This is a genomic window from Flavobacterium sp. CFBP9031 (assembly GCF_034044945.1).
GTDB lineage: Bacteria > Bacteroidota > Bacteroidia > Flavobacteriales > Flavobacteriaceae > Flavobacterium.
On record NZ_JAXCWF010000018.1, the window covers coordinates 1 to 57,671 of the forward strand.

A 57,671-nucleotide genomic window follows, 5' to 3' on the forward strand; every position below is an offset into this window, starting at 1 on the left:
GCCAAACAAAATTTTAAAAACAAATCTAAATGGTGAATTAGAGTTTAGCGATGCAAACGGTCTTCAAACCGAAAACTACAATGCACTTGATTGCACAACTGAAGGTAAAACCTTAGATGCCAGACAAGGAAAAGTCCTAAAGGATATGATTGATAATAAAACCGTAAATCTTGCGTCTGATGCAGAAACGCAGATTAACACTACTGTTTCTGAAGATAGTAAAATAGTTAGCCGTTCTAAGCTTTTCAATTGGTGGCAGTGGGTTAAGTCTCAAACACAAACAATTTCTGGAGCTTGGAATTTTACTAATAAAGTTACATTTGCCGCTGGAAACACAACGACACCATCGCTTATTATACCTAATGGAACTTTAACAACTACGCCACAAAACGGAGCCTTTGAACGTGATGAAAATGGTCTATTATGGGAGACTCATAATGGTGTTCGATCAAGATTAGTAAATAATTCTGAGGTAATTCTGATTCCATTTAAAGCAAGTAATAATATTCAAACTAATATAACAGGAACTGTTTCAGCTACCGCACAATCAATTTCAAGCAACACTATCGTTGGAAGTATTAAAAATTCTTCAGTGTTAAGATTAAATCTTTCTAATGAAGTTTACTTTTTGTCTAATAATCCTCCTTTAGGAAATATTGAACCAATAGAAGCCAAAAGTGAAGTTTATCTAAAAATTAACAATGGACTTTTTTCATCGCACTTTAGTGGAATTTCGCCTACAAATCAGATTAAAATTATAGAATTTTCAGGACTAAATAATAACGGACTAAAAATTTATCAAAGTCCCTTTTTAACTGATATACAAAATTCTGACATTACGTTATCTCAGTGGTCAAAAATACAATTTTTGGCACAAAAAATAAAGGATGGTATTACAACAAATGAAGGAGCAACATATTACTTGCGTGATGCTTCAAACAGTAGAACATTAGGAACTTCCGAAGCTTCTTTCTGCTTTGTTTTTGTCAATACAGTTACTTATGCAGATTCTACAAATAGTCAAGGAAAAAATAGTTCAAAAATAATTCGCTTAAATAACTACGCTCTTTATCTAGAAACAATCAGATAAAAACATTTAAAATAAAGAATTCAAAATTTAAGTCAAAAAAGAACTAGAATCTATATTCTTTTTTTTTAAATAAATCATTTTAAATAATTTATATCTAAATATCAAAATACATCACTTTTTCCATTTAGTATTTTCATCTTCTTTTTTCAAAACCAAATTCACTTCATCCACTCTCTTTACAACTCTGTAAAGCCCTAGAACACCCATGTTAAACCGCTAAGCAGCTCTTTTTTAAGCTCCATTTTTAAGCTCATCTTTACACTGTCAAAAGAAAAAAAGAGAATAAAAACCTCTTAAAAACAAAATCTTTTGAAAAAATTACTAGCCGAATAAATTGCTCAAACTGCTTAGAAAAATTCCTAAAAAGCTATGCTTTTACACCTACCTCAATGATTGGTTGGATCTAACTACAATTTAATCATTCCGAATACGAACAAAATTAAAGTCAAAAACAAAATTAGAATATGCCAACTAATCCCATTCCTGCGGTTCCGATTCCTACAGCAAGATATTATCCGAGATTGTCCGAGATAATCACTGTAGACGATTTACCAGAATTCTTATCGTTTGTCGAAGATGGCTTGAACTCCATTTTTGATAAAATTCATTACAAAAATTTACAATACTCAAAAGGATATCGTGGTGATTCTGCCTTTTACAGTCTTGATATTGTTTCAAGTACAAAACTGGCACTCCCTCTCCCTTTTGGTCTAGGTCTGGTTCTTAATCCAGATCTAAAAGACAATGATTCTTCTATATCATCATTTCCTATTACGTTAGAATATCAGTGGGAAATTCTGGCTTTCTTAAAAACATTCAGCGCCAGCAGCTTCTCTTTTTCTATGGAGGACTTTTATACGGTGGGTCTTCAGGTTTTCCGCATCAGCGAAGAACAAGTTTTAGCTCATATGATGAATATTTTTGTTGAAGCCGAAGAAGGAAAAACAAAATACGAACAGCTTTTAGAAGATATTAATGCGCTTCAAAATACTGATCTGGAATTTCCAACAGATGTAGAACAATCCATTGGCGGTATTATTGACCTCATCAACAATAGTACTGTAATTACAAAATCGACTCCACTATTATTATTCGGAACTTATATCGCTAGAGAAGGTTTTACTTTAGACGAAATCAAGCAAAAATTGCAAGATTTCTACAACATTGTAGCTCCAGACGGAATCGAAGCTCACATTAAAAGAATTATTACCCCAAAAGCAAAAGCAACTTTAGCTTTAAGCGCTGGAATTGAGTTTCCAAGAAACATCTTAAAACCTGTCGAATCTGATGGTTCTGATTATGGTACTGGCAATGAAAAATCGATGTTTATATTCGGTAAAGCACAATTGTATGCTGATACTGAAGAAGGTATTGGTTATCAATTAGAAATGGGAGGATCACTCGAGCCTAAAACTGCCATGATCGGCAATACGGGCCTACTTCTTGAGCTAGATACTTTAAAAGTCGATTTAAGCAAAAAAACCAATATTCCAGAAGCTGATGCAGACGGACGCCCAAATGATTTCGTTGGAGTTTATGCTCGTGCTGTTTCTGTTACTTTGCCCACAAAATGGTTTAATAAAGTTCCTGAAACTCCGGGAAGCACAGCTCCTACATTACAAATTGGGGCTTCAGATTTGTTAATTGGTACAGGTGGGCTTTCTGGAAATATTTATCTGGAAACAGTTCCAAGTACAGATGGTGCTTTTAGTTATTTTAATGACAAATTCAATTTTAATTATCCAATCACCATGTTCGAAAAAAACGAACAAAATGGTGTGGCCAATAAAAAAGAAATTGCTGATTACTCTTCTTTACTTGTCTTTTTGCAAGAATTGAACAGTAAAACTTTACCGTACGCATTTGATTATCCTTTATCGTTAACTACACTTTCATCAATAAATTCATCAACTATTGATGCTTCGACAACTTATATTTTTAATGATGCTAAAGATTATCAAAGCTTTCTGGCAGAACTTTACGACAATACACTTTGGAAAACTATTGGTTCTGAGAAAAAAGGATTCAAAGTAGGCTTCAATAAATTTGATATTACTTTCAAACAAAATAAAGTTACAAACTCTAACATTAAAGGTGCTTTAGAAATTCCTAAACTTAAAGAAAAAAATGGAGATCCATTAAAAGTTAACCTTGAAGGCCACTTAAATGATGAGGGAGACTTTAATCTTACTGCTTCATTTCCAAAAGATAATAAGCCAAAAGCAAATCTATTTAATCTTGTAGATATTGATTTCCATAGTTTCGAACTCGGAAAACAGGATGAAGATTACTATTTAGGCACGTCTTGTTATGTTTCTTTTCCTGAAGGAACTTTAATGGGAAGTTTATTAAAAGGAAAAGGATTTGAAGTTGAAAAACTGCGTGTGTACAGCGATGGAAATATTGAAGTTGAAGGAGGATCTATTCCGATTCCGATCAGTCTTTCTGTCAATTTAGGCCCAGTCCAAATGGCGGTCACGAATATCAACTTTGGTTCTACCCAAATTAACGGCCGTAAATATAATTTCTGGGGATTTGATGGTGCAATCAGTATTAATCCGCTTGGAGTTGATGCTCGTGGTGAAGGGGTTAAATTTTATTACTCTACTGATCAGAACTCCGAAAACGGTCTTAAAAAAGATTCCTTTTTAAGAATCCAAACTATCGAAGTCGATTTAATCATTCCAGGAACTGCTACGGAGGCTTCAGCTATGGCAATTATCAATGGTATGATTTCGCTTCCTGAACCAGGAAAATCTAAGGAATTTATTGGTGAAGTTGGCTTAAAACTGCCAAAAGCAAAAATTTCAGGAAGTGTCGGCATGCGTTTTATGCCTAAATATCCTGCTTTTTTAATTGACGCAAGCATTGAACTGCCTGTTCCTATTCCTCTTGGATTTTTAGCCATTAATGCCTTTAGAGGTTTATTAGGATTTAGATATGTCGCTACTAAAGAAGCTGTAGGATTAACAAAAGACGATACTTGGTATGAATATTACAAACATCCAAAACCGGGTATCAATATTAAAAAATTCAGTGGGCCACCAGATTCAATGCAGTACAATTCTCCATTTTCTATTGGGGCTGGGGCCACTTTTGGAACCGTTGCAGATGGCGGACATGTATTGTCTCTAAGAGCCATGCTTTTACTGTCTCTGCCTACTCTATTTTACATTGAAGCTGGACTGAATGTTATTTCTTCAAGATTAGGATTAATTGAAGATGATCCGAGTAATCCGCCATTCTTTGCCATGGTTGCCTTTGGAGACGATTCCTTAGAATTAGCTGCTGGAGCAGATTTTAGTATCCCGAAAGACAGCGGACAAATTATTAAGCTTCATGCCTTGTTAGAAGCTGGATTCTTCTTCAAAAATCAGAAGCCTTGGTATGTAAATCTTGGCTCTAAAAAAGATCCAATCACAGCAGAAGTTTTAACCTTATTTACAGCAAAATCTTTTATCATGATTTCTGCTCAAGGTATTGAAGCTGGAGCAAGATTAGATTTTAAATTACAGCAGAGTTTTGGCCCTGCCAAAGTCAAATTATGGGCTTATCTGGAAATGGGTGGAAAAATCTCATTCAAACGTCCTCAAATGGGTGGTTACATTAGCGCTGGCGGAGGAATTCAGATTAAACTTTGGATTATTAATGTTGAAATTGCTTTAGATACCATATTCTCTGTCGAATCATTTAAGCCTTTCTTGATTTATGCCAAATTAGAATTGAGCGTTCGAGTAAGAATTGCCATGATTAAAGTACGTAAAAACTTTACCGTTGAACTGCAATGGGATCTCAACCGAATTATTGATCGTACGCCATACAGCCCACTTCCAAAAGGAACAGTCGGAGATGGCGAAGATGACAGAACTTTAGAAAATGTCAAAGGAGTCCATATGTTGACTAATCAAGCTTTTGCTTTGGATTATTTCAAATCTGTTGGTGAAAAAAATTATCATAAAGACAAACTTTATCCAGACGGTATGCCAAGGCCTGAGTTTATTACCGCAGTAATTCCTTTAGATACTTATATCGATATTAAAACAGCTAAAGGATTAGTGCCAAGTACTGAATTAGCCAAAAAAGTTGGCGGATATACAGGTGAAGCCAAAAACTATACTGATTTGATGCCTCCTGAAGCGACATCTAAAGCCGGAAGACCAATACGTCAAGTTAAACATGAATACGGAATCAAATCGATCAATTTAAAATCTTGGAATGGCTCTGCTTGGGTAGATTATAATCCTTTTGAAGCGGTTGTAGAAAATAAGGAAGGTCCTCGTAATCAAGTTAAAAATTTACCTTGGGCACATTGGCAAAAAGCTATTGACCAATATGATTCTATTCGAGTATTAGCAACAAATCCGTTCTCGTTTTTAAGTGCGGCAGAACCTGGTTGGCATGTTCCTGAACAGTTAGGAATTACGTCTACAAAATTGTTTTGTGCTGCAACCGAAATCGAAAAACAGCATATGGATTTCCTTAACAAACAAATTGGAAAGCGTTACTATGTGCCAATGCAGTACGAAGCTGACAAAATCAATGGTTTGTTTTTCAAACTTATTGGCGAACTTCCTGTTATTGAAGATAAATACACGCTTGAAGGTGGAGATTTTATGAGTATTACAACTGATGAAAATCCTTTTGGCTATAATCGATCATTGTCTTTTAGAAATGAAAACGAATTAGAAATTATTTTCCCTGAATCTGGAATTGATCCAGAATTAAGGCTTACAACTCAGGCAAAAGAAGTAAAAATTACAGCTTATACTGCTACGTTTAACGATGGTGATAAATTAGTATCCTACATACCTGTTGGCTTTAGTAAAACTAAGACAGGCGTATTTTCGGCAGAACAAACTTACTTGAAAGCTGAATTTTCGAATGCAATAACCTTATACACTGAAGAAGTTGATGGCCAAAAGAAAAAGATAGATAAAATTGTAATTAGTCCTGTTTCTGCAAAAGCAAAACGCATTAGAGAAATTAGAAATGAGATTGCTGCATTATTTAATGATACTTATAATGAGCGAACAGGAGAAACTGAAATTACACTAACAGATCCTGTAAAAATTACCAAATACAATTCGTTAATGACTGAATTGTCAAATCTGAAATTGGATGCTGGTAATGAAAATCCTAATGCTGAAAGCAATCCAAATGCCTTGACTTTTACTCATTATTATGGTTATAATGGAAGAGCTTTATATGATTTTGATCAGGTAATTAAATTCAATGATTCGTATGTGATTACATTCCATCCAAAAGAGGATGCTAAAACTACTATTCTATTACATGTCAATTCTGATGGTGCTATTATCAGAGAACGTTTAATTAATGGAGTTGTAACTTCTCTACAGATTGTAAATGGCAATTTAATTGTAACTCAAGCCTTAAACGCAGAACAATGCAAAGGAATTGGGGAAGCAACGATCGATCTTGATTTTATTGTAGGATGTGTCTCTCCAATTGCTGCAACTGCAATTGTTGAAATGGATGAAGAACTAAATCCGATTTTAGGAACACAGTATTTGAATACTTATTCTTTAGGCTTTAATAAAGTATTGCCATTAGCCAATAATGACCTCCTTTGGATTAATAATACATCATCAAATGAAACACAAATCAGCTGGATTAAAGGAAGCGATAGAACTGTGGTTTATCGTTCTAAAGTTAACTCAGAAGCAGTTAAAGTTCTTCAGCATAATGAGAATGAATTTAGTTTGATTACTAAGGATAAAAAAGTTATCCGTTTAATTGTCAATAATGCATCAAAAGTAATTACAGTAACAGATACAAAAGCAATTTCTACAAATGAAATAGTTGAAATTGTCGATGCCATAATTGCGAATAATAAAACATTGCTTTCGGTTAAATTATCAAATGGCAAATATGCTCTGGCACAAATTGATGGAAATACTCTCTCGTTAATAAAAAATGACAACATTTTTGATTCGGCAATTTATTTATCTAATCAAACATTAAATGATCATTCGGTTGTAGCTTACAATACGCATTATTTGTTTGTATTGAATGAGACTTTAACCCAAGCAAGATTAATTAAAAGAGAAACAAATGTTACGGATGCTTCAATCATTCATATTCAAAATGAACCATCCGTAAATGAGATTATGATGCTTTCGAGCAAACCAAAAGAAAAGGGAGTTTATTTCTCATTGTTTAGTGATGCATTTGATAACTGTTCTTTACATCCTGCCGAACAAGTTTCTGTAACTGCTTCGACAGCTGCTCTAACAAGCGGAAGCATCAATTATACAGTATTGGATTTTATCAGTGGTTTAGATTTTAGAAGAAGCATTAAAACTTCCAACATAATTACAACTGATGCCATTATTTGTTCAAGTCTAGTAAATACTGAAGATCCAGAACTTGATTATACCACTTACATTCAGAGAGTAGATTGGTTTAGCAAAGAAGAGTATTATCATAATAAAACCATTTTGGATATTCCTGCTGTAGCTGAGGAGTTACAAGCGATGAAAAATGCTGTCGAAACAACAGTACAGCCAATTTGGAGACCAAATACGACATACTGTTTAGATTTTACCTTAACAGATACGGTTGATGATAATAAAAAGAATCCAACAGAATTTAAATATTATTATGGATTTAAAACTCTTGGTCCAATTGGGCACTTCCCGGTTAAGGATCCTGAAGCAATTGATCCTCAAAATCCGCCGGCGAAAAATGAATTGACAGCATTGTCTAAATCTCCGCTAACTTCATTAAGAAGTTATCTAGATTATAATCGTTCTTATCCAAATGCAGACGGAAGTTTATTACAGTCTAAACCTTCATTTTACGGCAACAAACAGTGTGATATTTCTTTATTCTTTACGAGTACTTATACTTCACACATGTTTAAAGATTGGGCTTCATACGGAACTGGAAAACCTGAGATTGAGGGAAAACTAAATCTTTTCATCAAAGATCCATTGACTGATCTGCTTATTGAATATCCAATAAAAGCATTGGAAGAAGGACAAGAAAAAATCGCTTATCCACAATCGATAGAAAAAGATAATAGCGAAGAATGGACTGATGATAATGATCCTAGAATTCCATTGGGTGTTAGAATGTTAAACAATTTTATTAAAGATCCTTCTAAGACGCGATGTACTCTTGAGTTAGGAGATCCTTTAAAACCAAAATCATTAAAATACAAAACAACTTTAACCAATTTAAAACCTTCTAAACTGTATACTGTTTTAGTCAATAACTTTTTTGATGGTGCGCAAATAGGAATTTCAAGCGAAAGCAAAAATATCCTGGTACATCAATTTGGATTCCAGACTTCGCGTTATGAAGATTTTAAAGAACAAGTTCAGAGTTATTTTGTTGATAAAGAAAAAACTAAAGAAGCTTTATATGATGTGAATGTTAATCTAGATCAGGAACGTATTGATGCTCTGCATTACTTAATCGCTCCTAAAACTGATAATGCTACAAATGCATTGAGCGATTCTATGGCAACAAAATATCAGCATTTGTTTGATCGTGCAACCGAAGGAATCTTAAAACTTTCTCCTCTTGATCCTGCACAAGGCACTGAGATAAATAAAATTATTGATACAAATACTGGAGCAACGATAGCACTTTTAGTTCGAAATCCAGAGCCATTTAATATTCCGAAAATGCCTTTAGAAGAAATTCAGGATACTATTTCTGTTTTAGATGAACTAGAAAATCCAATATCAGGATACAGTGTGCTGCATTCAAAAGACTACTCGCAAGCTTTGATTATGCATAACAGCAAAACCATTTCTGGAATAGAAAACTTGAAAATCAGGTTTAAATACAAAATGTGGAATAACGAAGGAAGTGGTTCTTTAACCAATACTCTTGATACGCAGATACTGCCATTATACAATACAAATCTTTAAAAAAATAAGAAAAAAATGAGTTCTATAAATCTTCAGGAAAACCAGCTCTCGGGCTGTGCAACTTATGTAGCAATTGTAGTCGACGAATCTGGTTCGATCAATGGAAGCGAAGCACAGCAAATCCGTGACGGGCTAACTTCATTTATCAATTCTCAGGCACAAAGTAATATTACACTTTCGTTAATCGGAATGTCTAACAGCGATACCGCTGTTAGACTCGATAACGTTATCCAGAAAAAAATCGCGAGTAATCGTCAGGATTTTATTAATTGGATTGATTTATATGGTCTTGGAAATGAAAGCATACAATCAGATTATTGGGCTTCTGGTTTAAATGTTGCCAAAAATTTATCTGTCACACCAGATATCGTTTTTGTAGTTACAGATGGTCTGCAAGTCAATAATTCTGAGTTTTTAAAAAATCTGTTTACTGAGCTCAATCTTAACTCGAAAGTTTTTGTGTACGGAGTAACAAGCTCGTTTGATACTATTGAAGAACTAACTACACCACTGACAAACTTTTTAGGAAGAACACCAATTTTAAAAAATGATCAAACATCTGCTTTAAATTCAGATTATATCAGAGTTTCAGATTTCAGTACTTTAGGAAATGAATTAAACAGACTTGCAACCAACTTATCTGATTTACAAATTGGCTGTTTTTCGAACGTAAGCATTGTTGACGACAATTTAGTTTATCCTTCTTTAAAGAAAGGTATTAAAATTAGTAAACCGTCCGGAACTTTAGTCCTAAAAAACAAAAGTCGAGTTGCGCTGACTTTAAGTGGTGGAACAAAAATTCATAAAGAAAAAAATCTAAACGGGCTTATTTTTAAGCTTGACAATTCGGTAACAATTCCAGGAAAATCTGAAGTAGAAGTTCCAATTCGAATTGAAGGGAAAGCCCTAGCGCTTGGCCATTTTTCAGCTCTAGTAGATGTAAACAGTGTTTTTAATCCTTTAGGAATTAAGATTGATTTTAATGTCGGTAGAGAATCAGCAATCATTGATATTTCCTCAGAAAAAACAAATCTGCAGTCAGCCTATTTACAAATCGCCGCAGCAGGTTCAAGAGGAATTGACAGTACAAAAGGAATTCATCTTCGATGGATGTTGAATGGCAAGTTAGGTGATAATCACCTTCCAAAAGGCAAATTGTATGATGGACAAAACTCTAATTCAAGCTTTAATAAACCTGATGACTTTGTAAAAGTCTACAGAGCACCTTATACAAAAATTAGTCAAACTTTAGATTTAACCCAAAATCCAAATGTTGTTGATAATAGAAAAGCACTTTGGATTTATAAAACAGCAAATCCACAAAGATCTGTTTATATTAATTTTAAAGATGATAAAAAATATAAATTAATTAAACTGGGCATCGATCCATTAACTAATCCTGTTGCTTTTATGCAAGCTTATGGAAATAGTTTGATTGAGATTGAAACCAAAACAGATTTATTCTTTGCGGCCGAATTAGATTTTTCATCTCCAAATGCTTCAAAAAGTGTAAAACTAGAAACTTTATCTGTTGCCGAAAACAAAATCACTGCTTCTAAAAATGTTAGCAGCCGTAAAACCTATACTTCAGAGCAATTAAACAATAAGATTCGTGTAGTTGCTGAAAATGGAAGAAGTATTCGATTTAAAGCTAATTATTGCCTTTTAAATGCTATTCAATTTGAGTTTTATTCAGATTTCATTACTAATGCCAATGTTAACGGAAACTGGATTTTAAAAGGAAAATACGGTCTTGACACAGATGATTTTAAAGTTTTTGAGCAGCTTGAACCAAAATTAAACGCTGTTCATGGAAAATGGTTGAAATTTAATGATGGTGAATATGTAAACATTAAAAACTATAAAGCAAAATGGAACAGACCTACTGTTGCAAATGATATTACTGATGAAAACATCAAAGATATTGTACTGGAATATATTGATTTAAGTAAATCAGGTAATTCTAGAGCAGAAAAAAATATCCCTTTTGGTGATCGTATCCCTATCAATGACCCAAAAGATGGAGAAGTTCAGGAATATGCTGAGAATTTAACCGAAATATCGTATCTAGATCTTTTGAATATTGCAGCAAACGATTATCACGTTGCACGTATGTTAGGTTTGGGCTGTTTAGATCTTGATGAAGAAGTTTATAATGGCGAGTACATTTACTTAACAGAATACACCACTTTCGGAAGTTTAGAAGATGGCATAGAAGGAAAAGAAATGCAACATCTTTCAATGAGTATTCCAACTTCTGTCCATACAGAACGTATGCCTCTTCCTGTGCAGTTAAGCAAAATTGTTCCAGGATTAAATGTTGATTCTGATGAAAATCCAAATAACAGAATTACAACTCCTGAAGGCTACAGTTTTGACGGAAAAAAAAGGTACGTGAGCTTGTTTATGGATGATATCATGGATTATGATACTGTAACTGTAACTGTAACTACAAATCCTAATTCACAAAATGACTTTTTCAAATCATCATTAGAATATGATGGAAGTACTTTTACTTTCCCTGTCTATTTAGGAATTGATCATAAAATTGCTTCTGAAACAAAATGGAAAAATCCAGAATTATCACATGATGTTGAATACAAAAGTATCAATCAAAATCTAAAAGAATCAGAATTTGAAACTGTTCCAATTAACATTCCTGAGACTGGAAAATCAGTTTTAAATGCTATTCAGGAACAAACTGGAGAAAACACCTATATCTATCAAGGATATGGAATTAATATTTTCTCAAGAGCGACATCTGGACGTCAAATTAGTATCAAATCTGATATCAAACCAGCCAATAATCTAATGCCTCCGAGCAATATAAATGCTCTTTTGGTTACAGAAGAAAATCCGTTATTGTTTACCTCTCAATCAGAACAACAATTATTAGGCAAGATTACTGGTGCAGACAAAACATTGGTCAGAATTATGTTTGATTATTATTCTGCTCAGGAATTGTTAAGCTATCCCGTTCCAGAAGGAATGTCTGTCGAAGAAGCAGAAAAGAATAAAAACTCTATTTTTCCTAATGACAAGGAAATATTGGCAGATCATTTTAAACTGTATTATAAAGATGGGCTTCCTGAAGTTGAATACGGTGAAATTGAAATTATTGACAACGATACTGCCAATAACCTTACTGCAATTGTAAAAATAAGAGAGTATAAAATTATCAGTAGCGGACAGGAAATTAAAATTGGATTAGATAATTCTAATAAAACGAGATTTGACGGAGGAATTCTAACGATTGGAGATCAAAATTATCTGATTCAAAATATCGAAGTTAAACTTAAAAAAGATGAAAATTCTAAGGATGTTTTTGATTATGCTTTAATTGAAGTACTTAAAAAGGAAGTAACTGACAAACTACATGCTGATGGAGATGCAACGATAGATTCTGAGCAGATTCAAAATATTGAACTTCCTGAAAGCAGATTGTGTACACTAGTGCAAAATATGCAGACAGCTTCTAACTGGCATCAGCCTCAAATTGGATTCACAGTTCAATATCCTGAGAATTTAAATGTAATTCATCGTGAAGTTATAGATCACACCAATGAAAACGGAGAGAATCTGCAAGTCGAAAAAACAAGAGGAGTTTGGAACAAAGCTGTAATTGAAAGAGTTTTTGAAGATTCGTACGAAATGCACGAAAATGGAGAATACAAAGTAAATGAAGAAGGCGATCTGATTCCGTTGCCAACCGAAAGAAAACATTTAGGATTATATAAAGTTATTTTCAAAAACTTTAGTTTACCTCAACATTCTCAATTTAAATCGGAGAAAGAAAACTCTGTGGAATGGTCAAATGGTATTGTCAGACTATTTACAAAAAGTGCTTTCAAAGAAGGAAATCCTGTTCCTGTAAAATCGAGAAAAGAGTTTAAGGTTTATAAAACCGAAAATATTGGTACAACTGGAAATCTAGTCTTATATATTGACGATCCTGATTTTAAACTTGGTAATTACGTCACACAAACCGTGGCGGAGGACTATGATGAAATTTTAGGTGCAGAAGACGGTCCTCGTACAAAAAATGGTTCGTCAAGTTACCCTAACGATTATGTATCTCAGTCTGTAAACTACTATCCGAGTTACAAAGTTTATTTGTACGCAGATCCTGTTTCAGGAATTACAAAAGAAAATATTCAACCAAGAGAAAATGAAAGTACGCACTACTCTAGTTTTGGAATCAGCACACATTCAAAGCCAGCTATCGGTTACAAATCAAAAATTAGCATTCCTTGTCCAATGTATGCTGTCAAGGTTGAAAAAACTAAAAAGCCTGAAGAGATTATCGGTGGAAGTTTGTATGCAACACGACCAGATTTTTACAATCGTTCGACTTTTACTTTTACGACTAAGTATAATCGAGAACGAAAACCTTATGGACTATTGCATTATAGAGCCAATGATGAAGATTTGTTGAATGTTTTATACAAACCAACGACAGTAAGTACTATTCGCGAAGAATTGAACAAATTGGGCGGAAATGATGAAATTGATTTCAACAAACGATGGGCAGACTTTTTAGATTTTAATGGACTTGCAACAAGAGGTCAATATGATGTTTTTCCAAAAAATAACCCTGAAGAAAACTATCAATTTCCATTGCCTGACAATGACGAATTTATAGAGTTAATTAATGATTTTATCAAATGGCATAATCAAACACAAAGTACACAAGAGCCAACAATAACTTCGATTACATCATTAAATCAAGTTTTAATTTCGCAAGGAGTCCAAAAGCCAATGTTAGCGGTTTATTTTATTGAACAAGCCCTTCATAACGCCTTTGTTCCATTAACTGAAGTGCCTGTAATTTATGAGTATATCAAGGGCAATAACTATACACCGGTTAATAAAAAACAAACCATCAAAGATAAAAACGGAAATGCTTTAAAACCATCTGATGCTGATTTTAACATTGCACCAATGATGAAAATGGTAAACGAAAGTGAAAATAGAGTCCAATTTACCGATTTTAATCTGGATGGAAACTCGCAAAACATTTATTTCTACGCTGTTCGCGAAATGGACATTAAAATGAATTTTGGAGAATTCAGTGACCTTTTAGGACCTGTAAAATTAGTAGCTTCTACTCCACCAAAAACTCCTGAAATCAAAAGGATTATGCCAATTCTTGAAAATCAGGTGTTGGGAATTAAACCTGCTGTTCAGATTGAATTAAATGCATATCAACCAGAGTACAAAATCAGGAAAATTAATATTTATCGCGCGAATACAATGCTCGAAGCTCAGTCAATAAGAACGATGAAATTGGCTAAAGAAATTGTAATTGATGAAGATACTTTATCTGCAGATTTTGAAAATGTATGGACCGTTTACGACAAATTTGAAGATTTAGAAGAAGTTCCTTTTGGCGATGGTCTTTTTTACAGAATCACGGTTTCTAAACAAATTGAGTATGCTGATCCAGAATCAACAACAGAAAATCGAAATATAAATATTGATTATACTCCGTCACAGCCTTCAAAAATTACAGCAACAGTTATTGTTGATAATGTTTCACCCGAATCTCCTGTTTTAGAAGCCTCTGGAACTGTCACGGGAACAAATGGAGGAATGTTTACTTCTGTAGTTTTCAACTGGGAGAAAACAGTTTATAATGGTAAATATCATTTATACAAAATGAACGGTCAAGGGAATTGGGAGAAGATTCATGAAATTTCAACAAATCTCAAAAATGTTGCCTTACCGCTTCAGCAGACTAAATTAAAAACGGATGAATTGATTATTAAGAATGAAGACGGTGACAGAATCTACCACCATTTTAAAGCAATCTCAGAAAACGCATCTGGCATGTTAAGCAGCGAGGAAAAAATCCTAACTCTTTAAAATTAATAAATACCAATGAATCAAATCATTGGTATTTATTTCAGGTCTATTAAAACATTCAAAAGCAAAAAAATAAAACTAAATAAAATGGCAACAAGCAGAAATGACTTTCACAACAAATTCAACAATGGAGATATTCCGTCGCACTTTGACTTTGTCGAAATTTTTGACAATTTCGTTCATAGAGACGATGACAAAGCCAATTTTCAAATGGTCGAAACCGGAACAGATAATCAGCATTATATTACTCCGGCACTTTTAAAAGCTGCATTTCAAAATGCGGGAATTATTGCGGGGAATTGTTATGTTCCTTACAAAGAATTTCAAGATAATTTTTCAGGATCATCTATTCAACTAGATTCTGCTCCTATTGCAGACAGTGCTAAAGTCTATAAAAACGGACAATTATTAAAGGAAATTGAAGATTATAATTTAAACTACGACAGTGGCGTACTTACTTTTACTGCTCCAATAAGCGGTCGAAATATTGAAATAAATTATTGGTCAAAAAATTTTGATACCGAAACTGAAGGATCTGATTATAATCCGATACTTGGAAGTTTGTCTATTCCTTACAAAGAGAACTTTGACGAAGAAACTTTTAACAATGATAAAATCACTTTAAAAGAAATACCTGTAAAAGATAGTATTAGAATCTATAAAAATGGCCAGCTACTTCGAGAAGGTGTAGGTAAAGATTATGCTGTAGATTATAACAATGGTAATATCACATTCTCAGCCGTAATAAGCGATCGTAATATAGAAGTTGATTATTGGTACAAAAGCACCGTGACTTTATCAGATTTAGAATTAAATACTAAATACGTTGACTTAACAACAGCTCAGACAATTGGAGGGAATAAAACTTTTACAGAAGAGGTTGAAGGTAAGAGCTTTATTAAAACCGGCGGAACTTCTAGTCAATTTTTAATGGCAGATGGTTCTGTATCAACTTCTCCTGGCTCTGATTACGATGCTGGACATGCGGGTTTTGGTATTCTAGCATTTGGAAATGGAGGTTATCAAAAATTCAGTAACGGGTTAATATTGCAATGGGCTCATTTAATGAGTAATGCCACTACCTATACTTTCCCTTTAAGCTGGCCAAATGGTGCTTTGAGTGTTATGGTATCGACTGTAAGAACAAATTCAGGAAGCAGAGGATACAACCATGTGGGAAATATTACTAAGAATACTTATTACGCCCTTATCGATGCAAACGAAGGCTATATGTTCGCAATTGGATGTTAAACTGTAAATAAAAAAACTAAAATTATGTATAAAGCAACATATAACGAAAACGGAGAATACACAGGTTTTTATGTAGAAGAAATTCATGAAAACATTCCTCAACCTAATATTGAATTAACTGAAGAAGAATGGCAACAAGGATTGTCAAAAAATTATAAAGTAATTGAAGGCAAACATGCTTTTTTTCCCGCTACTCAAAATAAAAACGAATTTTTAGAAAATTTAAGAATCAGAAGAAATGCACTATTAGTTGAAAGCGATTGGACACAAGTAGAAGATTCTCCTCTTTCTGAAGAGAAAAAAATGGCTTGGAAAAATTACAGACAAGAGTTAAGAGATTTAACTAATCAAGAAGATCTAACCGCTATTGTTTGGCCAACAAAGCCACTGTAATAGAAAAATCAAAAACTATTCTTTATTAAAATAAATATGGAAGAAAATATAACATACAAACCTTTCGCTTATATCGATCAATATAGTCCAGCAGAAGGAACAACGGTTTATTATAATACTGAAAAGACTTTAGCCGTAAAAAAGAATGATTGCTCCTACGGAACATCTGGAAATCTAGTTACTTTAACAGCTTCCGCTAATAAATTTGTTTCAACTATAAGTGTTGCAGATGCAGATCTGCAAGCTCAATCATGGCTAAATGCAAATGCGCAAGCTTATGCCAATAATACCGGAATTTGCACCATTAGAAGTACAGCATGGCGAGGAGAAAACCCGTCTTGTGTATTAGAACCGTCAACAGCTTTGTTGCCTTTTGATTATATGATAATCAGATACAAATGGGCATTGGGCGCAGGTCGTGATTTGGATACTTTTACCGGGTTTGTCAGCACAGGAACAGAATGGGATAATAAATATATGGGATTTGGTCATGGCAATGGAACTGAATTACCACAAAACAGCACAGCTATGCAATCCTACATTATGTATGCTGGAGACAATAGAAAAGATAACGGAGTTGAAGCTTGTCTAATCAATTTTGATAAACTTCTCTCAGACTATACTTCTTTAAAATCAGTTCCTGTTAGGATGGCTACAGCTTGGTTTGGTGAAATCGGAACAGGCAATATCGATGTCGAAATTACAACATACTCTGGAGGAACAATGCAAAAAGTAGATGCAGAATATGATTTCATTAACCTAGGAGGCTCACAGATACAACAGCTTACTTTTTCTAAAAACATTCCTAAACCACCTTCTTGGGTAAATGATATTGATCAAGTACCAAACATTGGATATATAACTTACGATAAAGACACTTCTACAGCGAAGGTTGCAATAACTTATTAAAATATGGAAAATACAGGATACAAATCTTTTGAAACATTAGAAAGATATTACACAGATGATGGAACATCAACTGGTGAGACTAAACCAAATATCGTTACAGATCCAGATTATATTGCTCCTTTTCTAGATATTACAAATTGTCCTCCAGGTGCAAGATTTTATAATATCAAACAGACTAAAACTATAACTAGAAATAATTGTGGTCCAGGATATTCGGGAAGCACAGTAACATTAACTGCCAATGCAAACCAATTTGTTTCAAATCAAAGTGAATTAGACGCAAACAACCAAGCAATTGCTTGGTTAGATGCCAATGCGCAGATATATGCTAATAATGTTGGGACATGTGAAATTATTGATAATTCAAACCGTCCTAATGCTCCCATAATTTACAGTACCCTTTTAAGTGATTTAGAAATTAAAGTATTTTGGACTATTCCTGATGATAATGCAGGAGTTACTGTGACTGGATATCAACTTTATAGAAAAGTCGGCTTGAATGGACAATGGTTAAGCCATAGAAACATAAACTCGAGAGATATTACATCATTCACAGACACCCTGTTAAGTTATGAAACCACTTATCATTATAGAATACAAGCCCAAAATACATTAGGAAATTGGTCTAATGATAGCGAACCAACTGCAGTAACAACAGCTGACAGACCTAACTGTTTTGTTGAAGGAACTTTAATTTCATTGTCAGATGGAACGCAATTGCCTATTGAGCAGATTACATTAAACCAAATGTTACTTTCTTCAGAAATTGCTTCACTGAATGATACAAATAATGTAAACAATTTATATAAATGGTCTTGCAACTATTTACTAGAAAACCGAATTAAATCTCCTGTTACGGGTATCCTTCCTTTGACTGCTCATAAAACAATCATTGTTAATGAAGGATTATTGGAAGCTACTCCAAGTCACTCTCAATTAATTCAGCGCAACGGAATTTGGAAATTTATTCCACTCGAAGATATTGTCGTAGGAGACAATTTGTATAACATCAACAAAAAAATCATTCCTGTGACTTCGGTTGTTGTTAATTTAGAAAAGAGAAATATTTATCCTCTAAGTTTGGCTCCTTCTCACACTTATTTTGCAAATGGAATCTTGACTCATAACATAAAACCTATAGATAATTAATATAGGTATTATGCACCCCTTTCGAATAAATACAGAAGAGCCTACTAACAATAAAATACATTCTGTAAAAAATATATCTATCAATGAATTTATTGGAATATGGGTTACTGACAAGCCAATAAGCAACAAATCACGATGCTTATTTCAACCTCAAATGCTAAAAAAGTGGTGGGAAACGGATGATTTAGGTAGATTTTGCAATCATTCTTTTGATCCAAATACAATTGTAATACAGTATTCTGATAAGCTAATATTAAAAGCTTGTAAAATGATCAAAAGTAATGAAGAGATAACTGTTGATTATAGAGAGATAACAAGTTTTACCGGATATACACCATATACGGATTTTTAAAATTTAAAAAATACCACAAAATGAACACAAACCATAATAGAATAAAAGTCGCTGATTTAGAAACAAATCAGCCTGATAAAATTTTAACAACAAACTCCAGTGGCGAACTGGAGTTTAGTGATATTAATAATATTAGAGCAGACAGCTACAATGGACTAGATTATGTAGAAGAAGGTAAAGCTTTGGATGCTAGACAGGGAAAAGTTTTGAAAGATTTGATATATAATAGTGCTTATGCCCCACATTTAGAAGAGTTAATTCCAAATTATTTTTTACCAAATGAAACAAATAACGTAATATTAAAAGGCTCATTTTTTACACCAATAACTACTGTTGCAATAGAAGGGCAAGTTATAAATTATATTAAATTCAAAAGTGATAATGAAATTCATGTGAATTTAACTACTGGTATAAATGAAGGTATATTTGATGTGACCATTAACAATAATCAAATATCAAAAACATATACTGACAAGTTGTTAATCAATCTGGGAGAAGTAAGCTACCCTACAACTTCATCATGGTCAAACTTTTTATCCTCTCCTAATATTTCTGAAAGTGGAAGCATAAAAGTCTCAACTAGTGGAATTACTCAAGGCGCTGACTGGAAAATTATACCTGCAAACGAGGATTTTAGAATAATAGCTGTCAGCAAAGAATCCCCTTTTAATCCAGGATATTTATTTGATGCGTATAATGCAGGTGGAACAATTCAGTTAATATCGACAGCTGATGATACAAGAAAGGTCTGGTTTATGTTTAGATGGTTCTCTGCCATAGGAGGAAATGTCAGAGTATGGAATAGTTTTGCTGAAGATTCTGGAGATGCAACCAATACTATTGCTTATGGTCCACCACATGGTAAAATTGCTACGATAGAGAGAAAAGCAGGTATTTGGAAGTTTTATGTAAATAATATACTGATTAAATCATATACAGCAAGTATTAATGAAGAACTATTGATTCGATTTCGTGTAAACAATCAAGAGGTTACAGGAATAAAATATGTGAAATTAGCAACTTAAAAAACAAAATGGATACAAACCACAATAGAATAAAAGTCACTGATTTAGAAACAAATCAGCCTGATAAAATTTTAACAACAAACTCCAGTGGCGAACTGGAGTTTAGTGATATTAATAATATTAAAGTAGACAGCTACAATGGACTAGATTATGTAGAAGAAGGTAAAGCTTTGGATGCTAGACAGGGGAAAGTTTTAAAAGATTTTTTAAACGATTTACAAAACACTGTTTCTAAAAAAGAAGATACTGCAAATAAAGTTCAAGAAATTGAATCAAATAAAAATTCATCAAGTTCTTTTCCTAGTGTTAAGTCCATTTATGATTGGACGAAAAAGATTTTTAAAACATGGCTAACAGATATCGAAAATGTTTCTTCTGCAACCTATACTCTGAATGTTGAAAATATTAACAGAAAAACTGTTTTCTCTTCTTCAACTGCTGTTTCATTAATTGTCCCTTCTGATTCATTTTTACTATTACCAATCGGTACTAAAAAAGAAATTACAAATAGAGGAACAGGAATAATTACCATTGGAGGAACAGGAATTAATTTTATAACAAATATTCCATTAACCATCACAAATGGAGAATCAAGAGTATTAACAAAAATCGAATCTAATACATGGGTTGTATCTGGTGGCACAAAAAATTCACCTATGGTAAAAGGCGTTTATTTTGTTTCTTCTACAGGAAATGATTCTACTGCTGAACCCGAGAATCCAAATAAGCCTTATTTAACTTTAGATAGTGCAATAACTTCCTTTTTGTCAGATTCTAATTCTACATACATACAGATTCTTTCTCCTACATCATTTAATATTAATGTAGCCATGAATAATGGAACTACAAAAAAGTTTGATTTAAGAAGTGAAGTCGCATGCACAATAAATGTAAAATCTGTAAATGTTTACACCGTAAACAGTCAATATTTTAATGTTGACATGCCATTGGGAAACATCTATTTTACACCACCTACTCTCTCGGCAATTGGTTTCAATAATGCATTTGTAAGTTTAGAATGTAATTTAGTTGAGTTTTCTCAAACCTATCAGTGTAGTGCAGGAAACTCTGCTGATTCTAGCATAATCTGCAATACTTTAAACGTTAAAATAACTCATGCAGATGGAATTTTTGCAGGAACAGGAGGAAGTCGAAAAATATACATAAAAGCAACAAATTTAAATTTTCGTGGTAAAAGCTATTTGGTTGGCGCATTTATGAAATTGACCTTAGATTTTGACAATTTGACTCACGATGATTCATTCTTGCTTTTAAATAGTGCTTTTACAGCTGGAAATATTAACCATGGAAGTATTTCATCAGTAGCACCTTACACGAATACAAACTTTAGCTATTTGTATGGCAATAATGTTAGCATTAATTTTAAAGGGAATGCGAATATAAGTTCAAACATAAGCATAAATAGATTTAATTGTAACGGAAGTTGTATTATTACAGGAATTGCAAGTTTTCCAAATTCAGATCAATTTATTACAGGCAGAAACAACTTTCCTGGACTAATGTTTATAAATGCAACAATTACTGCTAAAAATATAATTAAAGGAACTGCATTAACTAAATTAATAATATTCTCAAATTCTACATTTACTATTCTAGGAGGTTATTTCATCTCATATTTAGAGTTCAACTCCACAACAACTTATGATGAAATAACAGCTGATTTTATAGGTAATAATTACATTATTATCCAAAATGACAATCAATATATCACTTTTGATGAACCATATTGGCCGTCTATCAATCAACCTACATGGAATATAAAAAATGGTATTTTATTTACTAATGGATTAATCTCTTCTGGAGTAAATATCCTGCGCAGAAATTTAAACCAATATAATTCAGCAACAATTGTAGCCTAAAAACTAATACTGCAGTACCTAATAACACTGATGGAGGCATGTAAAAAAAATCTTTTAAAGTTTTATTTTCAAGAAGTTCTTAAACAAACATCATAATATATATATATATAAAAATACCACAAAAAATGAGCACAAATCACAATAGAATAAAAGTCGCCGACTTAGAAAAAAATGAACCTGATAAAGTTTTAACTACAAACTCCAATGGCGAATTGGAGTTTAGTGATATAACCTCAGCTCTAGATTTCAAAACAATCAATGGAGAGTCCATTCTTGGCAGTGGAAATATCGATTTGTCGAACAAACAGGATATTTCGAACCAATTAGAAGTAAATTCTAGCCAAACCATTCCTTCTAACTGGCATGGCAAAACTGTACTCTTTACCTCTAACTGCACCATTACGGTACCAGCTGCGCTGCCTCAAAGTTTTATTTTTAACGGGATAACATTATCAGGAGTAAGCATAACTTGGGCAATTACTGCACCACACACTTGGTTGTTTGGAGTACCATCAATAACAACCGAAAAACAAATTTTTACTTTTACAAAAAGAGGAGCTACAAATAGTATTTTATTATTAGGTGTATAGTTATGGGAAGCTTATTACAAAACACAGTTTTCGGAAAACAAAAAGTAAAATTAAATACATTTATTGGAGGAGTTGGTCGTACATTAAATACGCCCGCTTTATTAGCATCAAAGCTTGGTATCACGGCAAACAGAATCACTCTTTTCAGAGTTACTGGCACAAATGTAGAATGCGCAATTACAGGAACATTTAATCTTAGTTGGACACTGCGAACTTATGGTTGTACTTATTTTGAGAGTACACAACTGGTATCTATGGGATCTTTACAAGAATGGACAGGTGAAAACCAACTAAAAAGAGTTATTGTTCCAAATATGACTTATGCAAAGGGTGCTACTTTTTATAGTAATTCAGGAATTAGATCTTATTATTGTCCATTAGCAACAAATATCGGTGAATACGATTCTAGTAACATCTTTGTAGGTATTGGAGGTAGAACTAGAACATTTGAAGCTATTTTACCTGGATTTGTATTATACTGCAATCCTATTTTAGCAACAGCCAATGCCGGAGGGCCTGTCGCTGATATAAATACGATTCTTTCAAGAGGAGGTATTGTTCGTTATGTTACAGATTTTACAAAACCAGAGAGCGTCACTAATTTATCAGTGACTTCATCATACAACACAGGGTTTAGACTTAATTTTACTCCTCCTTACTCCCTTAATGGTATAGACTTTTATGAAGTTTACGCTAATGGAATTTATCAACACGATATAAAAGGTCCAAACGATATTGTATCTGGTTTAGAAAAAAATACTAATTATAACATTAGCATAATTGCCGTTGACAATTTTTATAACAAATCTAGTTTTAGCAATATTAAAAATGCATTTACAACTAATTTAGATTTAGATTTAGATGCCCAAAAATTTATAGATGTATCACTAAACCATGATTTAAGCATTACCGTAGATAATTTAGTTACCGCACTAAAAAATAAAGGATTATGGAATAAAATGCATGCTGTTTATCCTTTAATTGGCGATACGTCTTTTCAGCACAAATTTAACCTGAAAAATCCTGAAGACACAAATGCAGCGTTTCGATTAGTATTTAATGGCTCAGGAAATCATTCTTCCAATGGATACCAAACTAATGGAACTAATGCATATGCAAACACAAACATAATTGTAAATTCGATACATACATTTTCTGATGCTGGTTTAACAATGGTTTGCGGAACAAACAACATTCCAGTTACTACAAATTCTTATGATCTTGGAGCTCAAAAAAAGAGTACGCCATGGGAAGCTTATCAAATTCACTTAAATCACGGGGCTGCAAAAAATAATAATGTATTTGTACTTGGAACTATTGGAATTTCAAAAACAGCTATAAACAATGCTAAAGGAATTCACACTGTAAGCAAAACTACAAATAGCGAAGTTAAATATTTTAAAAACAAAAATTTAGACACTGTTGTTTCTGGAACTCAAAGTGGAGTAATCCCTCCTTTAAATTATTATATAGGTTGTTTAAATAATGGAGGAGGAGCATTTGGTTACTCCAATCAAAGAATCCAATTTACCGCATTTCATCAAGGCCTTACGGAATTAGAGGCACAAACCTTTCACTCGATTATTGATACATTTGAAAATAACTTAAATCGAAAAACATGGTAATTTTATTTTGCAACAACTTTTATATGAGTATTAAAATAAAATGAATATTAAATTGGTAAATTAAAATATTTATTACTGATGAAGATCCTTAAATTTATAAAAACATAAAAACCATTTTTTTCTAAAAAGACCTTCGCTATGTTCAAGTTTTTTATTGCATCTAAACACACAAAGATAGTTGTTAAAAGCAACCTATTTTATGTATACGAATCTTATATGAAAAAGCACTCCAGATACATAAATTAATAGGATTTGGACTCTCAATTGCAGAAGTTGAGGAATGGGAAAAACATTTTATGAAGAACTCTATGATTTGACAGTCATTTAAAAAACGAAAACCTCCAAAATCAATTGAATTTGGAGGTTTTTTTATTTACTTTTTAAAATTCTTAATCCCGCTTTGAAGCCAATTAAAATACTCCTCAATATTCGGATTATAAGCTGATGGTTCTGTCAAGTTTACACTATTATGATCTACAATTACATAAAATGGCTGTGCGTTTGCTTTGTACGTTTTAATTTGTAAATCGCTCCATTTATTACCAATTGTTTTGATTTTTTTCCCTGTTGTTTCAGAAACATATTGTTCGTTTTCTGGAAGTTCTTTTTTATCGTCTACATAAAGCGAAATCAAAACTACATCATTATTCAAAACGCCCAAAACTTTAGGATCTGACCAAACCAGTTCTTCCATTTTTCGGCAGTTTACGCAGGCATATCCTGTGAAATCCAATAAAACTGGTTTTCCAACTTTTTTAGCATATTCCATTCCTTTATCATAATCATGAAAAGTGATGATATTTTGTGGACCATGCTCTGCTCCTTCTGGCAACGAACCTGTAATTTTTAATTCTGAATTACCCGAAACTCCTAGTCCGTTTGGAGATTCGCTGTATTGCATTGGAGGCGGGAATCCGCTAATTAATTTCAACGGCGCTCCCCAAAGTCCAGGAATGAGATAAATAGTGAAACTTAAAACGATTAATCCGAAACCTAATCGTCCAACAGAAATATGGTTCAAAGGAGAATCATGGGGAAGCGTAATTTTTCCAAACAAATAAAAAGCCAACATCCCGAAAACGGCAATCCAAATCGCTAGGAAAACTTCTCTTTCCAGCCAATGCAATTGCAGAACCAAATCGGCATTTGATAAAAATTTAAAAGCCAAAGCCAATTCCATAAATCCTAAAACTACTTTTACCGTATTCAGCCAGCCACCCGATTTTGGCAATGCATTTAACCAGCCTGGAAAAGCTGCAAATAATGAAAACGGTAATGCGATTGCAATCGAAAATCCTAACATTCCCACAATTGGGGCGATTCCGCCTTTTGAAGCCGCTTCAACCAATAAAGTGCCTACGATTGGTCCCGTACACGAAAATGAAACAATGGCTAAAGCCAAAGCCATAAAGAAAATCCCAATCAGTCCTCCTCTGTCGGCTTGCGAATCTACTTTGTTGGCTAATGAGCTTGGTAATACAATTTCGAAAGCACCCAAAAATGAACAGGCAAAAACGACCAATAAAATAAAAAAAATCAAATTAAACCAAACGTTTGTTGAAAGTGCATTTAGCGAATCGGCACCAAAAACTGCGGTTACAATTGATCCCAACAAAACATAAATAATTACGATTGAAATTCCGTAAATCATGGCATTCCTAATTCCAGCCGCTTTAGTTTTACTTTGTTTCGTAAAATAACTCACTGTCATCGGAATCATTGGAAAAACACAAGGCGTCAATAAAGCTGCAAATCCAGATAAAAAAGCTAAAATAAAAATAGTCAGCAATCCTCTCGATTCCGTTTTCTTTGGTGAACCAGTAATTTCTTGTTTTGATTTTTTTTCTTCAGTCTGAGAAACCGATTTTTCTTCTTCAATTACAGAATCTTTTTTTACTATTGGATTTTCTTCGACTGAAGCCAATTTCTTTTCACTCGGAATTTTAAAAGTTAATTCTTCTGTAGACGGCGGCAAACAGTTGCTGTCGTCACAAACCATAAAATCGACTTCGGCAGAAATATTCGAAACATCATCTGAAATGAATTTGATTTTTTGAGTAAAAAGCGCTTTATCTTCAAAATATTTAATTTTCATATCGAAGATTTTATCGACTGTTTCATGTCCTTTATCCTCAGTTGTTTTTCCGATTAATTCGAATTTTTTCGGCTGATTTTTAAAGGTAAAAGCCGTTGGCGAAGGTCCGCCTTCTTCAATATATTGTCCATATAAATGCCAGCCTGATTGTATTTTCGCCTGTGCTTTTAAAAGAAATTCTTTATCTGAAATTTTTTCTACAGTTGTCGTCCATTTTACCGGATTGTACATTTGTCCGAACATGGAAACTGAGAGCAATAACAGGAATGTAATTGTGGTATTTCTCATTGTTTTTTTGATTAGATTTTTGAAAAAAAAGAGCTGTTGGCAAACAGCTCTTTTGGTCTTTCACAGAAAATGGCTTACTAATTCAGATTCTAAAATGAAATAATGAAAGACGAACTATTAAAATTTTAGATTGCAGGTTTTAGATTTTAGATTTTGTCGCAGTATAACTTTGTCAAAGTTTAAAACTTTGACAAAGTTGAACTATCTACACCGTAAACTCAGACTGAATACTGAGACTGAATACTAAAAAAACTACTTCACCGGATTCCCATCTTTATCCAGAGAGCCCGATTTAATGATAATCATTTTGTCTAACTGAACATATTTTTTAATCGCATCGTTTACTTGTTGTAAAGTTGCTTTATCAATATCTTTTGGATACTGATCGATGTAATTTGGATCTAAACCTCTTTCGATAAAACTTAAAATAGTTCTCGCCATTCCGTTTGTGGTTGACATTCCTACTTTAAAACTTCCGATTAAGTTGGTTTTCTTGTTTTCCAATTCTTCTGCTGTGATTCCGTTTTTTACCCATTTATCAACCTGAACCATTGTCGCATCCAAACCTTTTTGGAATAAATTTGGATTGAAAGAAGCGTTTACAAACCAGTAACCTCCTGTTTCGATATTTCCGCCTAAACCAGAAGAAATATTATAGGTTAAACCATCATTATCACGAACAGTCTGCATTAAACGCCCAGCAAAACCAGCCCCTAAAGTATAGTTTCCAATAAAAAACGGAATATAATCCGCATCGGCTCTTTTTAAACCTGTAAACTGTCCGACGAATAATTCTGCACTTGGTTTTTCAGGAATTGTAACCACTTCTGTTTTGGATGGAGTTTTTGCAGCTTCTTCAAATTTTAATTTTTCAGTCACTCCTCCATTCCAATTTTTAAATGATTTTTTTAATGATGCATTTAAGTTTGCTCCATCGGTATCACCCACAATTACCAAACGCATAGACGCCGTTCCAAAATATTTTTTGTGAAAAGCTTTCACTTCATCCAAAGTTGCATTTTTGATATTTGCAATATTCTCTTCTACTGTCAAACTGTAATTTGGATTTCCTTTTGGATAAATCGCCTGAGATAAAGCAATGCTTCCTCTTTCGCCTGGATCATTCAAATCCTGCTGCGTATTTCCAATAAATTGCTGTTTTAAATTTTCGAATTCTTTAGCATCAAACAACGGATTTCTTAATTCTTCTGCCAATAAAGCAATTACCTGATCTAAGTCTTTTTTCAAACATTTAAATCCGATATTAATTTTGAAACTTGAAGCATTTACATTTAATGAAACTCCTAGTTTTTGAAGTTTTTCAGAAAATTTAAACTTGTCATTCAACGTTGTTCCTTTTGATAACATTGATGCTGTTAATGCTGGAATTACATCATTTTTAGTTTCACTGGCATAATTCCCTAAAGAAATGCTAGCCGCAACCGTAACGAAATCTTTTGCTGATGTTTTTACCGAAACCACATCAATTCCAGATACTTTTTCTCTTTTAAAAGCTGAAGCTGATTTTTCGATTAAAGTTTCTGCAGAAACTAATTCTTCTGTTGTGTTTTTTGTTGAGGTTGATACAGATGAAGGTTCTTCGTGAATATGTCCTTCTTCTGAATGTCTGTAATAAAACGGACCATTTTCTGCCATATAATTACTGGCTTTTGCCGTATCATTATTTTGATTACCAGCTTGTTTCGGAATAAAATATCCTGTTGTACTTTGGTCATCAACTAAATATTTTTGAGCCACACGCAAAACATCTGCTGGAGTTACTTTTTTCAACCTATCAACTCCTGTAATATAATCTGTCCAGTCGCCAGAAGCGATTGCTTCGTTTAATGCTGATGAAATTACTCCAGAACCATCGCGTGCTAAAATAGTTTGTGCGCTGATTTTTGCTACAACTCTATTTACTTCGTCCTGAGTTACGCCTTCCTTCTGAATTTTAGCCACAACTTCACCGATTTTAGCATCGATATCTTCGTGTTTTGAAGTTGTCGGAAAACCAACGCCAATTGTAAAAAGTCCGACTTCTTTAAAGTTTGTTGCACTTGCGTAAGAATAAATTCCTAAACGAGTATCAACAAATGTTTTGTTTAAAATAGCAGTCGGCCCAACGCCAATAATCTGAGCTAAAATATTGAGGGCTGGAAGATCTTCGTGTAAAGCTCCCAGAATTTTATACGCTTTGTTCACAACGCCTAATTCTCCAGGTTTTTTAACTGTAATTTTGCGTGCCCCATATTGCTGAGGTTCTTGTGTATATGGCTGCGGCATTGCGTTTGGTGCTTTTGTAATTTTACCGAAATACTTTTCGATCAATTCAAAAACATTCTCTTTTTTGAAATCTCCTATAATAGTTAAAGTTGCATTATCTGGCCAATAATACGTATTATAGAAATTTCTCAATACTTCAATTGGAGCGTTTTCAATATCCGATTTCCATCCAATTGTCGAATGATGATACGGATGCGCAATATAAGCTGCGGCCCAAATTTCTTTATCTAATAACCTATTCGGATTGTTTTCTCCACGCTCAAATTCGTTGCGTACAACGGTCATTTCTGCTTCTTTATCTTCTTTCAACAATAAAGAATTACGCATTCTGTCGGCTTCGATTTGAAGCGCCAATTCGATTTTGTCACTTGGCAGCGTTTCAAAATAATTCGTACGATCATACCAAGTTGTAGCATTTAACTGTGCTCCTGTATTTTGCAGAACATCAGTAATTGTGTTTCCGTTTTTCTTATTGAAAGTTGGAGTTCCTTTAAACATTAAATGTTCTAAAAGGTGAGTCGATCCTGTGTTTCCTAAAACTTCATGCTTAGAACCTACGCGATATACAATTTGTACCGTTGCAACTGGAGAAGCATTGTCCTGCAAAAGCAAAACATTCATTCCGTTTGGCTGGTATAAATATTCTTCGATTCCACCTAATTCTTTTATTTTCTTGAAGTTAACCGATTTTCCCTGCGCTGACATAAGAGCACAGAAAGCTAATGAGCAATAGCCCAGAAAGATGTATTTTTTCATTTTTTTGTTGATATTATTTAAGCAGTGTTCAGTGTTCAGTGTCCAGTTTTTTAGTGTTCAGTTTTCAGTCGCAGTCTGAAACTTTGTCAAAGTTTAAAACTTTGACAAAGTTGAGTTATCGCGACTGAACACTAAAAAACTGAACACTGATCACTAAAGATTTACGATTTACTAAAAATTTCTTTCAATTTAGATTGAAGTTCTGCTTCTCTAAGATTTTTAGCAACGATTTTTCCGTCAGGTCCAATTAAGTAGTTGGTTGGAACCATTTTTACACCGTATAGAACAGCCGCTTCATTTTGCCATCCTTTTAAATCAGAAACATGCGTCCAAGTTAGACCGTCTTTCTCAATTGCTTTTTCCCAAAGTTTCTTTTTATCGTCCAATGAAACTCCCAAAACATCAAATCCTTTATCATGATATGTTTTGTAAGCCACAACTACATTTGGATTTTCTTTTCGGCATGGACCGCACCAGCTTGCCCAGAAATCTACTAAAACATATTTTCCTTTGTAATCTGATAATTTTACCACTTTGCCGTTGATATCGGTTTGAGAAAATTCTGGTGCCGCAACACCAATAGCTGTTTTTTCGTTAAGATCAATTGAAGCTTTTAATTTTTTTCCGTAGAATGATTTCTGAACTTCTGGAGATAAAACGGCATAATATTCTTTTACTTTTTCTGGAGTTCCATAAGACACAATTCGGTCTTCAATTACTAATGCTCCTCCTAAATTGTCTTTGTTTTTTCTAATGAATTTATCTGTCAAATCATCCGCGAAAGCGCCAAGATCTTTCCATTTTTTATCCATCATGGTTTGCTGTTCTGGAGTTAATTTTACTTTTCCTCCCTGTGTTAGCGAATCAGATAATTTGTAAATAGGACCTGCAATTGCTTGTATTTTTTTGAATTCGTTATCGTAGTACGATTTGTAGAATCCGTTTTGTGTAGCTCCAGTTACTTTAGCCTTAAAAACCGAATCTTTTTTTGCTTCAATCGTAATATCTTCATTATCTAAAAGAAAATACGCTCCGTACTCTTGCCCTTTAATTTTAATGGTATGAAATAATGGTTCTACTGTTTTTCCAGTAAAAGTGAATGCACCTTCTTTTACCTCAGCAGAATCGATTATTTTTTTATCTCCTTTTTCATCTGCATATTCTAGATAAACCATTCCTTTATCTAATCCTGCAATTTTTCCGTTGATTTTATATTCTTCTTTCTTTTCGCAAGAAGTAAATGCAGTTGCAATTGCTAACGCAAATAGGCTAGATTTTAATACTGTACTTTTCATGTTATATTTTTTGTTTGTTAGATTGCGATGTTTTTTAGTTTTCAGTTGCAGTTTACCTTTTTCACTGTGACTGAGACTGAATACTGCTACTAAAAATTTAAGATTTCAAAAGCTCTTTTAATTTCGCTTCCAATTCTGCACCTCTTAAATTGTCACCGATAATTACACCTTTACTATCTACTAAATAAGTTGCCGGAATTGCTTTTACATTAAATGCTTTACTTACTTTATCATCGTCTAGAAGATTGTGCCATTGCATGTTTTCTTGTCCAAGTGCTTTCTGCCAAGCTTTTTCATCTTTATCAATTGAAACACTTAAAATTTCAAATCCTTTAGGTCCATATTCAGCGTAAGCTGTTTTTAAGTTCGGAATTTCTTTTCTGCACGGTCCACACCATGAAGCCCAAAAATCTACTAAAATGTATTTTTTGCCGGCTACAATGTCTTTTGCGCTATATGGTTTTCCATCTTTATCTTTTAAACTGAAATTTGCAATACTTGTTCCGATTAAAGATTTCGGATTCAAATCTTTATCTAAAACCTGTCCATAGTAGCTTTTCTTTGCTGCTTCAGAAAACTGATCGTACAAAGGTTTTTGTTCTGGTGTGAAATAACTAAAGTTGGTCATCATGAAAAATGGTCCCCACCAAGTGTTTTTATGTTTTGAGATAACCTCTAATGTTGTTTTTTCTACTTTCGTAAAAAATGCTTTTTCATCAGCCTCAAATTTTTTCCAAACTGGAAGATTTTGAAGTGAGTCTGCGGCTTTTGCGTTTTTATCACGTCTTGCGGCACCGATTAATTTACTTAATTCGTCTGAATCTTTGGTATGATAAGCTGCATAGTCTTTTTCAAGTTCCTCTCTAAACGCAGTTTCTTTTTTATAATAATCATTTGATTTTGAACCTGTAACTACTACATCTTTAAAAGAAATTCTCTCTCCTTCTTTATCCGAAACCGAACCAGCTGCTGTAATTTTTATTTTTGAATTTTCGACCATTACAGAAATATTTCCTTTGCTTTTACCAAAGACAACATAGAAAAAACGAGGTTCATTTAATTTTCCTGCGAAAGTAAATTTTCCGTCTTTTAAAGTTGTTTCAGCAACTGGAAGTTCAGAAGAATGTGTAGCGCCGGGAATCAATTTTACCTCAGTTCCGTCTGCTAAACCTGTTATTGTTCCTTCAATTGTATAAGAAGAAACTGGTGTTGAGGTTGCTTTTTTCTTTTGTGCCTGAATGTTGATGGAAAACATAAACAGGCACAGACAGAATGCTACTATTTTATTTTGAATTGCTTTCATTTTTGATTGATATTTTTAGAAAAGCTTCCCTTTCGGGGAAATCTAATCGGGAAGCTCTTAGATTATTATTTGTCTACATTTTGTGTAATCGTTCCGTTTCCTGGATTTTGCGTTGCTCCTTGTGGGAAAGGCGCTGTCCATAAATGAGAATCAGACGATAATGTGTACGTAATTCCATTTGCAACTTTGCTAAAACTAACTTTATAAAGACCTTCGGCATTTAAACGGCGTGCATCTGCATAAGGAGTAAGCGTTTGCAGCAATTCATTACTTTTTGTTTTGTAAATAGCGTTCAAAGCAGTTGCTTTATCTGTAGTTGAAATATCCTGATAAGATGCTGGAAGAATACGCGTTTTACGAACCGTATTTAAAATAGTCAATGCTTCAGTAATTTTATTATCGCGCGCTAAACACTCCGCTTTTATTAAATAAACCTCAACACTTGTAATTCCTCCAAAATTGTACATTCCTGATAATATCGAATAGTAATAAGTATCAGCCCCAACGGTTCTTACTTTCCAACGAGATTTTAAACGTACATCTCCAGTTTCAAAACGCGCAGCTCTTTCTACTGGTATACTTGGCTCTCTCCCTAATGAACGGCTTGAACCATGTCTAAAAATATAGTTTTCAACATTGTTATAGCCCATTGGCGAAACTGCTGTTGTATAAGAATTTGGTACATCTATAATGGCTTTATTTGCTTCATAAAAAGCTACCCAGTCAAAGAGTTTATTATTTTCTGCTAATGCCAAATCAGCATATTTTAAAGCCTCTGTATAATTATTCATCTGCAGATAAACTCTTGAATAAAAAGCATAACCTGCCCCTAAATTAGGATGCAAAGCGGTTTGAGAAACCTTAGGCAAATAAGGTAATGCTTCTTTAATATCATTTAGAATAAAATCATACATTTCCTGAATGGTTACTTGTTTACTTGGCGCATTAATATTGGCACTCGTAATTAAAGGAACTGATAATTTTGTTGCCGCCGTAGAAGCTACATAAGTATCTGCATAAAAATTAGTTACATAAAAAAAGTTCATCGCACGCATTATTTTTGCTTGTGCCCAAACTGTTCTCTGTTCTTGCTCAGTCGCTTTAGTGGCCGAAAGTGCATTTTCAATAATTAAATTAAAAGCCGAAATTCCGCTATAAGTTGTGTAATAGGTAGATTCGTCTGAGACCTTCAATGCAATACGATCTGCATTTTCGTCCCACATATAATTGGCATTATACAACCTATTACTTGTAAGTGTAGCTGCTGTTACAAATTGATCATTTAGCAAATGTGTAGCTCCTAGGATATCTATTCTTGTATTGTATTCGTCACGCAAAAAAGCTTCATAATCTGCTAATGTTTCTGGCGATTTTGCTCCTTTTGGCACATCGCTCAAGTAATCATCGCAAGATGCCAAAGTCAATCCTAAAGCCAATAAGCACGCTACTTTTTTATATATATTTTTCATCATCTAGTCTTTATAAATTAGAAATTAACATTTACACCCATAACAAAGCTTGGAGATATAAAACCGCCTAACATGTATTTGGCATCTCTGCTTTTGGCAAAAGTGTATACGTTTTCTGCATTCAAATTGAATCGTACTCCGTCTAGTTTTACTCTTTTAATAAGGTCTTTTGGCATTTGATACGCTAACGAAATGTTGCTTAATCTTAAATTTGATGCATCCAAAATATTAATATCTGCATAAGAATAAATCGTACGAGATTCTGAATTAAAATCTGCTTCATATTCGTAAACCGCTCTCGGAACATTGGTAAAAGCCTCATCTCCTGGTTGCATCCAACGATTTGCAATATTGTTGTTTACCACTGTAATATCGGTTACATAACCTCCAAGTCCGCCATTGTAATTGTTAGCCAACATTGGCAGGAATGTGTTTTTCACTTTATGTCCTAACTCATAAATGAAAAGAGCCGAAAGTGAGAAGTTTTTATAATTTGCTGAGGTATGGAAAGAACCACTGTGCAAAGGAACTGTTGAACCATAATCTTTAATTGCGTCTAACTGACCTGGATTGTATTTTACCGCTGTACCTGATGCATCATAAACCTGAGGCAGTCCGGTATTGCTTAGACCAGCCCATTGGTAACCATAAATGCTGTTAAAACTTGTTCCGATTCTAGGATAAGCCTGCGGATAATCTAATTGTAAATAGTAAACAGGAGCTTTTACATTTACATAATCTACAGTGTTTTTATTATAGGCATACAAAATAGCTGCATCCCAAGAGAAAGAAGGCGTTTTTACCATTGTTCCTCTTAAGGTAACTTCGATACCTTTGTTAGTCATTTCTCCATTATTAAGATAGTAGGTTGAATACCCAAATCCTTCTGTTGGAATTCCCTGACTACTTGCTAATAAGTCTTGTCCTTTTTTATTATAAAAATCTAAAGTTCCTGTTAATCTGCTTTTAAAGAATGAGAAATCTAAACCAATATTTGTTGTTGTAGTTTTTTCCCAAGATAATTCAGGATTTGGTCGTTTTCCTACACTTCCGTACGTTCCTCCAACATTTGAATTGGCATAGTAAAAGGCCGTTAAATAAGGTGCCGCATCTTTGGCAATATTTCCTGCAATACCATAAGAACCACGTAGTTTAAGAGCATCAACCCAAGCAGCATCAAAAAATGATTCATTGTTAATATTCCAACCCGCACCTACAGACCATATAGGTTTGTTTTGGTATTTACTGTCTGTTCCCCAAAGATTAGAACGATCCCAACGAATACTACCCGAAAGAGAATACTTTTTATCGTACGTATAACCCCCTGTTGAGTAAACAGAAACGTAACGGTTTTGCAATTCTTTTTCTAATGCAAAGTCATTTATCGACATATAACCGCCAAAAACAGATCCGTATACTTTTAATAAATCGGCTTGATTTATTGCGGTAAAAGATAAAGCTTGCGAATCGTAACCATAGCGAGTGTTATCATTATATTCTTGTTTAGAATGACGGATTTCCATACCTGCAATCGCAGAGAAATCATGCTTTTCTGCAAAAGTCTGATTGAAATTTAACTGCTGACGGAAATTATAAGCATTAGAAAACTGATTCGTTTCTTTAACAATATCTCCGTAAGGCAAATTATAAACCGCCTTATTATTCACAACTGTTACCAAACTATTTACTTTATTTCGCACATAGTACGACTCTCTATCAAACAATTGGCTTGCACGATCTGAAGCAAATTCATATTGGAACATGGCATTGTAAGTAAATGCTTTGCTGAATTTTACATTAAACTTAGCAAACGTTCTGTTTAAGAAATTTTTGTTCTCGATTAAGTTTCTTCCCAACTCGTCCATTGGTGTAATATCCATGTTATAAAGACCATAAGCCTGCATAGAATTAAGCGTGAAATTATTGTAACGAGAAGCAGCAGTAGAAACAAAATTAGTTCCGTCGTTATTTACCAATTGATTGTATGGCTGCCATTTATAACCCGGATTATCTGAAATAGAAACTGAATTGATTGGTTTATAATACTGTGTATCTCCTATTCCGTAATTTAGATACGTTCCTAAATCTAAAGATAGCCAGCTGTTAATTTGTGTTGAGTTTTTCAAATTAATTCCAACCGTTTGGTTTTCAGAATACATATCTTCTAGCTGATTGTCCTTATAAGTTATAGATGCATTAAAAGTATTGTTTTGGCTAGCTTTACCCAAACTAAGGTTGTGCTGCATAAAATATTGATCGCGTTTGGCATATTTTGCTACATCATCGTAGTATTTATAACCTTGAGAACCCAGCTGATTCAAACGATTATTCATATCTGTTTGAGAAATATTTCCTGCATACCCATTTAAGATAGTCTGCATTCCTAAACTCGTAAATACTGCATTATTCAATAATGATTGTGCATAAGTAGCTGAATTAGCGGTTTTCAAGTTAGGATTTCCTTCTGCCCATCCTCTTTCTAAACCAATAATATCAGCAGAACTAGTAAGATTGCCCGTATAATTTCGGTAAGGCGTAACAGTTAAATTACTAGAAAACGAAATATTTGTTTTTCCTTCTTTTGCTTTTTTCGTTGTAATAACGACAACTCCATTTGCAGCACGAGCACCATAAATAGAAGAAGCTGCAGCATCTTTTAAAACCGTAATTGTTTCAATATCTTCTAAGTTTAAATTTGGAAGATTCTCTTCTATAGTATTGTATGGCGTTAATCTAGTATTCTCAACAGGAAAACCATCAATAACATATAAAGGAGCCATAGCGTTAGTATTCATAGAAGTAGTTCCACGAATTTTTCCATCTTGATATCCAACAATACGCCCTTCTAAAATTTTATCTAAACTGTTTAAACGCTGTTCTTGAAAATCCTTTGCTTTTAAACTTGAGAAAGATCCCGTTGCTTTTTCTGCCGATATATCCTGATAACCAGTCTTTAAAACCAGCCCTTCAAGTTCAAGAACATCTTCTTTTAAAACAACATTGATCACACTTCTTCCCTCTACTTTTATTTCTTGTCTTACATACCCTAAATAAGAATAAGCCAAAGTAGTTTCGCTGCTTACCGCAATAATCTGATATTCTCCATTAAAATCGGTATTTACACCTCTTCCAGAACCATTATCAGCAACTGCTGCTCCTACCAAAGGCATTCCTTTTTCGTCTGTAACCCTACCTTTTACGATAAAATCTGCTACAGGTTTTTTCTCTTCCGGTTTTTCTGCAGAGACTTTTCTAGGCGTCAGAATAATGTGGTTTCCCGACACTTTAAAATCGGTACTCGTATTATTAAAGATTTTATTTAAAATAACTTCTATTGAAGCTTCATATGCATTTACATCTATTACTCTGTTCAAATCTACAGATCTTACATTATAAACAAATCTGTAATCTGTAGTGTATTCAAGTCTTTCAATCACTTTTGCAACAGTCATATTGCTGGCATTAAAAGAAATCTTGTTTTTTTGAGAATAAGTGGTTCCGGCGTGCATTACTGTTAAGGCAGTTAGCAGAAATAATGTGGTCAATTTCATTTTCAAATCAAATTTCAAAAAAGGCTTATCAAACCTGATTCTGTTCAAGAGTTTTTTCATACTTTTAAATGTTTTTTTTAATGTTGGTTGGTTAATTAACTGACCGCATATACTCTACCGGGAAATGTTGGCGCATTTTCCGGTTTTTTTATAACGATCCTTTTCTTTTTGGATTTCTGTTACATAGGCTTGTTGATTTTAGATTTTAGATTTCTGATTGTTGATTTTAGATTTCTCAATCTTGTTTCTTATCTCTATATTCTTAATTCTTAATTCTTAATTCTTAATTCTTAATTCTTCGTATTTACTTAATCGTTATTCTATCTCTGTCAATATTGTAATCAATTGCATAACTATCGCTGAAATATTTCAAGACCACTTCAATGGGTTCATTATCAAAACGGGCGTTGAAAATTTCTTTTCCGAGTGTTTTATTTCTGTTAATGAAAGTTACATTGTATTGGCGTTCTAACTTTTTAATAATATCATCAAAAGAAGCATTTTTAAAAACCAGACTTCCTTTTACCCAATCGGTATAATAATCGGTATTGACCTGTTCGATTTTAATTTCGCTTTGTCCTTGTTGAGCCGAACCTTTAAAACCTGGTGTTAAATAAACTTGATTTTGGGTTGTTTTCTGATCTTTATAAAGCGAAACTTTACCTTCGACCAATACAACATCTGTACTGCTATTAGTACTATACGAATCGACATTGAACTTAGTTCCTAAAACCTCAACATTAACTTGCTGCGCATTTACCGTAAACGGATGGCTTTTATCTTTGGTAACTTCAAAATAAGCTTCACCTGTTAAATACACTTCTCTATTTTGTTTTTTGACAAACTGAACTGGATATTTAAATGACGTTCCAGAATTCAAATGCACTAAAGTTCCGTCTGATAGCTGCACCTCAAATTTTTTGCCGTACGGAATTTTCAATGTATTGTAAACCAATTCTCCTTCAGCAAAAGCTTTATTATAAACCAATCTGTTTTTCTCTTGTTTTCCAATAATATTTCCGTCTTTGTCCGTAACATTTTTTTCTCCAGAAATATCAATAGTTTCAGATGAACCGTTACCCAATTGTAAAACAATCTCGTCGACTCTCGGCACAATAACATTTTGTTTAACTTGTTCTGCACTAGAATTTTTATAGAAATAAAAACCTCCCAAAGCCACAATTAAAATCGCAGCATATTTATAATAAGATGAAAATCTTCGTTTATAAAAAACATTATTTTCCTTATTGATTCGTTCCGAAAGCTGTTTACTAACTTCGGTCGAATCAAAAGTGTTCAAAGCAGTATCAATTGCATAATTGGTTTGCACAAAATCCTTAAATACAATTTGATTCTCTTCTTCTCTTAACCACTCCGTAAGCTGCTCAATCTCTTCTTGAGAAGCCTGATTTGTGATAAATTTAACAATTAGTCTCTCTGACTTTTTTACTGTCATTTTAGTCGTTTTTAACATTATTACGAAGCCAAAAAACAAAACCCTAACAATTTGATAAAGTTTTTTTCATTTTACTGATTTTTTTATTTTTCGCAAGTGTTTTCTCTCAATAAAACCCGACTAATTTGGTAGATATTATAAACTAAAAGATTTATATTTGCATTTTTCCTCCTTTTTTATTTGTAATAATTTTCAAATAGAAAGCCGAAAAAAAGGTCGATTTGAGCAAATTCAGTTTACTTTTTAACCTCAAAACCTATTAATTTATATATTTGTTTTTATGAAGATTGATGATTACAGCGATAATACCATTCTAATTGAGTCTCTACAGAATGGAGATGAAAGTGCATACACGTACCTTATCGACACCTATCATCATAAACTTTGTGTGTATGCCAACAGCTTGGTAAAGAATGTTTATAGTGCCGAAGATATCGTGCAAAATGTTTTTATTAAAGTTTGGGAACAACGTACGAGACTAAAAGTAGATCATTCTCTAAAAAGCTTTCTTTACAAACTGGTTTACAATGAATTTATCGATTTGTACCGAAAAAACCAGTCTTTATTTTCTCTAGAAAAATCGTATTATGATGCCTTAAACGGAATTGTTCAAGAAGAAGATTCTGAATCTTTTCAGAGGGTTTTGAATGCGGTAAACAAAGAGATTCAGAATTTACCCCCAAAATGCAAAGAGGTTTTTATTTTAAGTAAAAAAGAAGGTTTAACCAATATTGAAATAGCAGAACATTTGGATGTTTCTATCAAAACCGTTGAAGCGCAGATTACCAAAGCGTTCTCGATTTTACGAACTTCTTTGGAAGAAAAAGTAAAGAGTGTATTGTTTCTTTTGTTTTCTGCTAAAAAAAAATTCAAACTAAATAATTTAATCTGAATTTTCCTTTTATTGTTTTAAAGCATAAATGTATCCACTTCCTTTTTCTCCATTTTCCAGCTCATATTCGGTTTGAATTCGCGTATAGCCATCACCTTCAAATTCATCCAGATAATCCCAATGCGAAGTCAAATCTTCCGAAAATAAAACATGCGCCTTTATTGTTTCGGCTTCTTCATTATTAACGGGAATAAAACCATTATACCCTAAAGAAGAGCCCCAACCACCTTCTTCAAGTTTTCCTTTTATAATTGCTTTTTTCCATTCTCCCTTTATCGGATCCATAACCGAATGATTGGATTCTCCCGGAGCCAATGATCCGTAAATAATTAAAGCCGGAATTGTTTCTATGTTTTTCATCTATAATCTCTATTCTTGCTTCTAACCTCTATATTCTATATTCTATATTCTTGTTTCTTGTTTCTTGTTTCTTGTTTCTTGTTTCTTGTTTCTTGTTTCTTGTTTACACAGCATCTTTCATCTCACTTCTTTCTTCAGTAAAATCTAAAACAGGTGTCTTCATATCATGGTACAAAAGCACTTTCCAGTTTTCATCTTTTGCCTGCTGTTCCCATTTTTTTCTTGATTCCATAGCACGTTTTCCGTCGAAGTCGGTTTTGTAGGCAACAGGAAATTTTAAATATCTTTTTTGAGGAAGATCATCGGCTCCATAAAAAACAATTTCGTTATCGGCTTTAATCCAAAATACCTGTTGAAATTTGGTATGTCCTGCTGTAACTTCAAAGGAAATTTCGTCTGAAATTTGTCCGCTGTCTTCATTTAATAATTCAACATTTGGCAATTCTTTCAGCTCATTTAATAGTTCAGGAACGTACGACGGATTTTGCAATTGTTCTAAAGCAAAATCTATTTCTCGTTCTTGAATGTAAATCCTCGCATCTGGAAAATTTTGAACAAACTGATTATCTTCAAAATAACCGATTCCTTCTATATGATCTTTATGTAGATGCGAAACCAGAATTTTAGTAATCTGTTGAGGTTCAATATTATTTTTTCTCAGCATTTCGTAAATAAATGGAACGCCATTATTGACAAATCCTAAACCGAAATCTATTAAAATAACATCATGATCTGTAATAACAACAAAAGGCTGAATCGCCATTTTTAAACCAGAATCGATTGTATGCTCTGTTAAAAGCTGAAATTCTTTTTGAGAATTGACAATATAATTTCCTTCTTGTAATGCTATAATTTTCATGTTGTTTTTGTTTGTAGTTGTATAACAAAGCAAAGTTCTTAAGAATTTCTATATTTGTAAAACCTTATTTTTCGATATAATCAATCGATAAAACCGATTTAGAAATGGAACTTCGTCAGCTTAAATATTTTCTGAAAGCAAAAGAATTACTGAATTTTACCGAAGCGGCTTCGGCGCTTTATATCAGTCAGAGTACTTTATCGCAACAAATTAAACAATTGGAAGACGAACTTCAGGTTCCGCTTTTTAACCGAATTGGAAAACGAATTACATTGACCGAAGCTGGAGAATTGTTTTCGGTTTACGCGCAGCAATCGGTCAACAAAGCTTCTGACGGACTTCAATTATTAAAAGATTTAAATAAACTCGAAACTGGAAAAATTGCCATTGGCGTTACCTACGCTTTACGACATGTCGTTACAAAAGCTTTGATTTTGTTTAGTTCCGAATATCCTAAAATTCAATTCGAAATTATCTTTGGAACTTCGCAGGAACTCATTCAAAAACTAAATCATTTTCAACTTGATGTTATTCTAACTTTTGAGGAAATTGCTTCTGAAGCGCATTTTAAATATTTAGAATTGTTTACTTCCCCAATGGCTTTGGTTACGTCTTCTGAAACTTCTTTAAAAAATAAAAAGACCATTTCTCTAGAAGAAATTAGTACGTTGCCTCTTGCCATGCCTGCTGGTGGTTTTAGCACCACTCAATTTATCAGCAAGGCCTTTGAAAAAAACAATTTACATCCGAATGTTACGATCGAAATAAATGATATTCCAACTTTGCTTGAATTAATTAAAACGGGAAAATGGCACACGATCTTAACGAAAACTACAATTGAAGACGAAAAAGATTTGTACGCCATACCAATAAAAGGAGAAAATATGACCCGAACTGCAATGCTGATTTCTTTGAAGGAAGTGTATGAGAAAAAGGCCGTTAAGGCGTTTTTGAAAATGCTCGTAGAAAATTTGAAATAGTTTTTAAATATCGGATTTTTAAAACAAGTCCCAGCGGGACGGCATATTTATAGAAACAATTATTCCCATTTCAAAAGAGCCTCAGCGGGGTGAAATATTAATTTTAGAATTATGTCGCTCCTCTGGAGCTTTTGCTAACCATGTATCAAATGATCTATAAATATTTCATTCCTCCGGAATTTTGTCTAAAAATTGTTTGTAGCAAACTTTGTCAAAGTTGTCATTATTAAAAATTTATTTCAACTCTGCTTCAAAAGGCGAAGCAGGCAAATTTTCTTTATTGTATAAATTAGCTTCAGAAGGATTATCTGCCCAAGCATAACGCACTTTTACAGGATTTAAAACGGCATCATTCCAAACTACAATTTTATCGCCTTCGATATTTGCTTTTGCCCAAACAAATTTTCCATCGGTTCCTGCAATGGCAAATTCTTTTAACTCATTTCCGTTTTTGCCTTGCAATCCTGATCCAATATCTGAAAAGCTTAAAATCAGTTTATTGCTATTTTGTTTCATCGATTGAAAAATCGGACCAGAAGCCGTTAAATTTTTCTCTCCGTAAATCAATTTTCTTGCTTGTAGCGATAATCTTTTTCCAACATCATATTTGTTTAATGGGTGAATATCATTCCATTCGCCTAAATCTATTGTGATCGCTAAGCCTATATTTGGAACTTTCAACGTATTTAATTGCTGCTGTCTTAAAGCCGCCCAATTGCTTTCTGTTGGTTCTGTTTTGGGTTCCATAAAATTAGGCAGCTGCACCAATAAAAATGGCAATTTTTCCTGTTTCCATTGCGCACGCCAATTAGAAATTAAAGCTTCCATTAAAGGTCCATATTCAAATGGTTTTCTAGTATTGGCTTCGCCCTGATACCATAAAACCCCTTTTATTGGATAATCTTTTAGTGGTGCAATCATGGCATTGTAAAGTCCGACAGGTTTCCAACGCACAAAAGTTTGCCCTGGTAACGGTTCCGTTTTTGAGCCTAATTTGTATTTCCAAGTTCCTTTTAAATCAATAGTTTTATCGCCTACAATTAACTCGTAAGGTTTATCGATTACAAAACCTCCTATACCTGAATTGTTGATAACGCGAACCGTGATTTCATTTTTTCCTTCTTTTAAAACATTAGCATTAAAAGAATAAATTCTTGGCGGATATTGGTACGAAGTTGTTCCAACGAAATGTCCATTTACAAAAACGGAGTCAGCATCAATAATTCGTCCTAAAATTAATTTTGCTTGATTTTCGTTTACTTTTTCCAGAACAAAATCCTTTTTAAACCAAACCGAACCATTTATTTTCCCGAGTTCACCATCGGCCCAATAACCTGGAATATTCATTTCCTTCCAATCTGAAGTTTCGATCGAATTTCTCCATTTATCTTTCAGTCCAAGATCGGTTTCATTGAGTAATTTATACCAATTTGAACTAACTTTTCTATCATTTTCATCGATTTGTTTTTCGAGTTTTCCGTCTTTGAATTTTAGATATTCCTGCTCATATTCGGGGAATTTTTTAATGCTTTCTTCGCTAATCCATGATTCTGCAGGAGAACCGCCCAAAGCACTGTTGATTAATCCAATTGGAATTTTATACTTCTCGTATATTTCTAAAGCGAAGAAATATCCAACTCCTGTAAACTGCAAAACATTTATAGGATTTGCTTCAACCCAAGAACCAGCTGAAAAATCGTTTCTTTCTTTCGCAAAATAATATTCATCGGGAACTAAAAATTGTCGAATATTCGGATTGGCAGATTTTGCAATTTCTTCTTTGTATTTGTCTTTCAGGCGATCCATTGGAAGTTCCATGTTGGATTGTCCCGAACATAACCACACATCTCCAAATAGAATGTTTTTTAATACAATTGTATTGGATGCTTTTAAAGTCATTTCATAAGGCCCGCCGGCTTTTTGAGACGGAAGCTGGATCGACCATTTTCCGTCTTGAGCTGTTATCGTTTTGTATGTTTTGCGATTAAAATCGAGTTCGATTTTCTCGTTTGGCGATGCCCAGCCCCAAATATTAACTTTAGTATCACGCTGTAAAATCATTCCGTCGCTTATCAATCGCGGCAATTTTATTTGTGCGTTTATGCTAAGAGTTATTAGAAATGCTATTATTATTTTTTTCATTATAATCTGTTTTATTTTTTTTAGCCACGACCCGAGCGATAGCGAATAGGCGAAGCAATTCACGAATTTCTCTAATTCTTTTCTTTGTGTTTTAATTATCTTCAATTACACAAATTAATTTGTGCAATTGAATCACTCTACACACAAAGATTTTAATAAAAAATTCGTGAATTCGTGGCTAAAAAAACTACTCATAAGTATATAATTTTACTTTTTGGATTTCGTAATCACCAACTGAGATTCTCAAATGCCTGCCTTGATGGGTTTGATCTCCGTTGAAATGCCTGATGGTTTTCCATTTTTCATTTTCAAATCGGCCTTGATCTGTTTTTAGAATTCCTGCGTTTAGATTTTCCTTTAATGGTTTAAAAGTAACCACAATTCCTGATCCAGAAATATAAAATTCATCTTTGGCAATTTCTATAATAATCGCACTAGACATTGGCCAAGTTTCTGCTTTTGCTCCATCAGACCAATTTAAGGTATAATCGTGTTTGAAAGTGAATTCGTAATCGCCCATTTTTATGATTTGCGTATTATTTTCTTTGTCTAATAAAACACCGTCAATTTTTCCTTGCCCTTTATTGGCTTCAATTGTCGGAGTTAACTGTTGCACTAAATCATATATTTTCCCTAATGGTTCTTTTTTGCCATCGGCAACAGATTCTATAGAAAATGGCGAAAAACCAATTGCTTCGTAATGCCCTATAGCGTATAAACCTTTAAAAGGCGCCGTTTCATCAAAACGGTGTTCTGGAATAAATAACGGATCGCCTTGACGGGTAAACAAATCGTTCCATTGTTTAAATGAGGGGTTGTAAAAATCGGGCGCTAAAAAATCAATTGAATTTCCTGCGGCTTTCCAAACGTCCATAATATGAGGCAACGGTCCTGCACTTGGATATTGTCCTGGCTTTTTTTCTGGAGCATTCAACGCTGCATTTACAAACATCGGAATTGGATAAGCGTCTTTTCCTGCCTTAGCAACAATATTGGTGAACTTAGAAAAATACCAAGCCATAAAAATTTCGTCGGTATGTAATCCTTTTCCAAAAATTTCTTCCCAGTTTCCTTTTGTTTTGAATCCGTTTTTCTTCCAGATTTCTAAAAATTCAGGAACTAATTTTTGTTTGTTTCTTTCTAAATATTGGATCAATTCCTCTGGAACCGGCTTCTGAAATGCAGCATTCGCTAAAGCGTGATAATCACGAGCAGTTGGCAGCATTCCGATTTCGTTTTCAACCTGAACCATAATTACGGTTTGGTCTTTTTGGTCGAAATCTTTGATATGCGCCATCAGTTTTTTGAAAGCATTCAAATCGGCCTGAAGATTATTTTCGCTGAAAGGCGTTAAAATCTCATAACTTTTGTTTGTATCGTCTTTAACTCTCGGGTATTTTTTCTGGTTGAGTTTTACCCATTCTGGCGCGTGGCTCGACATGCTGTTTTTCCATGATCCAAACCAAAGAAAAACGAGTTTTAAGTTTTCTTTTCGTGCTCTGAGAATCAAATCATCTACTAATAGAAAATCAAATTTGCCTTCTTGCGGTTCTATCAATTCCCAATAAATCGGGGTTAAAACTGTGTTGAGGTTCATATCTGTCAATTTAGACCAGATAGGTTCCATGCTTTCCATACTGGTTGCAGAGGAATTTCCTAATTCTCCGCCTCGTATTAAGAATGGTTTTTGGTTGACAATTAATTGTGTTTTGTTTGCTTTTTTCTGAAGATGAGGTATGTTTTGACTAAACCCAAACTGTATCGTCAAGAATGCAATGAGAAACAATTTGCCTTTTGTAAAAACGTTTATTAGGTTTGTTTTAAGATTCAAAGCCATTTGGATTTGTTTTTTTGCTCCGATAAAATCTTGAGCGATAAAAGTTAGGAAAAATAAACAATCCATAGTGCAGACCCTTTTACAGACTTGCACTATGGATATTATTACTAATTAAATACTTAAGGTTTTTGTAATTCTCCTGAGAAACCTAAACTCACATCTTTTCCTGCAAGACCATCTGCTGCGCCTTTGTAAGCGTGTTTACGAACGTAATTTGCATCCCAAAGATTTGGAGATTCATTTGGAAGCCAGTATTCATGTTCTTTAGAATTATCTGATACTCCCCAAATTGTAATTCCGTATTGCTGAGCCGCAGGAATATATTTTTTGTATGAATCAATAACAAATTGATACATTTCTGCCTGAGAAGCTTGCTGTGCAACTGTTGGTGTTGCGGTTCCTAATCTGATGTCTAATTCAGAAATTTTAATCAATTTTCCAGTGGCTGCCAGTTTTTGAAACATCTGAACAATTTTATCTTTCTCTGTAGTTAAACCAATGTGCATCTGTGTTCCGATTCCGTCTACTTTAGCACCTTTCTCTTCAATATATTTTACGTACTCGATTAATCCGTCACATTTATCCAGTCTCGATTCTAAGTTATAATCGTTGATGAAGAGTTTATCTGTTTCATTTCCGTACTGACGTGCTAGTTTGAAAGCTGTTACAGCATAATCTTTTCCAAGATATTTAATCCATGAGAAATAATCTGAAGCCGTATCGCCTTCTGTCCCGTTCCTTAGAGTTCCATCTTCTTTCATTGGTTCGTTTACCACATCCCAAGAGAAAACGCTTGTTTTATAGTGTGTCATCATTTTAGAAATCCAATCTGTCATAGCATCGCTAATAATTTTAGTTTTCTCTGCATCTGTTTTCTCAATTGTAACTGGAGCTGTCGCGCCTCCACCAGTTGCTGCACCATCGGTTACCAAAACATTATCAATATAATAGGTTCCTGCCGCTCCTCCTAAATCGAAACCAAAACCTGTTTCACCGCCTTTTGCTGCGATTTTCCACTCGATTTGCTTCCAAGTTGTAGTAGTGGCCTGATCGCCTTGGTAACTTGCTACACCCGATGGAGTTGTTGAACATCTTACAGATCCAGCAGCTTCAGAACGAATCATATACGAAATGGTATAGTTTTTTCCTGCTACTAATGGAGAAGTAAAAGTGGTTTGAATCTGAGTTTTCCATTGGTTTCCAGCGTCAGATGTAGCATTGACTACTTTCATAGCTCCACTTCCTTCATAAGCATTTGAAGCTCCTGCTGCGCTTAATGCATCAGCTGCTCCATTGGCTTTGCTCCATCCTGTTATTCCAGAATTAAATGTTCCGTTAGAAACTAAATTAACTGGCCCTGTCGCAGCATCCAAATCGACAACTGCTAGCGTATTAGCATCAATCAGATACGTTACATTTGGAAGATATCCTAAATCTAAATTAAACTGAAAAGTTGTGTTTCCTGCTTTAAAATCGCCTGGCGCTAATTTAATTTTAACTTGCTGCCAAGAAGAAGTGGTTGCAAAAGCTTCTGTCCATGTTCCGCCTGTGCTAAACCAATCTTTGTATGGGTATTGATTTGCCAATGAAGCATTAAATGAAATACGTCCTTTTCCTGTTACATCAGATTTGATATAAAATGAGATTTCGTAATTATGCCCGTCCACAATTGGCACATTCGGAGAGGTCAGCTGAAGACTATAAGCCGCCGAAGAACTTGCGCTAGAAGCTAGCTGAATTGCCGCAGATGTACTTGTTAATCCCGCATTGGCAACTGTAGTTATACCTTTTCCTGGGTTATTTCTAGCCCATCCTGTAAAAGTTCCGTTTTTAATAGGAGTTAGATCCAAGACATTTGTTCCGCTTGAACCTGGAATTACTGTAGGGGCAATAATACTGTTTAGGTAACTTGCATTCTGGTTGGAATGCCAAATTAAAGTGTGTCCGAAAACTTTTAATCCTGCGCTTTTTGTTGCAGCAATAAAAGCATCTACATTGGCAAAATCAATTTCTCCTTTCGAGTTTACCATTGCTCCATGCTTCATTTCGTAACCTGGCGTTACTTCATCAAAATTTTCGTTTACGATTTTTCTATAATTAGCATCGCTCATGTACAAACTTATTCCAATTCCGTTTCCTAAAGAAAAATCAGAATAGTTTTTTAAGGGTTCGTAACGGCTTATTTTTTCTACTAAAGCCAACGGAAGTTCGGCTCCTGTTACTTCTCCGTGCTCTGGGTCTTTTCCCCACTCCATCAAATTATCATCGCATGATGACAAAATCATTAGTGATGAAGCAATTATTGGTATGATATATTTAGATTTCATTTTGTGGCTGTTGGGTTAGTTAAAATCATTGTATACTGGCGTATCTAATGGTACAATTCTCCAATTGTCTGTGTAGACTTTTACAGAAGTTGCTTTTGAAGGAAATTCTACTTCGCTTGCGCTTCCTGTTACATTAGATAGTTTTACATCAGAATTTTCGAAGTAAATTCCAAAGTTTTGATACGTTGCCGCTTCGCGAAAAGCTAGAACCGTTTCGAAAGTAAATGCCTCTTTAGACCAAGCATAGAATTTGTTTAATGGAATGGTAACGGTAATCCATCCTGTTGTATTTACTCCAATTGCTTTACCATCTTTAATCCAAGGAACATAGTTGTAACAAGCTCCTGTCCATTCTCCTCCATTAAAATTATTGATCATACAAATTTTTAAGAAACCAGAATCTCTCCAAACATCTGGCACATAGATATCAAATTGAAATCCTACTTTATCCAATGGCGTACTTGCCGGAATGTATGGCGTTAATTGTGCTCTCCAATTGTCTACTCCATTTCCTGCTGTCCAAACTTCAGTACAACGGTTTTTTGCTGCATCAAAAGAAGCAATACGAGCTGGACGATGAGGTACGTATTTTCCTTGAGATGTATTTATGGTTCCTAAAGCTGCCGACTCTAAATCTGCTGGCTTGATCATGCTTGTTGAACTTCCCCAATATCCGTGTGAACCTTGTCCGTCAAAATTAAGCAGTAAACCTTTTTTGAAATTGAAATACGCTGGAGAGTACACGCCTCCGTTTGATGTTTCGGCATAAATTGAACCTCCTAAATCTGAAATTCCGCTTGGTACTACAACTGTAAATGATTCTCCTTCTTCATCTGAAGTGATTCCTGTTGTAACTTCAACATTTCCTGGAAAAACTACTTTACTTACTTCTGTCAAACCTGTTCCTGAAACAATAATTGTCTCTCCGGGATTTGGCATTGTATTCGACATGCTTAAAATAGCTGGTTTTCCTGAACGGATTTGAAAAGGAAATGTCACTTCGTTTGAATCATTTACAAAACGAATTGTATTTCTTACCGATGGATCTGCATCTGTAATGGGTGTATCTGCAGAAATGCTTACCAACATTGAATTGTTGGAAACAAAAACCACATTAAAGTAGGTCGAATATCCGTTAATATAAACTTTTTTCAGTCCTTCAAATCCAGAACCTTCGATACGCAATAGCTGTCCTAAACGGGCAAAACTAACTTCTCTATCTGGTACGGTCGAATTTACATCTTCTAAAAACACTTTTGTAATGGTCATTGCGCGTCCTTCAGAATCGTTGTTGTCGCAAGAAGTAAATAGCATACCGAAAACCATCATGCTTAATAGTGCAATAGGTGCCCAATACTTTTTATTTAAAATATATTTCATATTTATGTCTTTTAGTTTTTTATTTCTGAAACTAGAATAAGTCTTTTATTTTCTCTTCTGTAAACTGATACGGAACAGGATTTTCTCTCAATAACGGATTCTGAACTAATTCAGATTCTGGATAAGGAAGTGTGAAAATTGTCGCATCAATTACCCCAATTGCTCTCGGACTTGTCGCTTTTGTAGCGTCAACCGTAACGGTATTGGTTGCTGAGTCGTACAAAATTGGAGTTATTGTTCCTCTATTTTGCGCAGTCACATAGTTGATTACTTCCTGCTGTTTGTAGTAAGCTCTACGAACTAGATCGTACCAATATTGTCCTTCCATACATAATTCAACTCTTCTTTCATGTGCAAGATCTGCATAAGTCAAAGTTGTTTTAGGATCTAAACCTGCACGGGTGCGAAGTCTGTTTACAACCGAAATGGCCGTAGCATCTGCAGTTGTAGCATTGTTTCCTAAAGCTGCTTCTGCATAATTTAAATACACTTCTGCCAGACGTAACATGTATGTATTTAAAGCAGAATTCATACGTGTAATTTTAGAATTGTCTTTGGTAGAACCTACAACTCCTTTTTTAATGGTAAGGAAATCTGCTGTATGATCTACTATATAACCTCCGTTTGCTTTATTGATTTCTGCATAATGATCACCATCTCCCATAAAAGTCGCTCTACGACGAAGATCTTTTGATTCATATTCTTGTAAAACATTATAAGAAGCTCTTGTCCAATATCCCCAAGCGGCATCGTCTCCTGTAATATCAGAGCCTAATGCAAAATAAGCCTGTTGTGTATTGTTTACGCCATAATCTCCGTTTGGAACCCATTGCAATGCAAACATAGATTCGGTATTGTTGTTATTGTCGATCATGAACAAATCTTCATAATTTGTCATTAAGCTGTAAGGCCCAGAACTCATTACTTTTTCTGCTGCTTTTTTGGCCAAATCAAGGTATTCTTGATTGCGTGTTCCGCTGTTTGGGTTGTCGCTAACACCTGAAAATGATAAGTAAACACGAGACAGCATTCCGTATGCGCTGTATTTTGTTAAACGTCCAGCCTGCCCTGCAGTTTCCGGAAGGTATTTTGCAGCAAATTCTAAATCACGCATTGAGAATTCGTAAACATCTTTCATTGGATTTTTGTTTACGATTGGATTTTTTACCAATTCTCTCGGATCTGTAGAAATAATCACATCTCCCCATAACGAAGCTAGATACCAATAAGCTGTTCCTCTCATAAAACGAGCTTCAGCAATATATTTGTTTTTAATAGCCTCGCTCATTGAGCTTCCAGAAATTCCAATAATCACATTATTAGACTGCTGTATTACATTATACAAAGATGCCCAAGCCGAAACCAAAGGCCCTGTTAGTCCCGTTTCTGTTAAATCTGTAAACGGATAAACATAATCTGAGAAAGGCGCATACATGTTTGCGGCACGTCCATCTCCTAATCCGTAGTAGAATTTATCATTAAAATCAAACCATACTTTATTGTATAATGGTCCCGTTGCGGCCTGAAAATCAGATTCTGTTTTATAAAAGTTCTCTTTTGTAATTACATCATTCGGTTCAACGTCCAAAATGTCGCTGCAACTCGTCCAAACAAATGGCAATGCAATAATTAAAGCCGTGTAAAATATTTTCTTTGTTTTCATTGTGCGTTTTTTAGAAATTAACAGTTAATCCAAGCGTAGTTACCATAGGTGAAGGATAACGTCCGTTATCGATACCATTTAGAAGTTGGTTTTGGTACATTGCACCTACTTCAGGATCATATCCTTTATATTTGGTAAAGGTTAAAACATTCTGCATGTTTGAGTACACTTTGATGTTTGAAATTCCGTATTTCGAATACAAATCTTTAGGAAGATTATACCCAATCGAAATATTCTTAAGTCTTACATAAGACCCGTCTTCAACAAATCTGTTGCTTAAACGATAATTTGAAGCCGAAGCTGCAGATGACGCTGCAATTCTAGGCATGTAAGGATCTCCGCCCACAATCTGCACATTACGATAATCATTTGGCCCATTTGGGTCGATTAATTCTAATTGCGCGTATCCTAAAGCTGATTTCAATAAATTGGTATTCTCTCGTGGGTTTTCAAGCCATCTTCTTTGGTAATTTAAAACATCATTTCCGTAAGAACCTGTAAACAAAATGCTCACATCAAATCCTTTGAATGAAAAACTGTTATTGAAACCGAAAGTGAAATCGGGATTAGGATCTCCAATATAACCTGCATCTTTTTCGTTGATTACTCCATCTTTATTAACGTCTTCAAACATATAATCTCCAATCCAAACGCCATTTTCACCAATTACCATTCCTTCCGGCAATGCTGTTGGTTTTACTGTTCCTGTGGCATCTTTATAATAAAAATCTGTTGCTTTTTCAAAACGTCCGATTACTTTATAACCATAAAATTGTCCTAATGGCTGTCCAACTGCAGTACGAGTAACCACTGTTACGTCTGAACCTTGTTGTAAAGTCTGATCGTAAACTCCAGATTCTGAATTCAATTTCAATACTTTAAATCTGTTCATCGAGATATTGAAATTTGATTTCCAAAGAAAATCTTTTCTCTGCATGTTTATGGTGTTTATCGTAAACTCGAAACCTTTGTTTTCAAGAGATCCGATATTAGCAAAAGGCGGTGTTGTAGCTCCTTGACCCGTTGTTCCTACGTAAGCTGGAAGTGATAATCTTAGTAATAAATCATCTGTTTTTTTATAATAAACATCTGTTGTAATTTCAATTCTATTGTCTAGAAGTCCGATATCTAAACCAATATTAGTCTGGTTTGATTTTTCCCATTTAAGGTCTGGATTTGCAGTATTAGTTGCAATTTGCCCGCTTCCCCAATTGGTTGCCGAAGTGCCATAAACAGAAGTATAAGCATTATTTGGTACGCTTGAATTACCTGTAACTCCCCATCCTGCACGTAATTTTAAATTGCTAATGGTCTGATTTTCTTTTAAAAATGATTCGTTTGAAACTTTCCACGCTAATGAAGCAGATGGAAACCAATCCCATTTATTGCCTTCAGCAAATTGCGAAGATCCGTCTCTTCTGATTGTTCCTGTTAGAATATATCGATCATCAAATGTATACGTTGCTCTTGCAAAATAAGAACTAAGCGATTTTGTAGAACTTGCATTTGAGTTTCTAGCCGTTGTTGGGTCTCCAGCGTTTAAATCTGTTGCTCCATTGGTTAAATAACCTGAACGGTAGCCATACAGATTTTCCCAGTTTTGCTCTTGAAACTCTTGAGCTACCAATGCATTAATATTATGTTTTCCGAATGCTTTATTATAAGTCAAAGTATTAGTCCACATCCAGTTTTCGCTCGTAGATTTTGTTCTTGATCCTTCTCTAACTTCATTTGATAATGCTCCAAAAGTATAAGATGGATTAAAAGTATATCGGTTTCCAAAACCATAATCTATAGAATATTGGGTTCTCAATTTTAAATCTTTTGTGAAACCAATTTCTGCATACACATTTCCTCTAATTCCGTAGTCTTTTCCATGATTATCTTTCAGCATTGCAATTCCTAACGGATTAGTTTGAACGAATTCAGTAGTATCTGGTCCGTCAAAAGTACCGTCAGCATTTCTAGCGGCTACGTTTGGAGTTTGTTTTAAAGCGGTTAAGATTACCGAATCATCATTTACTGTAGTGACCTGATTGGTTTTGTAAGCATTTAAATTTACTCCAACTTTCATCCATTTCTTTACTTGCGAGTCCACAACTGCACGAATGGTCATACGATCAAAAGAAGAACCGATGATCGTTCCTTCCTGATCAAAATAAGACATTCCTAATGCATAAGTAGTAGTATCAGATCCGCCTGACGCAGATAAATTGTAGCTCTGAATTAAACCTGTTTGAAACAATTCATCTTGCCAGTTTGTTCCTTCTCCTAATAAATCAGGACGAATAAAATAAGGATCTCTTTGAACGATTCCTAAATCTGATCTCGTGTTTTTCAGCGTTCCATATTCTCTTAAATTAAGCACCTGCAATTCTTTAGGCATTTGCTGCCACCCTACATAACTGTCAAAATTTAAAGTCAAATCTCCTTTTCTACCTGTTTTAGTAGTCACCATAATTACCCCGTTTGCCGCTCTAGAACCGTAAATAGCAGTTGCAGAAGCATCTTTCAAAATATCTATAGAAGCAATATCATTAGGGTTAATTCCTGAAAGCGGATTTGTATTTAAAGAGCCTGAATTACCATCTATAATAACACCATCAATTACATAAATCGGTTCATTAGAACCTGTAATAGAGCTTATACCACGAATACGTACCGAAGAACTTCCTCCAGGCGTACCGCTATTTTGCTGTATCTGCACCCCAGCCGCTCGGCCTTGCAATACCTGATCGATAGTTGTAGAAACAGATTGTGTTACCGCCGAACTAGATATCGAAGAAATTGCTCCTGTTAAATCTGCTCTTTTTGCTGTTCCGTATCCAATAACAACAACTTCTTTTAAGTCGTTTAAATTCTCTTCTAGTACAGCATCAATTTTGGTTTTATTATTCACTGCAACTTCATACGGTTTGTATCCAATAAAGCTAAAGACCAAAATACTATTATTGGGAATAGCTTGAAGGGTGTAAGTCCCGTCAAAATTAGATACGGTACTTGTTTTGGCTCCTTTTACAATAATGTTGACACCTGGTATTGGTCCTACACCATCAGATACAGTACCTGTAACAGTAATTTGTGCATTTACTGCAGCAGAAAATACCAGCATCAGGATTAAGAACCCCCAATTCTTAAAGTATTTAGATCTGCTTTTAGTAATTAAAAAGTTAGTCATAAATAATTGGTTTAATGAGTTAATAGTATGGTTTAGTTAGTTTTCTTTTTAGGTGACTTTTTACTCGTTTTTATTTTAACATTTTAAACAAATAACTAGCTTATAGTCAAAACAAATATATGCAAAAAACAACAACACGCAATCGGTTGTGTTAATTTTTATTCCTAATTTCAAAAAAATAAAGCTAAAAAAAAGAATTATCTGTATTAATAATTGTAAAATATTAAACAATCATTAAAAACAGTATTTAATATCACGAAAACGTTAGAGATAATAAATCATTTGATTCAAAATCTTAAAAAAAATATAAAATGTTAAAAAATGGGATTTTTCCAAAAAAAACTAAAACGTTGTAGTAACTGTCTAAAAATTCATCATAAATTAAATCTTTCGCTATCCCTTATAAAAGCTGACTTAATAAATGTTATAAACTGAAAACCAAGAGTATATCGTTAAAATATTATAATTCTTACAAAACATAAAAAAGAAACAATCGGTTGCTTTTATTTCATAAAAAAACTCCCTTCCAAATAACTGGAAGAGAGTTTTTAAAACTATAAAAACGGAAATGAAAAAGGTTATAAATTCATCTTTTTCGCGTCTTCTACAAATTGCTTTAATCCGATATCGGTTAAAGGATGTTTCAGAAGACCTTTTATCGCAGAAAGCGGTCCAGTCATTACATCTGATCCAATTTTGGCACAATTGATAATATGCATGGTATGTCGCACAGAAGCCGACAAAATTTGAGTTTGATAATTATAGTTATCATAGATTTCTCTGATTTCAGCAATTAAATGCATTCCATCTGTAGAAACATCATCTAATCTCCCTAAAAATGGAGAAACATAAGTCGCTCCTGCTTTAGCGGCAAGCAAAGCCTGACCCGCCGAAAATACTAAAGTTACATTGGTGCGAATTCCTTTTGAAGAAAAGTATTTACACGCTTTTATACCATCGCCAATCATAGGCAGTTTCACTACAATCTGAGGATGTAAAGCGGCTAATTCTTCTCCTTCTTTTACCATTCCTTCAAATTCAGTCGAGATTACCTCAGCCGAAACATCGCCATCAACGATATTACAAATATCAAGATAATGTTTCAGGATATTTTCTTTTCCTGTAATGCCTTCTTTTGCCATTAAAGACGGATTGGTGGTTACACCATCTAAAACGCCTAAAGCCTGCGCCTCTTCAATGTCTTGAAGATTGGCGGTGTCAATAAAAAATTTCATAAGTTTTTTGGTTTGTGGTTAATTGTAATCTAGTTTCAATAGTGTTTAACATGAAGTAAATCGCATAGTTGTCATTTCGACGAAGGAGACCCGAGCGATAGCGAACAGGCGAAGCAAATCTTCGCGAGAAACTCGATAAAGATTAGTTATTTACTTTGTGGAGCTACTTACGGAGATTTCTCCTTCGTCGAAATGACAAAACTGTACGTTTTTTTCTTTATGTAGATAAATTTAGTAGAGACGCACTGCAGTGTGTCCAAATTCTAGCGAGTGAAAAATGTGCATTTCGATAGATTTTGCTCTTCAAAAAACCTTCAATAAAAAATACTCACTACTATTTTATCAAACTGACCTTTTATTCGTTTCGATTTTCAAAAAATAGTAACTAAACCTTCAATCTATTTTTCTTAAATCTTATTGTAAAAAAAGCCATAATCTTAATGCACATTTTCGAAGTTTCGATCTAAAAAACATTTTTAAATATTTTTAACGCTTTATGGCTATCACATTTAAAAATTTAAATTTTCTTAGATTTTTGTCTCACTAAGTTTTATAAGAAACCTAACAGTCCCGATGCATCGGGGCTGTTAGGTTTGCTGTAGAAGTTTACCAATTAAATGTATTGGTTAATGATATTTTCAAACAATTCTTGTTTACCGCTTTGAAGATTTAATTCTCCATTTTCGTGAGCGATAGTATAAAGATCTTTAAGGTTTAATTTTCCGTCAGCAAAATCTTTTCCTTTTCCAGAATCGAAAGAGCTGTATCTTTCAGTTCTTAATTTTTCGTAAGGAGAAGACGTGATGATTTTATCTGCAGTCAATAAAGCTCTTGCAAAAGTATCAGCTCCACCAATGTGTGCTAAGAAAACATCTTCTAAGTCTGTAGAGTTTCTTCTAATTTTAGCATCAAAGTTAACTCCACCACCTTGTAATCCACCAGCTTTTAAGAAAACCAACATCGCTTCTGTTGTCTCTTGAATGTTGTTTGGGAACTGGTCTGTATCCCATCCGTTTTGGTAATCACCTCTGTTCGCATCAATGCTTCCTAACATTCCCGCTTTTGCCGCAACTTCCAATTCGTGTTGGAAAGTGTGCTGTGCCAAAGTAGCGTGGTTTACTTCGATATTGATTTTAAAATCTTTATCTAAACCATAATTTTTCAAGAATCCGATTGCTGTAGCCGAGTCAAAATCGTATTGGTGTTTAGATGGCTCCATTGGTTTTGGCTCGATGAAGAAAGTTCCTTTAAAACCTTGAGATCTTGCGTAGTCTCTAGACATTGCTAAGAATTGCGCCATGTGGTCTAATTCTCTTCCCATATCTGTATTTAGTAAAGACATATAACCTTCTCTACCACCCCAGAATACATAGTTTTCTCCTCCTAAAGCAATTGTTGCATCCAAAGCCAATTTTACTTGACCACCAGCTCTTGCCACAACATTAAAGTCAGGATTTGTAGCGGCTCCGTTCATGAATCTTGGGTTTGAGAAACAGTTTGAAGTTCCCCAAAGCAATTTAATTCCAGAGTCTGCTTTTTTCTGTTTTAAGTAATCTGTAATAAAAGCCAAACGTTTTTCTGATTCTGCGAAAGTTGCTCCTTCAGCAATCAAATCGTAATCGTGAAAACAGAAATAATCGAATCCCATTTTGCTGATGAATTCAAAAGCAGCATCTGCCTTATCTTTTGCAGCCTGATATGGATCTGATGAAGCATCCCAAGCAAATTGTTGTGTTCCTGGCCCGAATGGATCACTACCTTGTCCACAGAAAGTATGCCAGTAAGCGATAGCAAATTTAAAGTGCTCACGCATTGTTTTTCCAGCTACAACTTGGTCTGGATTGTAATATTTAAATGCCAACGGATTATCAGATTCTTTTCCTTCAAATTTAATTTGGCCAATACCTTTGTAGTATTCTTTATCTCCTAAAACTATCATTTGATTTTTTTATTTATTTGTTAATATTAATTCTAATTCTTGTTTCCATTTTTTATAAGCCGCTTCGTAAGGTGCTGCGTTATGAAGCGGTAAAAACGTCATTACGTGATCGTTGTCACTTACATTAGCTCCAAACTTGCTGTAATCACCATCTTTTAAGCCAACCGCTCTCGCCGCACCAACTGCTCCAGTTGTATTGTAAATTTCGATTTCGTGACCAATTAAAGTTGCCACGGTATTAGAGAAAATCTCCGAACGGAAAAGGTTATCATTTCCTGCTCTAATTACATTAATTGTCGCATTATCATCTTTTAAACATTCCATTCCGTACACAAACGAAAACGCAATTC

Annotated in this window: 32 protein-coding genes (1 of these 32 running past the window's edge); 14 read left to right on the plus strand and 18 right to left on the minus strand. The window is 34.1% G+C overall.

Annotation, left to right across the window (positions count from 1 at the left end; translation table 11 throughout):
* From SOM12_RS22680 to SOM12_RS22735, 12 genes are all read left to right on the plus strand, one after another.
* The coding region (locus tag SOM12_RS22680) for a hypothetical protein (protein WP_320495608.1) at positions 1–1,090 on the plus strand (1,090 nt) is incomplete at its 5' end.
* 464 nt (positions 1,091–1,554) lie between these two features.
* Complete coding sequence (locus tag SOM12_RS22685; RefSeq protein WP_320495609.1) at positions 1,555–8,991, plus strand: hypothetical protein; 7,437 nt, start codon at positions 1,555–1,557, stop codon at positions 8,989–8,991.
* A 15-nt stretch (positions 8,992–9,006) separates the two neighbouring features.
* On the plus strand, positions 9,007–14,856 hold the full coding sequence (locus SOM12_RS22690) for a hypothetical protein (RefSeq protein ID WP_320495610.1): 5,850 nt from the start codon (positions 9,007–9,009) through the stop codon (positions 14,854–14,856).
* Between the two features lie 87 nt (positions 14,857–14,943).
* Complete coding sequence (locus SOM12_RS22695) at positions 14,944–16,107, plus strand: gp53-like domain-containing protein (RefSeq protein WP_095931288.1); 1,164 nt, start codon at positions 14,944–14,946, stop codon at positions 16,105–16,107.
* A 24-nt stretch (positions 16,108–16,131) separates the two neighbouring features.
* Positions 16,132–16,500, plus strand: coding sequence for a tail fiber assembly protein (locus SOM12_RS22700; RefSeq protein ID WP_095931289.1), 369 nt, complete (start codon positions 16,132–16,134; stop codon positions 16,498–16,500).
* A gap of 36 nt (positions 16,501–16,536) precedes the next feature.
* Complete coding sequence (locus SOM12_RS22705; protein WP_095931290.1) at positions 16,537–17,409, plus strand: DUF5977 domain-containing protein; 873 nt, start codon at positions 16,537–16,539, stop codon at positions 17,407–17,409.
* Positions 17,410–17,412: 3 nt separating this feature from the next.
* Positions 17,413–18,558 carry a DUF5977 domain-containing protein gene (locus SOM12_RS22710; RefSeq protein WP_095931291.1) on the plus strand — a complete coding sequence of 382 codons (1,146 nt, stop codon included), beginning with the start codon at positions 17,413–17,415 and terminating at the stop codon, positions 18,556–18,558.
* A gap of 10 nt (positions 18,559–18,568) precedes the next feature.
* Positions 18,569–18,910, plus strand: coding sequence for an SET domain-containing protein (locus SOM12_RS22715; RefSeq protein WP_095931292.1), 342 nt, complete (start codon positions 18,569–18,571; stop codon positions 18,908–18,910).
* Between the two features lie 20 nt (positions 18,911–18,930).
* Positions 18,931–19,935, plus strand: a complete 1,005-nt coding sequence (locus SOM12_RS22720) for a hypothetical protein (RefSeq protein WP_320495611.1) — start codon at positions 18,931–18,933, stop codon at positions 19,933–19,935.
* A gap of 8 nt (positions 19,936–19,943) precedes the next feature.
* Positions 19,944–21,815: a hypothetical protein gene (locus SOM12_RS22725; protein WP_320495612.1), complete on the plus strand. Its 1,872-nt coding sequence runs from the start codon at positions 19,944–19,946 to the stop codon at positions 21,813–21,815.
* A 125-nt stretch (positions 21,816–21,940) separates the two neighbouring features.
* Positions 21,941–22,405 carry a hypothetical protein gene (locus tag SOM12_RS22730; RefSeq protein ID WP_320495613.1) on the plus strand — a complete coding sequence of 155 codons (465 nt, stop codon included), beginning with the start codon at positions 21,941–21,943 and terminating at the stop codon, positions 22,403–22,405.
* A 2-nt stretch (positions 22,406–22,407) separates the two neighbouring features.
* Positions 22,408–24,030, plus strand: coding sequence for a fibronectin type III domain-containing protein (locus SOM12_RS22735; RefSeq protein ID WP_320495614.1), 1,623 nt, complete (start codon positions 22,408–22,410; stop codon positions 24,028–24,030).
* A gap of 373 nt (positions 24,031–24,403) precedes the next feature.
* On the opposite strand, the gene SOM12_RS22740 is transcribed toward SOM12_RS22735, so the two are convergent.
* The 7 genes from SOM12_RS22740 to SOM12_RS22770 all read right to left on the minus strand — a co-directional run bounded on the left by SOM12_RS22740 (position 24,404) and on the right by SOM12_RS22770 (position 38,529).
* Positions 24,404–26,413: a protein-disulfide reductase DsbD family protein gene (locus SOM12_RS22740; RefSeq protein ID WP_320495615.1), complete on the minus strand. Its 2,010-nt coding sequence runs from the start codon at positions 26,411–26,413 to the stop codon at positions 24,404–24,406.
* Between the two features lie 252 nt (positions 26,414–26,665).
* Positions 26,666–29,455 carry a pitrilysin family protein gene (locus SOM12_RS22745; protein WP_320495616.1) on the minus strand — a complete coding sequence of 930 codons (2,790 nt, stop codon included), beginning with the start codon at positions 29,453–29,455 and terminating at the stop codon, positions 26,666–26,668.
* Positions 29,456–29,616: 161 nt separating this feature from the next.
* Positions 29,617–30,750, minus strand: a complete 1,134-nt coding sequence (locus tag SOM12_RS22750) for a TlpA disulfide reductase family protein (RefSeq protein ID WP_320495617.1) — start codon at positions 30,748–30,750, stop codon at positions 29,617–29,619.
* Between the two features lie 97 nt (positions 30,751–30,847).
* Positions 30,848–32,053 carry a TlpA disulfide reductase family protein gene (locus tag SOM12_RS22755; RefSeq protein WP_320495618.1) on the minus strand — a complete coding sequence of 402 codons (1,206 nt, stop codon included), beginning with the start codon at positions 32,051–32,053 and terminating at the stop codon, positions 30,848–30,850.
* Between the two features lie 65 nt (positions 32,054–32,118).
* Entirely contained in the window at positions 32,119–33,525 is a 1,407-nt protein-coding gene (locus SOM12_RS22760) for a RagB/SusD family nutrient uptake outer membrane protein (RefSeq protein ID WP_320495619.1), read from the minus strand.
* 14 nt (positions 33,526–33,539) lie between these two features.
* On the minus strand, positions 33,540–37,133 hold the full coding sequence (locus SOM12_RS22765) for a SusC/RagA family TonB-linked outer membrane protein (RefSeq protein ID WP_320495620.1): 3,594 nt from the start codon (positions 37,131–37,133) through the stop codon (positions 33,540–33,542).
* Between the two features lie 244 nt (positions 37,134–37,377).
* A complete protein-coding gene (locus tag SOM12_RS22770) occupies positions 37,378–38,529 on the minus strand; it encodes a FecR family protein (protein ID WP_320495621.1) in 1,152 nt (383 codons plus the stop codon).
* A 280-nt stretch (positions 38,530–38,809) separates the two neighbouring features.
* Between SOM12_RS22770 and SOM12_RS22775 the strand changes: the two genes are divergently transcribed.
* Complete coding sequence (locus SOM12_RS22775; protein WP_320495622.1) at positions 38,810–39,421, plus strand: RNA polymerase sigma-70 factor; 612 nt, start codon at positions 38,810–38,812, stop codon at positions 39,419–39,421.
* A gap of 9 nt (positions 39,422–39,430) precedes the next feature.
* Here the strand turns inward: SOM12_RS22775 and SOM12_RS22780 are convergent, their stop codons facing one another.
* Positions 39,431–39,781, minus strand: a complete 351-nt coding sequence (locus SOM12_RS22780) for a gamma-glutamylcyclotransferase family protein (RefSeq protein ID WP_320495623.1) — start codon at positions 39,779–39,781, stop codon at positions 39,431–39,433.
* 103 nt (positions 39,782–39,884) lie between these two features.
* Positions 39,885–40,640, minus strand: a complete 756-nt coding sequence (locus SOM12_RS22785; protein WP_320495624.1) for an MBL fold metallo-hydrolase — start codon at positions 40,638–40,640, stop codon at positions 39,885–39,887.
* 104 nt (positions 40,641–40,744) lie between these two features.
* Here SOM12_RS22785 and SOM12_RS22790 point away from each other — a divergent pair, with 104 nt between their 5' ends.
* The gene (locus SOM12_RS22790; protein WP_095931306.1) at positions 40,745–41,620 is read left to right on the plus strand and encodes a LysR substrate-binding domain-containing protein; all 876 of its coding nucleotides are present in this window, start codon (positions 40,745–40,747) and stop codon (positions 41,618–41,620) included.
* Positions 41,621–41,854: 234 nt separating this feature from the next.
* On the opposite strand, the gene SOM12_RS22795 is transcribed toward SOM12_RS22790, so the two are convergent.
* From SOM12_RS22795 to SOM12_RS22835, 9 genes are all read right to left on the minus strand, one after another.
* Positions 41,855–43,762 carry a sialate O-acetylesterase gene (locus SOM12_RS22795; protein ID WP_320495625.1) on the minus strand — a complete coding sequence of 636 codons (1,908 nt, stop codon included), beginning with the start codon at positions 43,760–43,762 and terminating at the stop codon, positions 41,855–41,857.
* A 187-nt stretch (positions 43,763–43,949) separates the two neighbouring features.
* The gene (locus tag SOM12_RS22800; protein WP_320495626.1) at positions 43,950–45,665 is read right to left on the minus strand and encodes a DUF5597 domain-containing protein; all 1,716 of its coding nucleotides are present in this window, start codon (positions 45,663–45,665) and stop codon (positions 43,950–43,952) included.
* 53 nt (positions 45,666–45,718) lie between these two features.
* Positions 45,719–47,926, minus strand: a complete 2,208-nt coding sequence (locus SOM12_RS22805; protein WP_320495627.1) for an endo-1,4-beta-xylanase — start codon at positions 47,924–47,926, stop codon at positions 45,719–45,721.
* 15 nt (positions 47,927–47,941) lie between these two features.
* Positions 47,942–49,306, minus strand: coding sequence for a glycan-binding surface protein (locus tag SOM12_RS22810; protein ID WP_320495628.1), 1,365 nt, complete (start codon positions 49,304–49,306; stop codon positions 47,942–47,944).
* Between the two features lie 31 nt (positions 49,307–49,337).
* Positions 49,338–50,969: a RagB/SusD family nutrient uptake outer membrane protein gene (locus SOM12_RS22815; RefSeq protein ID WP_320495629.1), complete on the minus strand. Its 1,632-nt coding sequence runs from the start codon at positions 50,967–50,969 to the stop codon at positions 49,338–49,340.
* Between the two features lie 10 nt (positions 50,970–50,979).
* Positions 50,980–54,147 (minus strand): SusC/RagA family TonB-linked outer membrane protein, encoded by a 3,168-nt coding sequence (locus tag SOM12_RS22820; protein ID WP_095931312.1) that lies wholly within the window; start codon positions 54,145–54,147, stop codon positions 50,980–50,982.
* A gap of 578 nt (positions 54,148–54,725) precedes the next feature.
* The gene (gene fsa / locus SOM12_RS22825) at positions 54,726–55,382 is read right to left on the minus strand and encodes a fructose-6-phosphate aldolase (protein WP_095931313.1); all 657 of its coding nucleotides are present in this window, start codon (positions 55,380–55,382) and stop codon (positions 54,726–54,728) included.
* 613 nt (positions 55,383–55,995) lie between these two features.
* The gene (gene xylA / locus SOM12_RS22830) at positions 55,996–57,321 is read right to left on the minus strand and encodes a xylose isomerase (protein ID WP_095931314.1); all 1,326 of its coding nucleotides are present in this window, start codon (positions 57,319–57,321) and stop codon (positions 55,996–55,998) included.
* Positions 57,322–57,330: 9 nt separating this feature from the next.
* On the minus strand, positions 57,331–57,671 hold the final stretch of the coding sequence (locus tag SOM12_RS22835) for an FGGY-family carbohydrate kinase (protein WP_320495630.1). Its footprint extends 1,141 nt past the window's final position; 341 of the gene's 1,482 nt are visible here — the last part of the coding sequence; its start codon lies off the right edge, out of view — the gene reads right to left on this strand; its stop codon occupies positions 57,331–57,333.

What these genes read in the sequence shown, in the direction of transcription:
- SOM12_RS22685 (WP_320495609.1), top strand. Translation starts at nt 1,555, where the DNA reads ATGCCAACTAATCCCATTCCTGCGGTTCCGATTCCTACAGCAAGATAT.
- SOM12_RS22690 (WP_320495610.1), top strand. Translation starts at nt 9,007, where the DNA reads ATGAGTTCTATAAATCTTCAGGAAAACCAGCTCTCGGGCTGTGCAACT.
- SOM12_RS22695 (WP_095931288.1), top strand. Translation starts at nt 14,944, where the DNA reads ATGGCAACAAGCAGAAATGACTTTCACAACAAATTCAACAATGGAGAT.
- SOM12_RS22700 (WP_095931289.1), top strand. Translation starts at nt 16,132, where the DNA reads ATGTATAAAGCAACATATAACGAAAACGGAGAATACACAGGTTTTTAT.
- SOM12_RS22705 (WP_095931290.1), top strand. Translation starts at nt 16,537, where the DNA reads ATGGAAGAAAATATAACATACAAACCTTTCGCTTATATCGATCAATAT.
- SOM12_RS22710 (WP_095931291.1), top strand. Translation starts at nt 17,413, where the DNA reads ATGGAAAATACAGGATACAAATCTTTTGAAACATTAGAAAGATATTAC.
- SOM12_RS22715 (WP_095931292.1), top strand. Translation starts at nt 18,569, where the DNA reads ATGCACCCCTTTCGAATAAATACAGAAGAGCCTACTAACAATAAAATA.
- SOM12_RS22720 (WP_320495611.1), top strand. Translation starts at nt 18,931, where the DNA reads ATGAACACAAACCATAATAGAATAAAAGTCGCTGATTTAGAAACAAAT.
- SOM12_RS22725 (WP_320495612.1), top strand. Translation starts at nt 19,944, where the DNA reads ATGGATACAAACCACAATAGAATAAAAGTCACTGATTTAGAAACAAAT.
- SOM12_RS22730 (WP_320495613.1), top strand. Translation starts at nt 21,941, where the DNA reads ATGAGCACAAATCACAATAGAATAAAAGTCGCCGACTTAGAAAAAAAT.
- SOM12_RS22735 (WP_320495614.1), top strand. Translation starts at nt 22,408, where the DNA reads ATGGGAAGCTTATTACAAAACACAGTTTTCGGAAAACAAAAAGTAAAA.
- SOM12_RS22740 (WP_320495615.1), bottom strand. Translation starts at nt 26,413, where the DNA reads ATGAGAAATACCACAATTACATTCCTGTTATTGCTCTCAGTTTCCATG.
- SOM12_RS22745 (WP_320495616.1), bottom strand. Translation starts at nt 29,455, where the DNA reads ATGAAAAAATACATCTTTCTGGGCTATTGCTCATTAGCTTTCTGTGCT.
- SOM12_RS22750 (WP_320495617.1), bottom strand. Translation starts at nt 30,750, where the DNA reads ATGAAAAGTACAGTATTAAAATCTAGCCTATTTGCGTTAGCAATTGCA.
- SOM12_RS22755 (WP_320495618.1), bottom strand. Translation starts at nt 32,053, where the DNA reads ATGAAAGCAATTCAAAATAAAATAGTAGCATTCTGTCTGTGCCTGTTT.
- SOM12_RS22760 (WP_320495619.1), bottom strand. Translation starts at nt 33,525, where the DNA reads ATGATGAAAAATATATATAAAAAAGTAGCGTGCTTATTGGCTTTAGGA.
- SOM12_RS22765 (WP_320495620.1), bottom strand. Translation starts at nt 37,133, where the DNA reads ATGAAAAAACTCTTGAACAGAATCAGGTTTGATAAGCCTTTTTTGAAA.
- SOM12_RS22770 (WP_320495621.1), bottom strand. Translation starts at nt 38,529, where the DNA reads ATGACAGTAAAAAAGTCAGAGAGACTAATTGTTAAATTTATCACAAAT.
- SOM12_RS22775 (WP_320495622.1), top strand. Translation starts at nt 38,810, where the DNA reads ATGAAGATTGATGATTACAGCGATAATACCATTCTAATTGAGTCTCTA.
- SOM12_RS22780 (WP_320495623.1), bottom strand. Translation starts at nt 39,781, where the DNA reads ATGAAAAACATAGAAACAATTCCGGCTTTAATTATTTACGGATCATTG.
- SOM12_RS22785 (WP_320495624.1), bottom strand. Translation starts at nt 40,640, where the DNA reads ATGAAAATTATAGCATTACAAGAAGGAAATTATATTGTCAATTCTCAA.
- SOM12_RS22790 (WP_095931306.1), top strand. Translation starts at nt 40,745, where the DNA reads ATGGAACTTCGTCAGCTTAAATATTTTCTGAAAGCAAAAGAATTACTG.
- SOM12_RS22795 (WP_320495625.1), bottom strand. Translation starts at nt 43,762, where the DNA reads ATGAAAAAAATAATAATAGCATTTCTAATAACTCTTAGCATAAACGCA.
- SOM12_RS22800 (WP_320495626.1), bottom strand. Translation starts at nt 45,665, where the DNA reads ATGGATTGTTTATTTTTCCTAACTTTTATCGCTCAAGATTTTATCGGA.
- SOM12_RS22805 (WP_320495627.1), bottom strand. Translation starts at nt 47,926, where the DNA reads ATGAAATCTAAATATATCATACCAATAATTGCTTCATCACTAATGATT.
- SOM12_RS22810 (WP_320495628.1), bottom strand. Translation starts at nt 49,306, where the DNA reads ATGAAATATATTTTAAATAAAAAGTATTGGGCACCTATTGCACTATTA.
- SOM12_RS22815 (WP_320495629.1), bottom strand. Translation starts at nt 50,969, where the DNA reads ATGAAAACAAAGAAAATATTTTACACGGCTTTAATTATTGCATTGCCA.
- SOM12_RS22820 (WP_095931312.1), bottom strand. Translation starts at nt 54,147, where the DNA reads ATGACTAACTTTTTAATTACTAAAAGCAGATCTAAATACTTTAAGAAT.
- fsa (WP_095931313.1), bottom strand. Translation starts at nt 55,382, where the DNA reads ATGAAATTTTTTATTGACACCGCCAATCTTCAAGACATTGAAGAGGCG.
- xylA (WP_095931314.1), bottom strand. Translation starts at nt 57,321, where the DNA reads ATGATAGTTTTAGGAGATAAAGAATACTACAAAGGTATTGGCCAAATT.